Source organism: Aquitalea sp. LB_tupeE (assembly GCF_013391415.1).
Taxonomy (GTDB): domain Bacteria; phylum Pseudomonadota; class Gammaproteobacteria; order Burkholderiales; family Chromobacteriaceae; genus Aquitalea.
Map to the genome: position 1 here is coordinate 111,803 of NZ_JACAXB010000010.1, position 55,481 is coordinate 167,283.

Sequence of the window (55,481 nt, forward strand, 5' to 3'; positions counted from 1 at the left end):
AACAAAAGCAGTCCTCTGCCTGGCAGGATTATTGGGAATGAATACAGCCGGAGCACCACTTCCCAGCTCAGCCCATGGGCAGTGGCCGCTCAGACAGCTTCGGTCAACAGGCGCTGCGGGTGGGTGTACACATTCACCCGGCCTGGGCGGGCAAAACCCAGCAAGGTAAGCCCGTATTGCTCGGCCATTTGTACGGCCAGCGCGGTGGGGGCTGCCACCGCCACCAGGATTTCAATCCCGGCAGCGGCAGCCTTTTGCACCATTTCATAACTGGCACGGCTGGTCACCAGCGCCACACCCGCGCCCCAGTTGCCTAGCGCACGGCAGCCAATCAGCTTGTCCAGCGCCACGTGCCTCCCCACGTCCTCGCACACTTGCAATAACTGTCCATCCAGCGTCAGCCAGGCTGCCGCATGCGCGCAGCCGGTCGCCTGCGACAACACCTGTTGTACCGGCAGGCTTTCCAGCGCCTGATTCAATGCCGGCAAGGCCAGGCGCACGCTGTGCGGCAGGGCCGGCAGCGGGCGGAATACTTCGGCCAGTTGCTCCACCCCACACAGGCCACAGCCGGTGCGCCCGGCCAGCTGACGGCGCCTTTCCTTGAGTGCGGCAAAGCAGGCGCTGGCCAGCTCGACATGAATTTCAATCCCGCTGGCCGCTTCACGCACTTCGATGTCGAAGATGTCAGCCACCGTGCGGGCAATACCTTCGGCCAGGGTGAAACCACGGGCAAACTGCTCCAGCTGCTGCGGGCTGACCATCATCACCACATGCGCCAGCCCGTTGTAGACCAGCGCCGCCGGCACTTCGCAGGCCAATACGTCCTCACTTGCCTGCAATGCCTTGTCATCCCGCCATTGCCAACGCTGGACATGCTGATGCAGCGGAAACGACGAATCGGGTTCTGTGCTCATCTGATTGAGATTTTCAATAGTTGAATTGACATCGGCTATTTGAGCTTAAGCATTTTGCTGACGATAATGCGTTAAGGCTACAACCGTCTGATGGGTCAGGCCAGTCCTTATTGTCGTGAGTACCATGGGGCGGGACTGGCCGGATGACATCCCGGAGCCCATCATTTCTTTCTTGTTCAACAAGGAGTCCCTTCATGCAGGTCAATCGGCGACAGTTTTTCAAACTGTGTGCCGGGGGTATGACAGGTTCCACCATTGCAACACTGGGGCTGCTGCCGGCAACGGCAATGGCAGATGTGCGCAGCTACAAGCTGCTGCGCGCCAGTGAAACGCGCAATACCTGTCCTTACTGCTCGGTAGGCTGTGGCATTCTCATGTACGGCCTGGGCGATGGCGCCAAGAACGCCAAGTCCGAAATTTTCCATATCGAAGGCGACCCGGATCACCCGGTGAACCGTGGGGCACTCTGCCCCAAAGGCGCAGGCCTGGTGGACTTCATTCATAGCCCCAACCGCCTGAAGCACCCGGAAGTGCGCGAAGCGGGCAGCAATGAATGGAAGCGCATCAGCTGGGATGAAGCGTTTGCACGCATTGCCAAGCACATCAAGCAGGACCGCGATACCAACTTCACTGCAAAGAACGCCGATGGCGTGACGGTGAATCGCTGGCTGTCCACCGGTTTTCTGGCGGCCTCCGCCTCCAGCAACGAGGCTGGCTGGCTGACCCACAAATTCACGCGCAGCCTGGGCATGCTGGCTGTCGACAATCAGGCGCGTGTATGACACGGACCAACGGTGGCAAGTCTTGCCCCAACATTTGGTCGCGGTGCCATGACAAACCATTGGGTCGACATCAAGAACGCCAATCTGATCGTGGTAATGGGTGGCAATGCCGCCGAAGCACACCCGGTTGGCTTCCGCTGGGCCATTGAGGCCAAGACCCGCAACAAGGCCAAGCTGCTGGTCATCGACCCGCGCTTTACCCGTACTGCCTCGGTGGCAGACTTCTACGCGCCCATCCGCACCGGCACGGACATTACCCTGTTGTCTGGCGTGATCCGCTATTTGCTGGAAACCGGTAAGTACAACAAGGAATACACGCTCGCCTACACCAATGCCGCACTGCTGGTACACCCAGACTTCAAGTTCGAGGATGGCCTGTTCAGCGGCTACGACGCAGAGAAACGCAAGTACGACAAATCCACCTGGGCCTACCAGCTGGATGAGAAGGGCATGGCCAAACGCGACGACACGTTGAGTGACCCGCGTTGTGTGATCAACCTGCTCAAACAGCATGTGTCGCGCTATACCGCCGACGTGGTGGCCAACATCTGCGGCACACCCAAGGAAGCCTTCCAGGCCATTTGTGAGCATCTGGCGGAAACCAGCGCACCGGACAAAACCACCTCCTTCCTGTATGCACTGGGCTGGACCCAGCATTCCATCGGCGCGCAGAACATCCGCACCATGGCGATGATCCAGCTGTTGCTGGGCAATATGGGCATGGCCGGAGGCGGCATCAATGCGCTGCGCGGTCACTCCAACATCCAGGGTCTGACCGACTTGGGCCTGCTGTCCACCAGCCTGCCGGGCTACATGACCATGCCGTCAGAAAAAGAGCCGACGCTGGACAGCTATCTGGCCAAGTACACCAGCAAGCCGCTGGCAGACGGCCAGATGAACTACTGGCAGAACTACCCCAAGTTCTTCATCTCTTTCATGAAGTCCATGTGGGGCGACAAGGCCACGGCAGACAACAACTGGGGTTATGACTGGCTGCCCAAGTGGGACAAGGGCTACGACGTGCTGCAGTACTTCGAGCTGATGCACCAGGGCAAGGTGAATGGCTACTTCTGCCAGGGCTTCAACCCGGTGGCGTCCTTCCCCAACAAGAACAAGATCGTGGCCTCGCTGTCGCGACTCAAGTTCCTGGTGATCATGGACCCGCTGGTGACGGAAACCTCCACCTTCTGGCAGAACCATGGCGAGCAGAACGATGTCGATCCGGCCAAGATTCACACCGAAGTGTTCCGCCTGCCTACCACCTGTTTTGCCGAGGAAGACGGCTCCATCGTCAACTCCGGGCGCTGGCTGCAATGGCACTGGAAGGGTGCGGAAGGCCCTGGCGAAGCGCTGACCGACCCGCAAATCCTGGCTGGCATCTTCCTCAAGCTCAAAGCCATGTATGCCAAGGACGGTGGTGCCTTCCCGGATGCCATCAACAGCCTGTCCTGGGCTTATGGCGACCCGCACGAGCCCAAGCCGGAAGAGTTGGCCAAGGAGCTGAATGGCAAGGCGCTGGCCGATTTGCCTGACCCGAAAAACCCCGGTCAGTTTCTGGCGAAAAAGGGCGAGCTGCTACCCGGCTTTGCCCTGCTGCAGGCCGATGGCAGTACGGCGTCCGGTTGCTGGATTTTCGCCGGCAGCTGGACCCAGGCGGGCAACCAGATGGCACGGCGCGACAACAGCGACCCGTCCGGCCTTGGCAACACGCTGGGCTGGGCCTGGGCATGGCCGGCCAACCGCCGCATCCTGTACAACCGCGCCTCCTGCAAGCCCGATGGCACGCCATGGGACAAGAAGCGCATGCTGATCAAGTGGAACGGCGAGAAGTGGGTGGGTGTGGATGTGCCGGACTTCAAGGCCGACGAACCGCCAGGCAGCGCCATGGCTCCGTTCATCATGCAGCCGGAAGGACTGGGACGCTTGTTTGCGCTGGACAAGATGGCCGAAGGGCCGTTCCCGGAGCATTACGAGCCGTTCGAGACACCGCTGGGCACCAACCCGCTACATCCCAAGGTCATCTCCAACCCGGCCGCGCGGCTGTTCAAAGACGACAAGGCCGAGCTGGGTCAGCACGAGCAGTTCCCGTATGCCGCCACCACCTACCGCCTGACCGAGCACTTCCACTACTGGACAAAGCATGCACGGCTGAACGCCATCATGCAGCCGGAACAGTTTGTGGAAATCGGCGAAGAGCTGGCCAGGGAAAAAGGCATCGCCCACGGCGACTTGGTGAAAGTGTCGTCCAAGCGCGGCTATATCAAGGCCAAGGCGGTGGTGACCAAGCGCATCAAGGCACTGCGGGTGAATGGCCAGTTGGTACACCATGTCGGCGTGCCGATTCACTGGGGCTTTGAGGGGCTGGCCAAGAAAGGCTTTATTGCCAATACGCTGACGCCGTTTGTCGGGGATGCCAATACCCAGACGCCGGAGTTCAAGTCTTTCCTTGTCAACGTTGAGAAAGCTTAAGGAGCGACCATGTCACTGCAATCGCAAGATATCCTGCGCCGCTCTGCCAGCCCCACCCAGCCGCCCATTGCGCGCGAGCACAAGGCGGAAGTGGCCAAGCTAATCGACGTGTCCACCTGCATAGGCTGCAAGGCCTGTCAGGTGGCCTGTTCGGAGTGGAATGACCTGCGCGATGAGGTGGGCAGCAATGTCGGGGTGTACGACAACCCGGCCGACCTGTCCGCCGAAAGCTGGACGGTGATGCGTTACAGCGAAACCGAGCAGAACGGCAAGCTGGAATGGCTGATCCGCAAGGACGGCTGCATGCACTGCGCCGACCCCGGCTGCCTGAAAGCCTGCCCGTCGCCCGGTGCCATCATCCAGTACGCCAACGGCATCGTGGACTTCCAGTCCGAACACTGCATAGGCTGCGGCTACTGCATTGCCGGCTGTCCCTTCAATGTGCCGCGCATCAACCAGAAGGACAACAAGGCCTACAAGTGCACCTTGTGTTCCGACCGGGTGAGCGTGGGACAGGAACCGGCCTGTGTGAAAACCTGCCCCACCGGTGCCATCCGCTTTGGCAGCAAGGAGGACATGAAGGAATACGCACAGGAACGGGTGGACGAGCTGAAAACCCGTGGCTATGCCAATGCCGGTCTGTACGATCCGCAAGGCGTAGGCGGCACCCATGTGATGTATGTGCTGCACCATGCCGACCAGCCCGAGCTGTACCACGGGCTGAAGAAGGATCCGCAAATCAGCCCGGTAGTCAGCCTGTGGAAGGGCATTCTCAAGCCGCTGTCCACCATTGGTCTGGCCGCTTCGGTGCTGTTCGGCTTCTTCCACTACATCGGCGTCGGCCCCAACAAGGCCGAGGATGACGACGAGGAGGACAAGGCATGAGCAAGGAAAAGCTGATCAAGCGTTACAGCGCGGCGGAACGCATCAACCACTGGATCGTGGCAGTGTGTTTCCTGTTGCTGGCCATCTCCGGCCTGGCCTTTTTCTACCCGGCCTTCTTCTGGCTCACCGGCGTATTCGGCACGCCGCAGCTGGCGCGCATCATCCACCCCTTTGTCGGGGTGCTGATGTTCGTCGGCTTTGCCCGCCAATTCTTCCGTTACTGGCAGCACAATTTCATCAACCAGGAAGACATCAAGTGGATGAAATCGGTGAAGTCGGTGCTGGCAGGGCATGAGGTGGGTGATACCGGCAAGTACAACGGTGGTCAGAAAGGCATGTTCTGGCTGATGACGGGCTGTCTGCTGGTACTGATTTGCACCGGTGTGGTCATCTGGCGGCCCTACTTTGCCTATTCCTTCCCCATAGATGTAGTGCGCATTGCCCTGCTGCTGCATGCCTGGGCGGCACTGGCACTGATTGCCGGCATCGTGGTGCATGTCTACGCGGCCATCTGGGTGCGTGGCACCATCCGTGCCATGGTGGAAGGCGTGGTCACCCATGCCTGGGCCAAGAAGCACCATCCGCGCTGGTATCGTGAAATGACAGGAGACAAGCACAAGCCATGAGCATACGCATTGTTCCGGCCGAGCAATTGGCCGAACGTCAGGCAGCCAGCCTGGACATCACCCCGCTGCTGTTACCGCAGCCAGGCACGCTGTATCGACAGCGTGCCACACGACTGCAGCAGCTGGCAGCGGGGCATGTGATGGCAGACTACCTGCATTTGGCCAGCCGCATTGCCGAGGCCCAACACCAGCTGGTGCACAGCCAGCCGGTGTTGCTGCCTGTGCGGGAGGATTACTTCCGGCACTGTGCCGAGCACGGCCTGCCCCCCCTGGGGGCCATGGCCTGGCAACGTGACAGTCAGTGGCAGCCGCTGCTGTTAGCCCTGTGCACAGAGCTGGCAGAAGCTGCCAGCCCGGTGCTGGCCGGTGTGCTGAACGGACTTCTCGACAGCGCTCCGGCACAGCTGGAAGCGGCAGCACAGAAGCTGTTGTCGGGGGATCTGACAGCGGTAGATAGTGCGCAAGCACCCTTCATCTGGGCGGCCTTGTCGGTGTACTTCAGCCAGTTGGCCAGCCAGCTGAAAATTGCTGCCGTGGCTGAAGCGGGCGATGCGCGCCACCTGTGCCCGGTATGCGCCAGCGCGCCAGTGGCCAGCATCGTGCATCAGGGCAATGCAGCCGGACTGCGCTATCTGCACTGCAGCCTGTGCGAAAGCGAGTGGCATCTGGTGCGGGCCAAATGCAGCAACTGCGAAGCCACCCGCGACATCGGCTACTGGTCGCTGCAGGAGGCGCATGATGCCGTACGCGGCGAATCCTGCGGTGATTGCGGCAGTTATCTGAAAATCCTGTCGCTGGACAAGGACCAACAGGCCGAAGCAGTAGCCGACGACCTGGCCAGCCTGGCGCTGGATGCCGCACTGGAGGAACAGGGCTTTGCCCGCAGCGGGCTCAACCCCCTGCTGTTCCCCGGCACCCCAGCCTGACAGCTGCAACCGGCCCGTGTGGCCGGTTTTTTTTGGCCTGCGGCCGACCGTACATCCGCTGCGGCAAGGCAGCCGCCTGCAACTGCGGACCGCTTTGCGGTTTGCATTCAATCCGGCGAGCTACTAGAAAGAAAAAATAACAAATTCATGCACGGCCGCCAGGCATGCAGGCATGAATGAACAAGCCGCACATACAGTCATTGACGCACAGCGGCTGTTGAACCGGGTAAGAGGGAGGCCATGAGCAAAACCATCCTGATCGTCGACGATTCGCTCAGCCTGCGCCTGGTGGTGAAGATGACGCTGGAGGGCGCTGGCCATACCGTATTGCAAGCCGCCGACGGCAAACAAGCGCTGGATATGCTGGATGGCCGTCAGATCGACCTGGTGCTGTCCGATCTCAACATGCCGGTACTCGATGGCCTGGGCTTGCTGGAGCACATTCGTCAGCACTCCTTGTATGCACACACCCCGGTCATCATGCTGACCACGCAGGACGCCAGTCACATGCAACTGCGTGGCCAGCAACAAGGCATCAGTGCCTGGATACTCAAACCCTTCGAACCACCCTATCTGCTGGCCGCCATTGCCCGGCTCACTACGCGGTAACAGGCTCTCATGGAAAAGCGCATCACGCTGGGTGCAGAGCAGACCCTCTATCAGGCAGCCAGCCTGCATCAACAGCTACTGGAAGCCAGCCGCGACGCTGACGACCTGGTACTGGACTTGTCCCAGGTCAGCGAAATGGACTGTGCTGCGGCTCAGGTGCTGTTATGGCTGCAAGCCCGCCAGCAACGGCAGCAACACGGATTGCGACTGAGCCAGCCCAGCCAGACAGTGCTCAGCTTTGTCCGGCTGATGGGCCTTGACGCATTGCAAGCCTGCCTGGAGAGCGATGATGGATCTTGAACAGGCCCGGCTATCCTTTCTGCAAGAGTCCGCCGAACTATTGGAAGAAATGGAAGGCATCCTGCTGGATGCCGAAGCCGACAACATCACCGCCGAGCAGCTGGGTGCATTGTTCCGGGCCATGCATACCATCAAGGGTTCGGCCGGGCTGTTCGGGCTGGAGGACATTGTTTACTTCACCCATCAGGTAGAAGACCTGCTGGACCAACTGCGGGATGGCAGCTTGCAGCTGGACGCCGAACTGGACGGCCTGTTGCTACGCAGTCATGACCACGTCAAGGCCCAGCTGGCGGCACTGGAAGGCGGCATCCCGCCATCCGCGGAAGAACAGGCCGGCATACTGGCCGATATCGCTGCGGTGATGCAGCACGGCAGTGACACCTTGCAGTATGCAAGCGGCGAACATCTGGAGCCGCCCCCAACCGGGCAGCCCCGCAGTGAATGGCTGCTGTCGCTGCGCTTTGGGCCGGATGTACTGCGCAACGGCATGGACCCGGCGTCCTTCATTCGCTATCTGGGCACCCTGGGGGAAATCCAGGCCATTGCCAGCTGCTGCCCGGGACTGGCAGCAGAAGGCGATGAGGACCGGTTTGACCCGGAGCGCAACTACCTGCGGGTGGAAGTGCAATTTTGTGGTGCTGTCGATGCGGCGCAGCTGGAAAGCGTGTTTGCCTTCGCCAGCGAAGACAGCCAGTTCATCATCAGCCCGCGCCAGCAACTGGACAGCCACTTGCAACAGGCGCTATCCGCCGGCGATGCCGCCGAACAACAGGCCGCCAGTGAAATCTGGCAACAATGGGGCCTGTGGCAGCCCCCGACAGCCAGTCCGCCCTTAACCGGGGCGGATGATGCAGCGCAGGCAACCGTCGCAGCAACGGCCGCACCAAAGACCGGCAAAAACAGTGAAAGCCGCTTCATCAAGGTGGAAGCGGCCAAGCTGGACCAACTGATCAACCTGGTGGGCGAGCTGGTGATTGCCGGTGCAGCCAGCCACCTGCTGGCCAGACAGCATGGCAATGCGTCATTGCTGGAATCCACCTCGGTGCTGGCCGGACTGATCGAACAAATACGCAGCCAGACCCTGGGCATGCGCATGGTGCCCATCGGAGAATGTTTCAGCCGCTTTGGCCGGGTAGTGCACGATGTAAGCCAGGCGCTGGGCAAGGACATCCGCCTGTTTGTCAGCGGTGCGGATACCGAACTGGACAAATCCATGGTGGACAAGCTGACCGACCCGCTGACCCATCTGGTACGCAATGCCATCGACCATGGCATCGAGGACACCGCGCAGCGCCGTGCAGCAGGCAAGCCGGAAGCCGGTCGCCTGTGGCTGGATGCGTATCACGAATCCGGCAGCGTGGTGATTGAAGTGGCCGATGATGGCCGGGGCCTGAACCAGCACACCATCCTGGAAAAAGCACGACAACGCGGCCTGCTTACCAGCGACCGGGAACTGGCGGAACAGGACATCTACCGCCTGATTTTCGAGCCCGGCTTTTCCACCGCCGCCGCCATCAGCAACCTGTCCGGCCGCGGGGTGGGGCTGGATGTGGTGAAGCAGAATATTGCCCAGCTGCGCGGCACGGTGGAAGTGGAAAGCGAAGTTGGCCTGGGCAGCACCTTCCGCCTGCGTTTGCCACTGACCCTGGCCATCATTGACGGCTTTCTGGTCACGGTAGGCGCGGCCACCTTCGTGGTTCCGCTGGACTGCATTGCCGAATGCATTGCCCTGCCGCAAGACTGCCAAACCGCCGCGGCTGCCGGTTATATCAACTTGCGTGGCGAAATGCTGCCCCTGCTGTGCCTGCGTCGTTTTCTGGGACTGGAAGGCCAGCCGGGGCGGCGCCAGAACGTGGTCATCATCCAGACCGGCGAATACAAGGTCGGCTTGCTGGTGGACGCCCTGCATGGCGAATACCAGACCGTCATCAAACCGCTCAGCCCGCTGTTCCAGCATCTGAAAGCCATCAGCGGTTCCACCATCCTGGGCAGCGGGGAAGTGGCCCTCATTCTGGACGTGCTGGCCTTAAGCGAGCACGCGCGCAGTCTGGAATACGCACACCATCAGCACGCGGCCTCTGGCCATCCGTCATCCAACATTCTGTCTGCGGGGAAAACAACATGAAATCAACACAATCCATGCGGGTCACCACGCGGTTGAGTCTGGGGTTTGGCAGCATTCTGCTGTTGCTGGTGTTGTGTGTGCTCGTTGCCCTGAACGGATTTGCCCGCAACAGCGCCATGCTGTCCAACATGCGAATCAACGACCGGGATGCCGCTCGGGTTTCCACGCTGATCGAGCAGGCACAAGAGTTACGGGTGATCTACCGCAACATCATCATTTACCCTGATCTGCACGCCATCAACATGGCAGTCCAGCAATACAATCAGGCAAAACAGCGCTATCTGGACACCGAACAGCTCACCCAGCGCGACATGCTGGCCGAAACCGGGCTGACCCAGCGAGAGCGTGACTTATTGAGCCAACTGGCCAAAGTCCGGCCAATCGCCTTCAACCTGATGGACAAATCCGAAGCGCAGGCAGCCATCAATGAAAAGGAAGCGGCCACCCGCATCATGCAAGCGGAAGTGACACCCGCCATGAGCCAGCTGATGGAAGTGCTGCGGCAGCTGTACGACACCGAACTGCGGCTGAACGAACAGGCCCGGCAGGAAAGTGAAGTGGAAATGCAGCAGGCCCACCGCATCATGCTGCTGCTGTCGGTGGCTGCCATTGTGCTGGGTAGTGTACTGTCCTGGCTGACCGTACGCGCCCTGCGCCGTACCCTGGGTGGCGAACCACAGGAAGTGGCCCACATCATGCAACAGCTGGCTGCCGGCAAGCTGGATGTGCAGCTGCCGCTACGCAAGGGAGACCAGCACAGCATGATGCATGCCATTGCCCGCACGGTTCACACCCTCACCACGATCATTCTGGAAGTGAAAAATGGCGCCGCTAACCTGGCCTCGGCCGCCCAGCAGCTGAATGCCACCTCGGAATCGCTGGCGCAATCGGCCAGCGAATCGGCTGCGGGCATTGAGGAAACCACCGCAGCCATTGAAGAAATGTCCGCCGCCATCAGCCATAGCAATGACAATGCGCGGGTGACCGAAGGACTGGCCGAACAGGCTGCCCGCGAAGCCCGGCAAGGTGGCGATGCCGTACGCCAGACCACGGCGGCCATGCGGCAGATTGCCAAGCGGATCAACATCATCGACGACATTGCCTACCAGACCAACTTGCTGGCACTCAATGCCGCCATCGAGGCCGCCCGTGCCGGAGAGCACGGCCGCGGCTTTGCCGTGGTGGCCGGAGAAGTGCGCAAACTGGCAGAGCGCAGCCAGGTGGCGGCCCAGGAAATCAGCCAGGTTGCCGCCAACAGTGTGGAACTGGCCGACGATGCAGGAAAGCTGCTGGATGGCATGGTGCGCTCCAGCGGCCGCACCGCCGATCTGGTACAGGAAATTGCAGCGGCCACCAACGAACAGGCTACGGCGGTGAACCAGATCAGCAGCGCCGTACAACAACAAAACAGCACTACCCAGCAAAATGCCTCCGCCAGCGAAGAGCTGGCCTCCACCGCCGAGCAAATGAGCAGTCAGGCCGAGCATCTGCTGGAGCTGATGCGTTTTTTCCAGTGCGAGGAGCGCGCAGCGCATCCAGTCCGTCCGTCCATTGCACCGGACATGGATGATGGCTCCGGTTTTAATACTTACTAGGCCGGACGATATGGGAGCCCCACGCCATTGGCGACAGCCGACTGCCACGACAAACGGCATGCAAAGCGATGCGCCGGCAGAGGCCATGCTGCAATGTCTGCGCTTTCGCTGTGCCGCCACCACACTTGGTATCTTGCTGCATCAGGTATGCGAACTGCTGGAATACCAGCCGCTGACACCCTTCCCTACCATGCCGGCGCCGCTATGCGGCTTGCTCAACCTGCGCGGCAACGCCGTGCCGGTCATCGACCTGGCGCAGCGACTGGGCTTGCCCGCCACCGTGCCGCAACGCCGCAGCTGCATCATCATTCTGCAACTGGCCCTGCCATTGCAGATCCGCGAGCTGGGCATGCTGGTGGATGAAGTACTGATGGTGGAAGACATCCAGCGTCAAGATATTGAAGCGGCACCGCCCCTGGAACCCTTGATGTCCACCGGCATGCTGGCCGGCATGATTCGCGAAACCACAGGCTTTACCTTGTTGCTGGATGCCAACCACCTGCTGAGCCATCACACCCTGGGCAGGCTGGCCCAGGATTTGACCGCCAGCAGCACCGACCCCGCCTGCGGAGCTGACGATGACTGAAACACCTGCATCGCCCGACAGCCAATACCTGTGCTTCCAGCTGGGCACGCAATACTTCGCCTGCAATATCCTGCAGGTGCGCGAAATCCTGCAATACCAGCGCCCGACCACTATCCCGCAAATGCCGGGCTTCATTCATGGGGTGATGAATCTGCGTGGCAGCGTGCTACCGGTCATCGACCTGGCCCAGCGGCTGGGCCATGGGGCAGGTCGCGTTCTGCGCCGCAGCTGCATTGTCATTGTGGAAACCGCGGCCAGCCGTGGACAGGTCCTGGGACTGCTGGTCGATGCGGTACATGAAGTCATCACCCTGCCCGTGACCAACATCATGCCGCCACCGCCATTTGGCAACCCGATCCGGCCCGACTTCATTTCCGGCATGGTCATGCAGGGCGAGCGCCACATTCTGCTGTTGAACATGGAACAAGTGCTGTCACTGGAAGAGATGATCGCCCTGGCAAAACCGGGTCTTTGTCAGATAAAGGCGGCAATCACCGGTGCGGTGAACTAGATTGGGTTAAGCAGTTTGTTGCAACCCGCCATGTCGGGCGGGGTGAGATAGCCACTGGTCAGAACATCATGCCGAACAATGCTGACAAGGAAATTTTCCTCCACCCCGGAGAATGGGCATTTGCAGCAGGCCATGTCCGCATCAGCACCCTGCTGGGTTCATGCGTCGCCATTGTGCTGTGGCATCCACAGCTGCAACTGGGCGGGATGTGCCATTACCTGCTGGCCCGGCGCAATGGCCAAAGTGACACCTTGTCCGGCCGCTACGGCGATGAAGCCATGCTGCTGTTGTTGCGCGCCGTACTGGACTGCGGCAGGCCGCTGCGGGAATTCCACTGTCACCTGCTGGGTGGGGCATCGGTACTAGCGTATCCCGATGGCGATCATCAGCACGATGTGTCCGGGCACAACATCGAACAGGCCCGCCAGATGGCACGGCAACTTGATTTGCAAGTGCAAACGGAAAACCTGGGAGGCAGTTGTCCTCGCATGGTGGTTCTGGATGTGCAAACAGGCGAGGTGCGGGTTCGCCTGTCCCAGGAAAGCGAGCTGCCAGCGCTGACAACAACAAGGAAAAAAGCATGAGCATCAATGTCATGATCGTGGACGACTCCGCCGTGGTACGTCAGGTGCTAAGCGAAATCTTTACCGCCAGCAGCGGCATCAATGTGATGGATGTCGCCACCGACCCCATCATGGCCATGGAAAAAATGAAGCAGCGCTGGCCGGATGTCATCGTGCTGGACGTGGAAATGCCACGCATGGACGGCATCACCTTTCTCAAGCAGATCATGGCCAGCCGCCCCACCCCGGTGGTGATCTGCTCCTCGCTTACCCAGAAAGGGGCCGACATCAGCGTGCAGGCCATGGCAGCGGGGGCGGTCGAAGTCATTGCCAAACCCCACGCCGGCGTGAAGCAGTTTTTGCAAGACAGCAACAATCTGCTGGTACAAGCCGTCAAGGCTGCCGCCAATGCCCGCATGAGCCGCATGCGTACCCTGCCGCCCACACCGCTGGAAACCCGCCCCAAACTGTCTGCCGATGCCGTGCTGGCCGCTCCCACCGGGCAGCAAATGTTCCAGACCACCGAGCGCATTGTCGCCATCGGCACCTCCACCGGCGGCACCCAGGCACTGGAAGCCATTCTCACCAAACTGCCGCGCACCTGCCCTGGCCTTGCCATCGTGCAGCACATGCCGGAAAAATTCACCGCATCGTTTGCCGAACGGCTGGACCGTCTATCAGAAATCGAAGTGAAAGAAGCCGCCACCGGCGATCGCATCCTCCCGGGGCGGGCGCTGATTGCCCCAGGCGGCAAGCACATGATGATCAAGCGCAGCGGGGCCTACTACCAGGTGGAAGTGGTAGACGGGCCGCTGGTCAGCCGTCACAAGCCATCGGTCGATGTACTGTTCCGCTCGGCCGCCAAATTTGCCGGGCGCAACGCACTGGGCATCATCATGACCGGCATGGGCGATGATGGCGCGCGTGGACTCAAGGAGATGCATGATGCAGGAGCCACAACCATTGCCCAAGACGAAGACAGCTGTGTGGTGTTCGGCATGCCCAAGGAGGCCATCAAGCTGGGCGCTGCCGACGAAGTGATGCCGCTGGACAACATTGCCAAGGCCATATGTCGCTGAAGGAGACGCCAAGCATGCAGCCTGCCGACATGCAAGATGTCCTGATCGTGGAAGACAGCAACTTGCACCGACAACTGGCCAGCGAAATCTGCCAGCAACTGGGTTTTAGCAGCGTGCGCCATGCGGGCAACGGTGAAGAAGGCATGGCCATGATGCGCCAGTGCGTGCCGGACTTGCTGCTGCTGGACCTGGAAATGCCGCGCATGGATGGCGTACAGGTCATGCAGCAGTTGGCGGCAGAAAAGCTGACACCGCACATCATTCTGACGTCCGGCAAGGATTACATGCTGATTTCTACCCTGGAACTGATGGGTGCCGGTTTGGGCCTGCCCGTGCTGGGTGGGCTGAAAAAGCCCTTGAACAAAAACCAGCTGCAAGACCTGCTGCAACGCCTGTGCCCGCAAGCCGGGAAAAACCGTGAAGCCTGCCCGCTATACGAAGCAGCCCGCGTGCGCGAGGCACTGGATCTGGGGCAGATCATTCCCTACTACCAGCCCAAGATTGACTTGAAAACCGGGCACATCAAGGGCGCAGAAATGCTGGCCCGCTGGCAGCATCCGGAATGCGGGCTGATTCCGCCTGCGAGCTTCATTCCGGTCATCGAACAGCACGACTGGGACACCGACCTGACCCTGTCCATGCTGGATCAGGGATTGCAGCAGTGGCAGGAATGGGCGCGGCAAGGCTTGCGCCTGCCCTTGTCGATCAATCTGTCCGGCCGGTCCTTGCATGGCAGCAGTCTGAGCGAGGCGGTGGAAAAACGCTTGCAACGCAGCAAGGTGCCAACGCGTTACATCACCTTTGAAATTACCGAAACCGCCATCTCCGACAGCCTGACCGACGCCATCGGCATTGCAGCCCGCCTGCGGCTGGCCGGTATCGGCCTGTCGATTGATGATTTTGGCACCGGCTTTGCCACCTTCCAGCAACTGACCCGTTTTCCGTTTACCGAACTGAAAATCGACCAGTCACTGGTAACCGCCATTGCCGACAAACCGCATTTGCAGGCCATCACCGACAGCATCATCGAACTGGGCAGCCGCATGCAGTTATGCACCGTGGCCGAAGGCATCGAAACCCAGCAGGACCTGGAGATCATGCAGCAGCATGGCTGCCAGTTGGGACAAGGCTATTTCATTGCCCGCCCGATGGCCGCTGCCCAGCTGCTGCCCTGGGCCAAGCAACATCAGCCCGGCCTGAACCTGACGCAACGCACACCGGGCTGAACGCCGCCGCGCCGCTCAGTCTAGGGCAGCGTCCACAACGGCGGCTCATCCATCAGCGCAATCTGTTCGCGCAGGGACAGGATTTGCTCCTCCCAGAAACGGGGCGCAGCGAACCAGGGGAAAGCCTGCGGGAAAGCCGGGTCATGCCAGCGCCGCGCCAGCCAGGCGGCATAATGCAGCAAACGCAGCGTGCGCAGGGCTTCTACCAGATACAGCTCACGCAAATCGAAGTCGCAGAAATCCTCGTAGCCAGCCAGCACGTCGGCTAACTGGCCTGATTGCTCTTCACGCGAACCGGACAGCAGCATCCAGATATCCTGCACCGCAGGGCCCATGCGGCTATCGTCAAAATCGACAAAGTGCGGGCCGTCGTCCGTCCACAGCATATTGCCCGGATGACAATCGCCATGCAGGCGTAACTGGCGCACTCCTCCTGCCCGGTCAAAACAGCGACGCACACCATCCAGCACCTGCGATGCCACGCCGCGATAGACCTCGCGCAAATCCGCAGGCACCACAGCGGCATCCAGCAGATATTGCACCGGCTCCTCGCCAAAGCTGAAGATGTCCAGTACAGGGCGCTCTTGGTAAGCCTCTACCTGCCCCAGCGCATGGATGCGCCCCAGAAAGCGGCCTATCCATTCCAGCGTATTGCTGTCGCTCAGCTCTGGCACACGTCCGCCGCGACGGGCAAACAGGGCAAAGCGGATGCCCTGGAAATCATGCAGGCTGGCTCCGTCAAACAGCAGGGGTGGGACCACGGGGATTTCCCGCTCGGCCAGCGCCAGACTGAAAGCATGTTCTTCCAGAATCTGCGCATTGCTCCAGCGTGCCGGTCGATAAAACTTGGCCACCAGCGGCGGGCCGTCTTCCATGCCCAGCTGGTACACACGGTTTTCATAGCTATTGAGTGCCAGCAGGCTGCCAGAAGCACGCAGGCCCAGGCTTTCTACCGCGTCCAGCAGCACATCCGGCGTCAGGCCGGCAAACGGGGGCGTGGTTTCTTGTGTCATGGGCGCATTATACGTGCAGTTCAGTCATCGCTATCCATCTCTGCTCGGAGTCGGCTAGTATCCAGAATGCAAGACCACCCAATCGCAGGAGACTGCCATGCACACCAACAACCCGCGTCACGATAAAAACCTGTTGTCACTGCCTGCAGTTATCGCCGAATCCACCTGGAGCGGCTGGCAATGCATTGCCAACACCCTGCATCGGCAACGTTGCGAAAGCGCGGATGATCGCCCCGCCGGCTTGCGCCACATGCTCGGATGGCTGGCCGGTAATCTTGTTCTGGTGGGGCTGCTCTATCTGCTCTATCGATTTTCCCGTTTCTGAATCGCCATCATGTCGCTGAAAACCCTGTATTCGCGCCTGCCATCGGTAGACCGGCTGCTCAACCACCCGCTGCTGGAAAAACTGATTGACCGCCATGGCAATGCCGCGCTGGCCGCCGCCGTGCGCCAGACGCTGGACGAAGCCCGCCAGCATATCCGCAATAATCACAGCCTGCCGCAATGGGCTGAGGATGAAGGACTGCTGGTTCACGCTGCCAGTCAGCGGGTTTCTGCACGCCAGCAAGTACAGATGCGGCCGGTGTTCAACCTCAGCGGCACGGTGCTGCATACCAACCTGGGACGCGCACCGATGGCTGAAGAAGCGGTGGCTGCCGTCAGCCGAGCCATGCGCGAAGCGGTAACCCTGGAATACGATCTGGACGGTGCAGGCCGAGGCCACCGCGACAGCACCATCAGCGCGCTGCTGCAAGAGCTGACCGGTGCCGAAGCGGCTTGTGTCGTCAACAACAATGCCGCCGCCGTGCTGATCATGCTGTCCACGGTGGCAGCCGGGCGCGAAGTGATTGTGTCACGCGGCGAACTGGTGGAAATCGGCGGGGCCTTCCGCATGCCGGACGTGATGCGCCAGGCAGGCTGCCGCCTGGTGGAAGTGGGTGCCACCAACCGCACTCATCTGCGCGACTACAGCCAGGCCATCACCCCGGACACCGGCCTGCTGATGAAGGTGCACACCAGCAATTACCATATCGAGGGCTTCACCCAAAGCGTGAACGAAGCCGAACTGGTCACATTGGCGCACCAACATGGCTTGCCGGTGGCGACCGATCTGGGCTCTGGTGCTCTGATTGACCTTTCCGCCTATGGCTTGCCAGCCGAGCCCATGCCACAGCAAATGATTGCCCAGGGTGTCGACCTGGTTAGTTTCTCCGGCGACAAACTGCTGGGGGGGCCGCAAGCCGGGCTGATCATCGGCAAACAAAGCTGGATAGACAAAATCCAGAAGCATCCGCTCAAACGCGCCCTGCGTTGCGACAAAATGACACTGGCGGCGCTGGAGGCCACCTTGCGCCTCTACCTGCAGCCGGACAAGCTGGTACAGCAGCTGCCCACCCTGCGCCGCCTCACCCGGCCACAAGCTGAAATCCGTCAACTTGCGGAGCGTCTGTTACCCACACTGAGTAGCTACGCCGGCAGCGGTTTTGACCTTGGCAGCAGCGCCTGCCTGTCGCAAATCGGCAGCGGCTCGCTGCCGGTAGACCGTCTTCCCAGCTGGGCCATCACCTTCAGCCCATGTGACGGACGCGGGAGCACACTGGAAGCGCTGGCCCAGCAATTGCGCAGCCTGCCCTCTCCGGTCATTGGCCGCCTGTACGATGGCAAGCTGTGGCTGGACCTGCGCTGTCTGGAAGATGAAAGCGCTTTTCTTGCCAACCTGCAGCCAGCAGACGGTGCCAGTCAGTCCCCTTAACCGTGCCAGCGGCTCCAGCCGACAATCAGCACCAGAGCGGCCACACCCCAGCTACAGGTAGCCGCTGCCAGTGCCCACGGCAGGCGCAAACGGTCCAGCAGACAATACAGGCTGAACAGGTAGACGAAATACGGCAGCAAGGACCACATGCCAAACAGTACCGTGGTCTTGAGGGCCAGTGCGCCACGTTCGCTGCCGACAATATAGTGGGCGATCAGGGCAAAGGTGGGGAACAGCGGCACCAGGCCAGCAATATAGTAATTGCGCGAGCGGGACAACAGGCTGATCAACACCACAGCCAGTGCACCCAGCAAAGACTTGAGCAACAGTGCCAAGATCATTCCTGAAATAAATGCGGACGGCGGCTATTCTGACATGAACCAGCACAACTGCTGAATGCACATTATTCTTATTATTGTTTTTATTTACCAAACAACAACATCCAATTAAGAAAAACTTAAGACAGCTATGGCATACTGCACATCCCACCCGCTTTGAAACAGACAGCCATGACCTTGCACACCAGTCATTCTCCTCAGGAAACCACGGACGAAGCCACCCGCAACAAGGCTGCGCATCGCAGCACCATGGTCAGCGTATGGGTCAATATCGTGCTGGCCACTGCCCAGGTATTGATTGGCGTGTTCGCCAAATCACAGGCGCTGGTGGCAGATGGTGTGCACTCCTTGTCCGACCTGCTGTCAGATTTTGTTGTCCTCTTGGCCGGCCATCACAGCCGCAAGGCACCGGATGCCGATCACCAGTATGGCCACCAGCGTTATGAAAACGCTGCCTCGCTGGTACTGGGCGTATTGCTGCTGGCCGTCGGCATCGGCATGTTGTGGTCCGCTGCCGTGAAGTTTCATGACCCGTCCTCCATCCCCACCGTGCACAGCGTTGCCCTGTGGGTGGCCATCGTAGCGCTGGTCAGTAAAGAGCTATTGTTCCGCTTCATGCTGGCGGTGGCACAACGCGTCCGCTCCAGCATGCTGGTGGCCAATGCCTGGCATGCACGCTCCGATGCAGCCTCCTCGCTGGTGGTGGCCATTGGCATCATCGGTAACCTGATGGGCTACCCGATACTGGACCCGGTCGCCGCCCTGATTGTCGGTTTCATCGTGGGCAAAATGGGCTGGAGTTTCGCCTGGAGCTCGCTGCACGACCTGATGGACCGCGCGGCCGATGCGGAAGAAAGCGCAGCCATCCGCCAAACCCTGCTGGCCACCAAGGGGGTGCTGGCCCTGCATGATTTGCGCACCCGCAAAATGGGTGACCTGATTCTGGTGGATGTGCACCTGGAAGTGGATGGCAACATGAATGTGTTTGAAGCACACGATATTGCCGAGCGGGCACGCGATGAGGTCATGCGTGCGCATCCGGTACTCAATGTGATGACCCATATCGACCCGGTTGGTCTGGAACATCCGGCAGACCGCTCAGTCGCATGATTTTTGCCACAGCCGGCCATGTCGACCATGGCAAGACATCCCTGCTGACCGCGCTGACCGGCCACGATGCCGACCGGCTGCCGGAAGAGAAAAAACGCGGCATGACCATAGACCTGGGCTATGTCTACCTGCCGCTGGACGATGGTCGCATTGCCGGTTTCATTGACGTTCCCGGTCATGAAAAATTTCTGGGCAACATGCTGTGCGGACTATCCGGTATTCCGCATGCCCTGCTGGTGATTGCAGCCGACGACGGCATCATGCCGCAAACGCGCGAACATCTGGCGATTCTGCAACTCAGTGGCATTCCCCGGCTCACCGTGGTCATCAGCAAATGTGACCTGGTAGATGAAGCCAGCCTGCAGGCGCAAGGCCGTGCAGTGCGCCACTGGCTGCAGGACAGTCCCTGGCCGTATGCGCCGCTGTTTCATGTCTCCAGCCAACAAGGCCTGGGCATTGCACAATTGCGCCAGTATCTGCTGGACAGCCTGCAGCCGCCCCGCCCACCGCAGGGGCAACGCTTCCGCCTGGCCATCGACCGCGCCTTCACCCTGAGCGGTGCCGGGCTGGTGGTCACAGGCACCGCACTGAACGGCCAGGTGTCCGTGGGTGACAGACTATGGCTGAGCGGACTTGATACCCAGGTACGCGTACGTAGCCTGCATGTACAGAATGCCACCGCGCAATCTGGCCAGGCAGGACAACGCATTGCACTGAACCTGGCCGGAGACGTACAAAAGCAGGACATCCAGCGCGGAGACTGGCTGTTTGACACTCGCCCCCCCGCGCCCAGCCAGCGCATCACCGTTCAGCTACATGCCATTGATGCCATCAAGCACTGGCAAGCTGTACATATCCACCACGCGGCACGCCACATCACCGGCCGTGTTTGCCTGCTTGATCACAGCCAGTTAGCCGCCACGGACAACGGTTTGGCCGAACTGGTACTGGATCAGCCCTTGTGGCTGGCCGATGGCGACCGGCTGATCCTGCGTGATGCCAGTGCTCGCCACACCATCGCCGGGGCCCAGGTGCTGGAACTGCAAGTACCTGAGCGGGGGAAGCGCCAGGCAACACGACTGGACTATCTGCGGCAATTGCTTGACCCGACACAGACACTGGCAGCGCAGCTGCAAAGGCAAAGCGAACAACAGGCCGTGGCACTGGATGCTTTCGCCTGGGCCAAGCAGCTGGACACCCAAGCCATGCAGTCCCTGTTGCAAACCAGCCCGGGCCAACAGGTAGAAGGCTGGCTCTATCACCCGACACATTGGCAGTCGCTGCAAAACAGCGTGCTGGAGCGGCTGGCCATGTTGCATCAGCAACAACCGGATCAACTGGGTGCCAGCCGGGGACGGCTGCGCCGACTGGCCCTGCCCAAACAGCCAGAAGCCGCTGTCCAACGGCTACTGAGCCAACTACTGCAACAAGGCCAGCTATGTCAGACACGTGGCTGGCTGCACCTGCCGGGACATGTGCTCAGTTTCAGCGCACAAGAACAAGAACAATGGCAGCGCCTGGCCCCCTGCTTTACCAGCAAGGAACCGCAATGGGTGCGCGACCTGGCCCACCAGCACGCCATGGAAGAAACAGACATGCGTCGCCTGCTGCACAAGGCTGCCCGGCTGGGACACGTGGTCGCCGTGGTGCAAGACCGCTATTTCGCCACACAGCACGTACACCAGATGGCCGACATCATCCGCGCACTCTGTGAGCAGCACGGCCATGCCGATGCCGCCAGCTTCCGCGACCAGTTGGGCTGTGGCCGCAAGCTGGCCATCCAGATTCTGGAATTTTATGACCGCAGCGGCTTTACCCGCCGCCTGGCAGACCGCCACCTGTTACGGGAAAGCATGCTGTTTGGCAGTGCCAGCCTGCAGGCAGAAGCCCCCGCTGCAGGCCATCAGTGAAACCGCTATAATCAGCCGTCACGGAAGAGAGGCACTCCCGGTGGGGTGGCTGGTCTTCAAAACCAGAGAGGGCCGCCAGCGGTCCTAGGTGGGTTCGACTCCCATTCTCTTCCGCCATCAACGCAGCCACAAGCATTGCTCCGCATGCTGCTGCCCTCTTTCTGCTAGATAAAACCATCGTCCTTACACCGGGAGAGCGGCTGGCGAAATCAGTCCCCTCCCATACACGAAGCAGTAACAGTCCCCACAATGAAAAAACCCGCAGCAGCGGGTTCGGCAGGGTAAAGCGGACTGACCAAGGTCAAACAACCGGTCAATCCGGCTGACTGGCCTCCCCCATCAGGCGATGACGGTAGTAGTCCAGATAAGCTGTGTACAGATGATGGAGCACGCTGACACTGCGACGACCCGACTTTGCCATGCAGGCTTGGCGTGCAGCATTCAGCTCACGGACCTCATAGGGCATCAACACGATTTCATCACGGGACTGATAGACCGAAAACACCGACTTCAGGTTATCAATCACATGTTGAATCAGTTTTGCCTCTGGCGAATGTACATTCACATACAAGACATGAAAGGCCTTGAACAGGGCAATGGTCTGGATGATTTTTTCTTCGTCTGCTTTTCCGGAACACAGCGCTGCACAGCAAATCGTCATATTTTGTTTGATATTGATCATGATGCCACACTGACTTTCGCTGACTATTGCCTGTAACACCGCATGCCCCTTGCAGGCAAAAAGCTTGCGTGCAATGAAGGGCATGGATTTCCTGCATGACAACCATGCACGGGTAGCAGGCGGTGGGGGCGCTGCATGGGGCCGGACAAGGCAACAGACGGAAGGTCTGATTGCTCGCTGTCATACAGGTTCTGCCAAGCATATCACTCCGGTGCCGCTTGCCAAGTGTGTGCGGCAGCCGGTTTTCCGCTTTGCCCTGCATTTTATAGTTATAAGTCATATCAGCATAATTAAAGCAAATCATTTAAATTATTCGCCGTCAATTACCTGTTTTCGGCATCCTGCCTGTGCATGGCAAAAGTCACCCGTTTCGACAAATCTTTTGACAGGATGTCCTTAGCCGCGCGCCAACAAGAACAAGATCCTGCTTTCTCTCCACCTGGCCAGCTTCTATAACAAAACGTACAAAAAAGCGTCAGCCCGGGGATAAGAATCATGTTTAATCCGCAATTCAAGCAACGTATTGCAGCTGGGTGAAACGTCGAGGCAAATCGGTTCCATCGTGCAAACTATCAAGGACATTGCCGATCAGACCAATCTGCTGGCGCTGAATGCCGCCATTGAAGCCGCCCGCGCCGGAGAAATGGGCCGCGGTTTTGCCGTGGTGGCGGATGAGGTGCGCAAAATGGCGGAACGCACAGCCAGTTCCACCGTTTCCACCGTGGAAATCAATCGCATGGTGCAGGATATCCAGAGCCATACCGGGCAGGCCGTCGCCAGCATGGAGCAGCTGCTGCAACAGGCCAATGGCAATGTCGGCCTGTCCCAGCGCGTTGGGGAAACCATCAGCCAGATCAATCAGCAAGCCAAAGGCGTAGTCAGCAGTGTCAGCCGCTTTGCCGAAATGAAATCGGCAGCCTTCTGAGGCCATTCGGCAGCGCTGACAAGGGTAAATCCGAATTGGCAGGCGCAGGGAGATCATTATCTAATGCGCGCTGAACCCTGCTCCTGCCTGTCGGAGGCCCCGCCCCATGAAAATCGGCCTGTTCATTCCCTGTTTCATCAACGAACTGTTTCCCCATGTCGCCATGGCAACCCTGGAGCTGCTGGAAAGCCTGGGCTGCGAAGTGGAATTTCCGATGGAACAGTCCTGTTGTGGCCAACCACTGGCCAATAATGGGGACAGCAAAGGCGCTTGCGATGCAGCGCGCCGCTTTACCAATGTCTTCCAGCGTTACGACTATGTGGTTGCCCCTTCCGGCAGCTGCGTGTCCCACGTCACCCATCATTACGACTGGTACATCGCCGAAGATACCGCCTATCAGCAACTCAAGCCCAAGGTCTACGAAATCATCGAATTCCTGCAGGATGTGCTGAAGCTGGAAAAACTGCCCAAACCGGTGTATTTCCCGCACAAAGTGTCCATTCACCAGAGCTGCCATGGCCTGCGCGAGCTGCATCACGCCAGCCCGTCCGAACTGATGATGCCCTACCACTCGCGGCTGGAAGAGATTCTCAAGCTGGTGGATGGCGTGGAAGTACTGCTGCCGGAACGCCGCGATGAATGCTGCGGTTTTGGCGGGACCTTCTGCGTGGACGAACCCGAACTATCCACCGCCATGGGTGAAGACCGCATTGCCCAGCACGAAGCCACCGGCGCGGAATACATTGTCGGCGCCGACCCTTCCTGCCTGATGCACATGGGCGGCATCATCCGCCATCAGGGCAAGTCCATCCGCCCGCTGCACATTGTGGAAATCCTGACTGGCCGGGGAGCTGGGACATGAAAGACGATAGCGTAAAACACCCGCAAGCCACGGCTGAATTCCTGAAGGATCGTGCCCAGGCCAAGTGGCACGACAGCGCCATCTGGTGGGTGCGTCAAAAACGCGATGCCCAGGCCAAGCAACTGCCGGAATGGGAAGAGCTGCGCCGCCTGGCACGCGAGATCAAGGCGCATACTCTGTCGCAGCTGGACGACTACCTGGCCCAGTTTGAAGCCAATGCACAAAAGAACGGCGTCACCGTGCACTGGGCGGCCGATGCCGACGAACACAACCGCATCGTGCACGGCATTCTGGCAGCAAAACAGGTGAAGAAGCTGGTCAAGTCCAAGTCCATGCTGACCGAAGAGTGCGGGCTGAACCCTTATCTGGAACAGCACGGCATCGAGGTGGTGGATACCGACCTGGGCGAACGCATCGTGCAATTGCGCCACGAAGCGCCCAGTCACATCGTGATGCCGGCCATCCACCTGAAAAAAGAGCAGATTTCCGAACTCTTTCACAAGGAGCTGGGCACCGAGGCCGGCAATAACGACCCCACCTATCTCACCCACGCAGCGCGAGCCAATTTGCGTGAGCATTTTCTGACCGCGGATGCCGGCCTGACCGGGGTGAACTTTGCCATTGCCGAAACCGGTGGCGTGGTGGTGTGCACCAACGAGGGTAATGCCGACCTGGGCACCAGCCTGCCGCCTATTCACATAGCCAGCATGGGGCTGGAAAAAATCATTCCCAAGCTGGAGCACCTGGGCGTATTCACCCGCCTGCTAGCCCGCTCGGCCATTGGTTCCCCGGTGACGACCTATACTTCGCACTTCCATCAGGCCCGGCCCGGTGGCGAAATGCACATTGTCATCGTCGATAATGGCCGCAGCGACATCCTGGGCAATGAAGACTTCTACCAGAGCCTGCGCTGCATCCGCTGCGGTGCCTGCATGAATACCTGCCCGGTGTACCGGCGCAGCAGCGGCTTCAGCTACAGCTACATCATTCCCGGCCCCATCGGCTCCACCCTGGGCCCCAGCCGCGACATGAAGAAGCACGGCAGCATGGCCTTTGCCTGCAGTACTTGCGGCTCCTGCTCCAATGTTTGCCCGGTCAAGATCAATCTGCACGAGCAACTGGTACTGCACCGCAAGAAGGCGTTTGAGCAGAACCTGCTGCCAGCCGGCAAAAAAATGGGCTTGCTGGCCATGCGCTTCCTCACTCAGCATCCGGCGCTGTTCGACCTGGGTGGCAAGGTGATGCGCAAGGTGGTGCCCATCATTCCGGAAAGCCTTACCCGCCACAGTGCCTGGAGTCGTGCGGGACGCGATGTTCCGCCGATGCCGGCACAAAGCTTCAAGGAGCTGTACCAGCAGCGCAGCCAGAACAAGAAGGACAAGGAGGGCCAACAATGAGCGCCCGTGACAACATACTGGCGCGCATTCGCCAGAACCGACCGGCAGCAAGCGCGCTACCGGATATGCACGCCGTACCGTTCATCCGTTACGACAACCAGTTCGAGGCATTTGCCACGCTGATCCGCAATCTGGGTGGCGATGCAGTCCAGTTGCAAGATGGCCAGAGCGTGAGCGACGTTGTGGCAGCACGCTGGCCGGATGCCGGTCGCACCATCGACCTGACCGTAGCGCAGCACGAAGAGGTGGACGATCCGCACGCCTGGCACGATGTGGACCTGGCCATCGTCCCCGGCCAGCTGGCCGTGGCGGAAAACGCCACGGTATGGGTCAGCCATCCGGACAACCGTTTCCGCTCGATCTACTTCCTCACCCAGAAACTGGTGCTGGTAGTACCGCGCGATGCCATGGTGGACACCATGCGCGATGCCTATGCCCGCATCCGATTGGCCGAACACGGCTTTGGTGCCTTCATTTCCGGCTCGTCACGCACTGCGGACATCGAGCAAAGCCTGGTGATGGGTGCCCATGGTGCCATGGCGGCACTGGTGATATTTGTCTGATTTCTACGTATGGAGCATTTGCTTCCTTGGGCCCTGCGGGGCTTTTTTTATGGCTCGCAGCCATGAAAAAACCGCCAGTCCGAAGAGTGGCGGTTTCTGCGTGTGGTCAATGTCAGGCAATCAGCGACTGACTTCCACCTTGTAGCGCGGCGGCAGCAGCAGGGCCGGTACTTCGCGCTGCGCCTTGCGGCTGCGGCGGCTGCTACCGGCAGGCTTGATGGTTTTAAGGCCTTCGCCGGACTTGCCGGCCATCAGGGCGGATGCCGGTACCGACATGGGGTCGCGCTGGGTTTCACGCAGCGGCGCACGCGTGGTGGAACGGCCATGCTCACGACCACCATCACGATCGCGTTCACGGCGCGGCGCAGATTCCTCACGTGGTGCGGCTGCACCAGGCTCGAAACCGGCCACGGTCTGCGGCGTCAGTGTTTGACGGGTCAGTTTTTCAATGGCTTCATGCTGACGCGTTTCCGCCGGGCTCATCAGCGAGATGGCCACACCACTGGCACCCGCACGACCGGTACGACCAATACGGTGTACATAGTCTTCCGGCGAGTTGGGCAGCTCGTAATTCACCACAAAAGGCAGCTCGCTGATATCCAGGCCACGCGCCGCCACATCGGTGGCCACCAGTACCCGCAGGCTGCCTTCCTTGAAGGCCGACAGAATTTCCAGTCGCGAAGCCTGTGCCTTGTCGCCATGAATGGCTTCGGCCACCAGACCATCACGCTTGAGGTCACGCGCCAGTTGGTCGGCACTGAGCTTGGTTTTGCAGAACACGATGACCTGGCTCATGTCGCGCTGCTTGATCAGATGGCTCAAGAGATAACGCTTGCGACCGGCATCAACGGAATACACCAGTTGCTCGACTTGCTCGTTGGTCGCGTTCTGGCGCGCCACTTCCACTGTTTGCGGGTCTTTCATGAAGTCCGCCGCCAGCCGTTTGATTTCCGGCGCAAAGGTGGCCGAGAACAGCAGGGTTTGCCGCTCTTTGGGCAACATGCTCATGATCTTGCGGATATCCTGAATGAAGCCCATGTCCAGCATGCGGTCGGCTTCATCCAGTACCAGCACTTCCACTTTGTTCAGCTGGATGCTTTTTTGCTGGATGTGGTCGAGCAGACGGCCCGGCGTGGCAATCACCACTTCCACACCACGGCGCAGCTCGGCGGTTTGCGGGTCCATATTCATGCCGCCAAATACGGTGGTGGCACGCAGCGGCAGATACTTGGTATAGGTTTTTACATTTACGCCAATCTGGTCGGCCAGCTCGCGCGTGGGGGACAGTACCAGCGCACGCACCGGGTGCATGGCCGGGGAAACACTGGTATTGGCAAACTTTTTCAGCCGCTCCAGGATGGGCAGCATGAAGGCAGCAGTCTTGCCGGTACCGGTTTGCGCGGCAGCCAGCAAATCACGGCCGGACAATACCAGCGGAATGGCCTTGGCCTGGATTGGTGTGGGCTCGGAATAGCCCTGTTCTTCAATGGCACGAAGAATCTCGGGCGACAGCCCGAGTTCGGAAAACAACATGTGTGTGCTCCTGCAATTCGGTTGGGCGATGGCATCGCAGCATGCGACGCATCTCCTTGTTCATGAACATGGCCAGGCTCAAACGGCAACGCCGCCCATCAGGGGCGGCGGCAGGCGGGCATCAGGCCATGTGGTTGGCAACGCTGAGCAACAGGATGACAAACAGCCATAGCAGGGCTGAACGCCAGACCAGCCCGACTGCGCTTTTCAGAAAGCCCGGATCGGCTTCATCACCCAGGCCCAGTTCCGGCCGGAACTTGATGGTGTAATCCTGTCTGAGCGGATCGCCCAGCTTGACACCCAACGCACCGGCAGCGGAGGCCAGCAGAATGCCATTAGCGTAGTTACCCCAGGTCCTGGCCTGGGAACGCCAACAGTAGACTGCATCTTCAAAATCGCCCATTACGGCAAAGCTGGCAGCGGTCAGGCGCACTGGCAACCAGTCCAGCCAGGCTGCGGCACTACCGGCAAAACGCCCGAAACGGTCTTCATCACCCTGACGGCTACCCCATTTCTGCCCCAGCATACTGCACAGACGGTACAACAAGGCACCAGACGGGCCTGGCAGCAGCACAAACCAGAACATGGTGCCAAACACATGCCGGTAACTGTCCACCACACCCTGCTCGATTGCCAGGCGAGAGATTTCACCCACAGACAACTCGGCTGAGGGATGCCCGGTCCAGCGTGTCAGCGCCATGCGGGCGTCCAGATCGCGCCCCTCGGTCAGGGCCAGCGAAATCTCGGAAAAGGCGCTGGAGAAATGCCGGAAACCCATGGTGAGGTAAAGCACCAGCACATTCCACAGAATGGCCAGCAGCGGATTGGCCGCATACAGGGCGTAGTACACCCCCAGGCTCAACAATACCGGAGGCAGGATGGCCAGCATCCACGCAAAAACACCGTGCCGGTTGGCTCCGGCATTCAGATTGCGTTCCAGATGGTTGGCATAACGGGTGAAAACGTGCCAAACGCGGTTGCGGTTGCCCAGTGGGCGCAGCTGCTCAAGTGCCAGCGCAATGATCAGGGAAATCAGGGTCATCAGAATTTGAATGGTGGTTTGCTCAGGCCCAGTGGCGAAGATACCACAAAGGGACAGGTACGCCCACCACATCGCATGTGGCCAGCAGTACCGACAGCTCAGGCAGAGCCGAGAAAACGGCGGCCGCCGGCAGGTTGCGGCTGCTGTCCGCCACGGTCATAACTGAGCGTGGATGCCGCCGCTTGACGCAGCACAGCGAGAGAGGCTTCCACCTGGCCCAGTTGCTGCTCGATGAAAGTACCATTGAGCTGGTTGATACCCTGGGCGCGATGGATAAGATCTTCCAGCGCCAGCCAGGCTTGGCGTTCTTCGGGCTTGTCTGCCAACCAGATATACACGGTATCGCTGTCGGACAGGCCCAGCGACTTCATCAACCGGGCACGGGACTGCGAGTGCATGGCCAGTTCATCCAGCACTTTGCTCTTGCTGTCTGCCAGGTCTTCCAGCAGATGCACCTGACCAGCAATCATCACCTGCTGTTCTTGTTGCAGCAGGTGGATCAAGCGTGCCACCTGCTCGGCTTCAGCACGGCACAGTTGGGCAAAACCTTGTTCTTGCGTCATTGCTGCCACACCCATCTGCCGTACTTACTGGTTCAGCAGTTCTTGGGTGGAGGCGATCAGGCTGTCGGCAATCTTGTCCGGATTCACCGAGAAGGTGCCCGCCGCGATGGCATTCTTGATGGCATCGACCTTGGCCGCATCAAAAGCAGGCGTGGTATCTGCCTGGGCAGACAACGCGCTGATGCTGCTGGCCAATGGATTGATACTCACGCTATCGGTCGGGGCGGACCCTGATCCGGCAGCCGGAGCGCTGGTATCGCGCCGGGCCAGCTTGCTCTGGCCGCTATAGGCAGCAACGGCATTTCCCGAGTTGTCGATTTTCATGGCGTGGCCTTCCAAACTAGCTAGGGGTTTCTCTATTATCGGCTGAAAAAGCAAACTCTTGAAATATTTATCAGTAATTCAGACTGACGCTGCCGTCCGGCTGCGCCATGCCGCGCACCACCCGCCCGCTGGACAAGCGTACCGACACGGCATCACCAACCGCAGCATTGTTATTGGCAATGCCTTCTGACAACACGGTAAAGCCATCACCACCCGCCACAACCTTGACCGGCTGACCGGCACGAATGGCATAAGGAGCATGCACCATGAAGGTTCGCAGCCAACTGCCGGCAGGAGCACCGCTACGCATGGTCTGGCCGATGGCGAGAGCCGGACTGGTCAGCACATTGCGCGCCATGGCAGGGTTGGCCACCTCCACCAGTTTGACATCGCCTTCCTGCAACACTTCACCGGCACTCACCGAGCGGGTCAGTACCACACCCAGCTGTTTTTCGTTGATGCTGACTGGCAGGCGTATGCTCCACCCGCTATCCGGACAGACAATCACGAGGGCCGTATTGCCCGTAGTCTGTGCTGCATTGGACCAGTCCACCCGTGGGGCCGGGCAGGCAGGCAGTACCAGCCGCCGGTCCAATTTGCCCAGCTTGTAGCTGGCCTGACGCGCGGCCATTTCCTGCTGCATGAAGCGATCTGCCAGTTTTTCCAGCGCAGCCATGTCCTGACTGGCAGCAGCCTGCACAAGGCCGGGCAAAAGCCAGGCCAACATCAGTGGGGAGAATTTCATCCTGCCATTGTATCCGCTACGATCTTGCCTGCGTATCGCTACCGGCCCATGCGGTCACTGCCAGGCTAGTCGGCCTGACAATCACCGCCTTCTGAGTGCGAAATCCGCCGACAGTTGCGCCGACAGATAAAAAAACAGGCCCTTGGGGCCTGTTTTGCATTCACACTGGGACTTACTGCGCCAGAGTCTGTTCGACAAATGCTTTGACCTTGGCAGCATCGGCATCGAACACCACCACTTTTTGCGGCAAGTCTTCCAGGCCGTCAAAACCGGCGGGGCGCGGCGGATCACGGTCCAGCGCTTCGCGGATGGTGTCGGCAAACTTGGCGGGCAGCGCGGTTTCCAGGCAGACAATGGTTTCGCCCGGCAGACGCAGTTCACGCGCCACCTTGATGCCATCGGCGGTATGGGTATCCACCACCACGCCATCGGTCGCATCCACCGCACGGATGGTGGCCAGACGGTCGGCATGGCTGCTCTTGCCGGAAACAAAACCGAACTGGTCGGCGGCCTCACCCAGCTTGGCCGACAGATCAAACCCCTTGCCGGCGTCCACATCCGCCCACAATGCCTTCACGGCAGCACCATCACGGCCTACCAGATCGAACACGAAGCGCTCGAAGTTGGACGCCTTGGAGATGTCCATGGATGGACTGGAGGTGACATAGGTATTGGCCGTGCCGCGCGGACGGTAAGCACCGGTGCGGAAGAACTCGTCCAGCACGTCGTTTTCATTGGTGGCAACGATCAGGCGCTGCACCGGCAAGCCCATCTGGCGGGCGATATGACCGGCGCAGACATTACCGAAGTTACCCGACGGCACGCAGAAGCTGACTTGTTCGTCGTTGCTGCTGGTGGCGTTGAAGTAACCCTTGAAGTAATACACCACCTGCGCCACCACGCGGGCCCAGTTGATGGAGTTGACGGTACCGATCTGGTACTTGGCCTTGAAAGCGTGGTCGTTCTGCACGGCTTTCACGATGTCCTGACAGTCGTCGAACATGCCCTTGATGGCGATGTTGTGGATGTTGGCATCTTGCAGGCTGAACATTTGTGCACGCTGGAAGGGGCTCATCAGGCCATCCGGGCTGAGCATGAACACGCTGATGCCCTGCTTGCCACGCATGGCATATTCAGCGGCACTGCCGGTGTCGCCAGAAGTGGCACCGAGGATGTTGAGCGACTGACCTTTTTTGCCCAGCACGTATTCGAACAGATTACCCAGCAACTGCATGGCCATGTCCTTGAAGGCCAGCGTCGGGCCATTGGACAGTTCCAGAATCACCAGGCCATCGGACAGGCGCTTGACCGGGGTGATAGCCTCGCTGCCAAACACCGCTGCGGTGTAAGTGCGGCTGACGATGTCCTTGAGGTCGGCCTCGGGAATATCGGTGGCGAACAGGCGGATGATTTCAAACGCCAGTTCGGCATAGGACAGGCCGCGCCAGGCATCCAGCTGGCTGCGGCTGATTTGCGGATAGCTTTCCGGCAGCGCCAAGCCGCCATCGGGGGCCAGGCCCATGAGCAGGATGTCGCTGAAACTTTGCGGCTGCATGCCGCCACGTGTGCTGATGTACTTCATGTGATGTGATTCAACCTGTACGAATGCAGAAGACGATGCAAGAAGGATGGCCGCGGACTGAAATACATCAATCGGCGGCGCTGGCCTCCAGATGATGACTGCAAGCAGCAGAGGCTTCGGCCAGGCGTTTTTTGCCGCGTGGGTCGTCCTTGCGGATTTGCCCGGTCAGCACGCCCATGACTTCTTCCGAGCTGAAGGTATTGGCCAGATGCTCGCTTGCACACTGGCAATATTTCTGGATCTGGGTATCCGAACGCTCACTGGCACCATCCGATGCCGGTGTGCGCTTGATACAGCTGCGCATCAGGAAACCCTGCAGCAGATTATGCTGACCCGGTGTCAGTGGTGTTGCGTGCAGGGCCGATGCAGTCAATGCACAAGCCATGCCCACTCCATTCATCCAGTACCTTGCCATTTGCAGCCATCCTGTCACCACCCCGCCCCCAGGCGCGGGGATGGCAACTGCTTTAGTCGTTGAGTTCTTCCATGCGCAGGCGCACCACCTTGCCCGATACGCTTTCCAGCGCTTCGATGGCGGTGATGGCTGCATTGATGGCGCGTTCCTGCACACGGTGGGTGAGGATCACCACTTCGGCATTGCCCTCGCTGGCCGATCCTTTCTGGATCAGCGCCTCGATGGAAATGCCGTTTTCTGCCAGCAGACCGGTGATATTGGCCAGCACACCAGCGCGGTCAGCAGCACCGATACGCAGGTAGTAGGAGCTGTAAACCTCATCAATCGGCAGGATGGGCAGGTTTTTCAGCTGGTCCGGCTGGAAGGCCAGATGCGGCACGCGGTGTTCCGGGTCTGCAGTCAGCAGGCGGGTCACGTCGACAATGTCAGCCACCACGGCAGAAGCCGTCGGCAGCGCGCCGGCACCGGCACCGTAGTGCAGGGTCTGGCCGATGGCATCGCCCTTGGCCAGCACGGCATTCATCACGCCGTTGACGTTGGCAATCAGCTGGCTGGCCGGAATCAGTGTCGGATGCACGCGCAGTTCGACACCGGCATCGGTGCGGCGGGTAAAGCCCAGCAGCTTGACACGGTAGCCCAGTTCTTCGGCGTACTTGATGTCGCGGCCATCCAGCTTGCTGATGCCTTCCAGATAACAGCTGTCGAACTGCATCGGGATACCAAAGGCCAGCGCAGCCATGATGGTGAGCTTGTGACCAGCGTCGTGGCCTTCGATGTCGAAGGTAGGGTCGGCTTCGGCATAGCCCAGACGCTGGGCTTCGCCCAGTACGTCGGCGAAGCTGGCACCCTTGTCGCGCATTTCGGTGAGGATGAAGTTGGAGGTGCCGTTGATGATGCCGGCAATCCATTCGATACGGTTGGCCGACAGGCCTTCACGCAGCGCCTTGATAATGGGAATGCCACCGGCCACGGCAGCCTCAAAGGCCACCATCACGCCCTTTTCCTGGGCGCGGGCAAAGATTTCATTGCCATGCACGGCCAGCAGCTTCTTGTTGGCCGTTACCACGTGCTTGCCGTTTTCGATGGCCTTGAGCACCAGCTCCTTGGCGATGGTGTCGCCACCGATCAGTTCGACCACGATGTCGACTTCCGGATTGTTGACCACCAGCATGGCGTCATCCACCACCGGTACGCCTTCGCCCAGTACTTCCTGGGCACGTGCGACATCACGGTTGGCAGCCATGCATACGCGGATGGGGCGACCGGCGCGGCGGCTGATTTCCTCGGCGTTACGCTTGAGTACGGTGGCGGTACCGCCACCGACTGTCCCCACTCCCATCAGGCCAATATTGATCGGCTTCATAACATTCTCCATGTCTGTCTCTAGTGTTTTGTCCCGGGCCGACGGCCTCTTGGCAAAACGGCTGCTGCGGGCTTGCCAGGAGGTCTTCAGGCGGATAACTCAGCCGACGGAGTGTGACATCCGTCGGCTGAAAGCAGCATCAGGCGGTGCCGTGACGCTGGCGGTAACGCGCCAGGAAACGGGCAATACGGCCAATGGCTTCGATCAGGTCATCCGAGTTAGGAAGGAATACCACGCGGAAGTGATCCGGCGCAATCCAGTTAAACCCGCTGCCCTGCACCAGCAACACTTTTTCTTCCTGCAGCAGTTCCAGGATGAACTGCTGGTCGTCGCTGATGGGGTAAATCTTGGGGTCCAGCCGCGGGAACAGGTACAAAGCCCCTTGCGGCTTGACGCAAGTCACCCCCGGAATATCGGTGAGCAGCTTGTGCGCCAGGTCACGCTGCCGCGCCAGACGTCCGCTGGGCGCCACCAGGTCGTCTATGCTCTGATAACCGCCCAAGGCAGTCTGAATGGCGAACTGTGCCGGTACGTTGGCACACAGGCGCATCGAGGCCAGCATGTTCAGGCCTTCAATATAGTCGCGCGCATGTTTTTTCTCGCCACACAGAATCATCCAGCCAGCGCGATAGCCACAGGCGCGGTAGTTCTTGGACAGGCCGTTGAAAGTGACGACCAGCAGGTCCGGTGCCAGCGAGGCAATGGAGGTGTGCTTGACCTCGTCGTACAACACCTTGTCGTAGATTTCATCAGCATAGATGATCAACTGGTGCTGGCGCGCCAGGTCGACAATCTGTTGCAACAGCGCCGGCGGATACACAGCGCCGGTAGGGTTGTTGGGGTTGATCACCACGATGGCGCGGGTATTGGGGGTGATCTTGGCGCGGATGTCGTCGATGCTGGGGAACCAGCCCTGCTCTTCGTCACAGACATAGTGCAGCGCCTTGCCACCAGCCAGGCTGACTGCGGCGGTCCACAGCGGGTAGTCCGGAGCGGGCACCAGCACTTCGTCGCCATTGTCCAGCAAGGCCTGCATGGCCATCACGATCAGCTCGGACACGCCGTTGCCGATGATGATGTCATCCATGCTGACATTGGGCAGCTGTTTTTCCTGCGCGTAATGCATGATGGCCTTGCGCGCGGCGAACAGGCCTTTGGAGTCGGAATAGCCGGAGGCGGATGGCAGATTGGCGATGACGTCTTCGATGATTTCATCCGGCGCAAAAAAACCGAACGGCGCCGGGTTGCCGATATTCAGCTTGATGATGCGATGGCCTTCATCTTCCATCTTCTTGGCATGCTCAAGCACCGGGCCACGGATGTCGTAGCAGACATTGGCGAGCTTCTGCGATTTGTGTACTGGCTGCATGGTGGCCTGTTTTTCCGTCACGATCCGCGCCCCGGCTACGGCAGTATGCTGACGGCGGCGCGGCTTGTTGTCTTTCATTGGAGTCCCTTGTCTGTCCCGGCCACGGGCAAAGCGTACCTTGGCGGCTGGTCAGGGTATAATCCTATCCCAATCCGTGTTGCACTGCATGACGACGTGCGCGCCATACCGGCATGGCTGCAACAGCGCTGCGTGCTGATTTTTATTCCTTGCGGGAAATCCACTCCATGAAAATGCATCAGGCCCTGGGACTGGGCAAAAACCTGTTTACCGGCTACGGCGAAGGCCATGTCCTGATCAATGCCGAACGCCATGATGGCAACCTGATTGTCACCCCGGACAGCGTGCAGCCCTGGGGCGTGGCCGATTTTGCCAGCCTGACGGAACAGCATTTCAGCATGCTGCTGGAGATGCAGCCGGAGGTGGTGCTGTTTGGCTCTGGTGCCAGCCTGCGCTTTTTCCACCCCAAACTGATGGCTGCCCTGACCAATGCCGGGATCGGCGTGGATGTGATGGATACCCAGGCGGCCTGTCGTACCTTCAATATCCTGATGGCGGAAGACCGCCGGGTGATTGCCGCCATCCTGGCCATCTGAACCTGCGTCCAACATAGCAAAGCCCCGCATTGCTGTCCTGCGGAGCTTTTGCTTGTATCTGGCAAGCAGCTGGCTTCAGACAGCCGCAGCTTTCTCGCCACCAAACTCTTCAAACGCTTGCAAGCTTTCGGCTGCGGTCATCAAGGATGGGCCACCGCCCATATATACAGCCACTTGCAGCATTTCCATGAACTCCGCCCGCGTACAGCCCAGCTCCACCAGTGCCTTGCTGTGGAAGGCCAGACAGCCCTGACAGCGGCTGGCAATGCCGATGGCCAGCGCAATCAGCTCCTTGGTCTTGTTGGATAGCGCACCCTCGGTATGGGCGGCGCGGCTCATCTGGCCGAAGCCTTTCATGGTGTCAGGCATTTCGCGACGGAATTCAGCCAGCTTGCTGCCCAGGTCTTGTGCCAGTGCGGTGTAATCGTGGCTCATTTTGCTCTCCCAATAAGTTATAAATTGATATTATATATTTTTATATATCATTGCAAGGCATGTTGGCACCGCGCCAGCACAAAATGCAGGCATGGTAATCTGGCTGCCTTGCACTCGCCCGAGGATGACCCGTGTCCCACACTCCCACCGCACTGGCCGACTACGATCATGTACGCCAATGGGCAATGCAGTCGCTGTTCCAGCACATGGACGACAGCTACCAGGGCACGGTCATCGTGGACGATCAGGCGCGCATCATCTGGATCAATGCCCGTTATGCCGAGCGCTTTGGCTTTGCCGACCCGGCCGCTGCGCTGGGCCAGCCGGTGGAAAACGTCATCCCCAACAGCCAGATGCGCGAAGTGCTGAGAACCGGCGTGCCGATGCTGCTGGACATCATGCCCACCGGCAAGGACCAGCTGGTGGTGATGCGGCTGCCGCTGAAGGATGGCCAGGGCAAGATTATCGGTGCAGTGGGCTTTGCCCTGTTCGACCAGATTCAATCTCTGGCCCCCCTGGTGGCCAAGTTTGCCCGCCTGGGCGAGGAGCTGGCCGCCACGCGTGAATCGCTGGCACAGGCCAGGCGTGCCAAATACAGCTTTGACGACTTTGTCGGTCACAGCAGCCAGATCAACGAAGTGCGGCGTCAGGCCATGCTGGCCGCCCCGCGGGAAGGCGCGGTATTGCTGCTGGGTGAAACCGGCACCGGCAAAGAGGTGCTGGCGCATGCCATTCATGCCGCCTCGCCCCGCGCCGGCAAGCCTTTGGTCAGCCTGAACATGGCGGCCATCCCAGACACACTGCTGGAAGCCGAGTTATTTGGTGCCAGCCCCAATGCCTATACCGGCGCAGATAAGAAAGGCCGCATTGGCAAGCTGCAACTGGCCGATGGCGGCACCTTGTTCCTGGACGAAATCGGCGACATGCCGGCCAGCTTGCAGGCCAAGCTGTTGCGGGTATTGCAAGATAAAGAATTCGAGCAATTGGGTAGCAACCGGGTATTGCGCGCCGACATCCGCATCATCGCGGCAACCTCGGCCCAGCTGGAAGAAAAAGTGGCCGCCGGCAGCTTCCGTGCTGACCTTTACTACCGGCTGAATGTCCTCACCATTCAGCTGCCGCCCTTGCGCGCCCATTTGCAAGACCTGCCGCAGCTGGCCGAATCACTGCTAGCCCAGCTGGCGCGGCACGGCCATGTGGCGCGCCAGCAGATCAGCCATGCCGCCCTGCAAAGGCTGGCCGCCTATCACTGGCCCGGCAATGTGCGCGAGCTGCGCAATATCCTGGAACGTGCCAGCATGCTGGGGCGCGGCAGCCTGCTGGACGAAGAAGACATCAATGCCCTGCTGGGCAAGCCGAGCACAGCTGCTGCGCCGGTCGGTGCCAGCTACCAGCAACAAATGGCACACTATGAAGCCCAGTTGCTACGCCAGGCCTTGCAGGCCTGTCAGGGCCATGTCCCCAGCGCCGCGCGGCAATTGGGCATGGGCCGTGCCACCTTGTACAAAAAGCTGGCGGCACTGGGCATCAACCCAAGTGATTTCTGAAACGCACCCAGACCATTCCCACTAGCCGTCTCCAAACAGAGACGGCGTCTACAAAGCGAGACTCCTCCGTTTTTCCTGCTGCCACAAGGCTTTCCCGCCATGCGGTACCGTTGAGCTCGTCTCCAAATCGAGACAACAAACCAGTCTCCCGCCCCGAAATCACGGCAAGTCATTGATTTAAAACAAACAGTAAATCTGGCACGCTTCCTGCAATGTCAATGCACCGACATGGGGCATACCCATGATCGACCGGTCTTGCACAGGCCATACAACAATGATTGAGGAGATACACCATGAGTTTTATCGTGGTCTTGCTGGCCCTGTTCTTCCTGATGCTGGCCGCTTATCGCGGCTACAGCGTCATCCTGATGGCACCACTGGCCGCACTGGGTGCGGTGCTGCTGACCGACCCCTCTGCCGTGGCACCCGCTTTCAGCGGCCTGTTCATGGACAAGATGGTGGGCTTCATCAAGCTGTACTTCCCGGTGTTTCTGCTGGGTTCGGTATTCGGCAAGCTGGTGGAAATGTCCGGCTTTTCCAAATCCATCGTGGCAGCCGTCATCCGTTTTATTGGTGAAAAGCGCGCCATCGCCGTGATTGTGGCGGTGTGTGCGTTGCTGACTTATGGCGGGGTATCGCTGTTCGTGGTGGTGTTTGCCGTCTACCCCTTTGCCGCCGAACTGTTCCGCCAGAGCAATATTCCCAAGCGACTGATCCCCGGCACCGTAGCGCTGGGCGCGTTTTCATTCACCATGGATGCGCTGCCGGGCACGCCGCAAATCCAGAACATCATCCCCACCACCTTCTTCAAGACTACTGCCTGGGCCGCCCCGGCACTGGGTATCTGCGGTGCGGTATTCATCACCCTGGTGGGGCTGGCGTATCTGGAATGGCGTCGCCGCAGCCTGATGGCCAGGGGAGAAGGCTATGGCACCGACTTGCGCAACGAGCCGGAACACGTCGATACCAGCAGCCTGCCCTCACCCTGGCTGGCCATAGCACCGTTGCTGTTGATTGGCATCAGCAACTTTGCCTTCACCCGCTGGATTCCCGCCTGGTACGGCAGCAGTCACGCACTGCATCTGGCAGGCATGGCCAAGCCGGTCACCACCCAGATTTCCACCGTTACGGCCATCTGGTCGGTGGAAGCCGCCCTGCTACTGGGCATTGCTTTTGTCGCACTTACTGCCTGGCCCGCCATCAAGGAGCGCTTTGCCGAAGGCAGCAAGGGGGCGATTGCCGGTGCCATGCTGGCGGCGATGAACACCGCGTCGGAATACGGCTTTGGCGCGGTGATTGCCGCCCTGCCCGGCTTCATGGTGATTGGCCATGCCTTGCAAAGCATTCCTAACCCGCTGGTGAATGCCGCAGTCACCGTCAGCACACTGGCGGGCGTCACCGGCTCGGCTTCCGGCGGCATGAGCATTGCCCTGGCCGCCATGGGCGAGCAGTTCATCGCTGCCTCTCAGGCTGCCGGCATTCCACTGGAAGTGCTGCACCGGGTCGTCGCCATGGCCAGTGGCGGCATGGACACTTTGCCGCATAACGGCGCGGTCATCACCCTGCTGGCCGTCACCGGCCTGACTCACCGTGAGGCTTACCGCGACATCTTTGCCGTCACCCTGATCAAGACGCTGGCTGTGTTCTTCGTGATCAGCGTGTTCTACCTCACAGGTCTGGTGTAAACCCATCCATCAAACCGGCCCTGCCTTGCAGCGGGGCCAGACAGGACAATCAACATGACAACACTGGCAGGCAAAACTGCGCTGGTTACCGGCTCCACCAGCGGTATCGGTCTGGGCATTGCCCAGGCATTGGCCGAAGCCGGGGCCGATATCGTACTGAATGGTTTTGGCAACATCGACGCTGCGCTGGAGAGCATCCGGGCCTGTGGCGTGCAGGCATGGCATCACCCGGCAGACCTATCCGACCCGGCCCAGATTGACGCACTGTGCGCCTTTGCCGCACACGAAACAGGCGGCGTGGAGATTCTGGTCAACAATGCAGGCATCCAGCACGTAGCCCCTATCGAAGCCTTCCCGCCGGACCAATGGGACAAGGTGCTGGCCATCAACCTGAGCGCGGTATTCCACACCAGCCGCCTGCTGCTGCCACTGATGCGCCAGCGCGGCTGGGGCCGCATCATCAATATCGCCTCCACCCATGGGCTGGTGGCTTCCAGCGGCAAGGCCGCCTATGTGGCAGCCAAGCATGGCGTGCTGGGCCTCACCAAGACCGTGGCACTGGAAACCGCCCACAGCCCCGTCACCTGCAATGCCATTTGTCCCGGCTGGGTGCTCACCCCGCTGGTGGCACAGCAGATTGCCGACCGCGCCAGCGCACAGGGCATCAGCCCGCAGCAAGCCCAGCATGACTTGCTGGCCGAAAAGCAACCCTCCGGCCAGTTTGTCACCCCGGCGCAACTGGGTGCGCTGGCAGTGTTTTTATGCAGCCCGGCTGCCGATGAAGTACGCGGTGCCGCCTGGGCGATGGATGGCGGCTGGACCGCCCAATAAGCGACGCAAGCAAGGACAATGCAATGAACAAGCTTTACCCCGACGCCGCCAGTGCATTGGCTGACATTGTGGCCGACGGCCAGACCATTGCCGTGGGCGGCTTCGGCCTGTGCGGCATTCCCGAAGCGCTGATTGCGGCACTGCGCGACAGTGGCGTGCGCAATCTCACCGCCATTTCCAATAATGCCGGGGTGGATGGCTTTGGCCTGGGCCAACTGCTGCAAACCCGGCAAATCCGCAAGATGGTGTCGTCCTATGTCGGGGAAAACAAGGAATTCGAACGCCAATACCTGAGCGGCGAGCTGGAGCTGGAATTCACCCCGCAAGGCACACTGGCGGAAAAGCTGCGTGCTGCCGGCAGCGGCATTCCCGCCTTCTTTACCCGCACCGGCTACGGCACGCTGGTCGCCGAAGGCAAGGAAGTGCGCGAATTCAATGGCCACCCGCACATTCTGGAACAGGCGCTGTTTGCCGACATTGCCCTGGTCAAGGCCTGGAAGGCCGACCGGGCCGGGAACCTGGTTTACCGCCGCACCGCGCGTAATTTCAACCCGAATGTGGCGATGGCCGGACGCATCACCGTGGCCGAGGTGGAAGAAATTGTCGAAAACGGTGTACTGGACCCGGACACCATCCATACCCCGGGCATCTTTGTGCAACGACTGGTACTCAACCCGCATCCGGAAAAACGCATAGAGCAGCGCACCGTGCGCAACGCCACCCTGACGGAGGCATGAACATGGCCTGGACACGCGAACAAATGGCTGCACGAGCAGCACAGGAACTGCAAGATGGCTTTTATGTGAATCTGGGCATAGGCCTGCCCACGCTGGTGGCCAACCACGTGCCTGCCGGCATGGAAGTGTGGCTGCAATCGGAAAACGGCTTGCTGGGCATTGGCCCGTTTCCGACCGAAGACGAAGTCGACCCGGACCTGATCAACGCCGGCAAACAAACCGTCACCACCCTGCCCGGTTCGGCCATTTTCAGTTCGGCCGACTCCTTCGGCATGATACGCGGCGGCAAGATCAATCTGGCCATCCTCGGCGCGATGCAGGTCAGCCAGCATGGCGACCTGGCCAACTGGATGATTCCAGGCAAAATGGTCAAGGGCATGGGCGGGGCGATGGACCTGGTGGCCGGTGTCGGCAAGGTGGTGGTGCTGATGGAACACACTGCCAAGAAAAAGGACGGCAGCGAAGAAGCCAAGCTGCTGGAACGCTGCACCCTGCCGCTGACCGGTGTGGGGGTGGTCAGCCTGATCATCACCGACCTGGGCGTCATCCGGGTGGAGGCAGACGGCCTGCATCTGCAAGAGCTGGCACCGGATGTCAGCGTAGCCGACATCCGCGCCCGTACCGCTGCCCCGCTGCATGTGCCGGCAGCCCTGCACGCAAGCGAAAGCGCCATCACCAGCTGAGTTAGCTTCACATCAGCCATGAAAAAAGCACGCGTCTGATGGCCAGAGGCGTGCTTTTTTATTATCCGTCCGCAAGTGCTAGAGCAAGGATTTGACCAGCAAGGCGGTCAGCAGGATAGCAATCAGGCTGAGCAGGAAGTTCTGCCGTTTCTGTTCGCGCATCAGGTGCATATAGCCCTCCACCAGCAAATCGCTCTTGGCTGCTGACAAGGCTTCGTTCAGCTTGCGCGGCAGTGTGGGCAGGGTGGTGGCCCATTGCGGTGCCTCCTGCTTGAGCGTGCGCAGCATGCCGCGCCAGCCGATCTGCTCGTTCATCCACTTGGTGAGGAAGGGCTTGGCAGTGTCCCACAAGTCCAGCTCCGGGTCCAGCTGGCGACCCAGGCCCTCGATATTGAGCAGGGTTTTCTGCAGCAATACCAGCTGCGGCTGGATTTCCACATTGAAGCGGCGGCTGGTTTCAAACAGGCGCAGCAGCACCAGACCAAAGGAAATCTGTGACAGCGGCTTTTCGAAAATGGGTTCGCACACCGTGCGCACCGCTGCTTCCAGCTCTTCGGCCCGTGTTTCTTTCGGTACCCAGCCCGATTCGATGTGCGCGGTGGCCACCCGGTGGTAATCACGGTTGAAGAAAGCCAGGAAGTTGACGGCCAGATAATGCTTGTCCTCGTCGGTGAGGCTGCCGACGATGCCGAAATCCAGTGCGATATAACGGCCGTCTTCCGCCACGAAGATATTGCCCGGGTGCATGTCGGCATGGAAAAAACCGTGACGGAATACCTGGGTGAAGAAGATTTCCACCCCGAAGCGCGACAGCTTGCGCAGGTCCACGCCCTGCTCGCGCAGGCGGTCAATCTGCCCTACCGGTGTGCCGTGCATCCATTCCAGCGTCAGCACCTGGCGGTTGCTGTAGTCGTAAAACACTTCCGGCACGATCAGCATGTCCGAACCGGTAAAGTTGCGGCGCAGCTGCGAGGCATTGGCCGCTTCGTGCATCATGTCCAGTTCGTCGTGCAGGTATTTGTCGAACTCGGCCACCACCTCGCGCGGCTTCAAGCGCTTGCCGTCGATGAAGAAGCGTTCCACCCAGCCTGCCAGCGTGGCCATCAAGGCCAGGTCCCCTTCGATCACCGGCTGGATGCCCGGGCGCAATACCTTGACCGCCACTTCGCGGCCACGGCTGCCATCCGGCTGTTTCAGCCAGGCCTTGTGTACTTGTGCCACCGAGGCACTGGCCACCGGGGTGATATCAAAATCCACATACAGGTTTTCCACCGGCTGTCCGAAGCTCTGTTCGATCACCTGCCGTGCCAGTGCGCCGTCAAACGGGGCGACACGGTCCTGCAGGTGAGCCAGTGCATCGGCATAGTCCGGCGGCAGCAAGTCGCGCCGGGTGGACAGCACCTGGCCGAACTTGACGAAAATCGGCCCCAGGCTTTCCAGCGCCAGCCTGACACGCTCAGGCAGCGGTGCACTGACATCGCGCGGCACCGGGCACAGTTTCAGCAGTGAATGAACAAAGCCCAGCCGGGAATGGCCCTGGAAGAAATCATCCAGGCCATACCGGTACAGCGTGGAAACAATCTTGAAAAAACGCGAAATCCGCATAATGAGAACGGGCTTGCCCTTATTCCTTGGTTTGCGCCAGCGCCGCTTCCAGCCGCGCCAGTCGTTTTTCGCTGCGCGCCACATCGTCACGCAGGCTATCCACTGCGGCCACAAAGCCGCCTACTGCCTGGCGGCTGGCCAGCAAGGGGGCTTCTTCCCGCAAGTGTTCCACCCAGTTTTCCAGCAAGCGCCAGGCAATCTCACCCTTGAAACCCAGTGAGGCGCGCGCCACGCGTTGCAGGCGATTGGCAGCGACATCGCCCACCACGCGGGACAAATCTTCACCGGCATCCCAGCGCAGACGCGACAACAGCCTGCCCACAGCGGCGGCCAGTTCGGCATCGCCCTCCAACGTCACCTCGTTCAACGCCGGGTCGCGCCCGCTGGCAGCAGCCAGCGCCGCGGCATGACTCAGGCGGATGGTGGCCTCCGGCTCGCCCTCGCAGGCGGCCAGCAACCCTTCCTCGGTAATCACGCCACGCACCGTCAGCGGTGCCAGCACCACGCCCAGGCGTCGCCCGGCATGGGCTGCCAGTTCGGCTCGCACGGCGGGCTGCTGGTTGAGCAGATGATTGAATACGGCAATCTGAATGCGCATCGTGTCTTCTCCGGAATGAGTGCTGGCTCAGTGTTTCAAGCGGGCAAACAAGAGATTGATACCCAGCAGGATGAACAGGCCACCGCATAGCTGGTCCAGCCGCTGTGCCACGCCCTTGCGCCGCAGCCAGTCACCCAACCGCGCCGACAGCAAGGCCAGCAAGGTGCACCAGGCCAGGCCGGTGGCGACAAAGGTCAGCCCCAGAATGACAAAAGACAGGGCGGTGGCACCCGGTTTGACGAACTGCGGCAGAAAGGCGAGGAAAAACAGCGCCACCTTGGGATTGAACAGATTGGTGAAGAAGGCCTCACGCAGAATCTTGCCCGGCCGAGCCGCTTCCAGCGCGGCGGTATCGCCAGCCACGCTGTTACCGGGCTTGCGCAGCATCTTGACGCCCAAGTAAAGCAAATAGCCTGCGCCCAGCAGCTTTACCGCCAGAAAGGCCATGGCCGAGGTGGCCAGCAGCGCCGACAGGCCAAAGGCCGCCAGCAGGGTGTGGCCCAGACTGCCAAGACCTATGCCCAACGCCGACAACAGCCCCACCTTGCTGCCCTGCGCCGTGCTGCGGCCTAGAATGTAAAAGGTATCCGGGCCAGGCGTCAGGTTGAGTAACAAGCCTGCCGCCATGAAGGCCCACAGATTGGTGATGCCATCCATGGCGTGCTTCCTTACAGTTTGTAGCCCTTGTGCAGCGCCACCACGCCGCCGGTCATATTGTGGTAATCCACCTTGCCGAAACCGGCTTCCAGCATCATGGCCTTCAGGGTTTCCTGATCCGGATGCATGCGGATGGATTCGGCCAGGTACTGGTAGCTGTCAGCATCGCCGGCAACCATCTTGCCCATCACCGGCAGCGCCTTGAAGGAATAGAAGTCATAGAAGGGCGACAGCGGTTTCCATACCTTGGAAAACTCCAGCACCATCAGCTTGCCACCCGGCTTGAGCACGCGGCACATTTCTTTCAGCGCGGCGTCCTTGTGCGTCATGTTGCGCAGGCCGAAGGCCACCGACACGGCGTCGAAATAATTGTCCGGGAAGGGCAGTTTTTCCGCGTCCGCCAGCGATACCGGCAGAATCAGGCCTTCATCCAGCAGGCGGTCACGCCCCACGGTCAGCATGGAGCTGTTGATGTCGGTCAGCCATACTTCGCCCTTCTTGCCCACGCGCTTGCTCCAGCCGCGCGCCAGGTCGCCAGTGCCACCGGCAATGTCCAGCACCTTGTCACCGGGTTTCACGCCGGAGGTGGTGAGGGTAAAATGCTTCCACACGCGATGCAGGCCACCGGACATCAGGTCGTTCATCACGTCGTACTTCTTGGCGACAGAGTGGAAAACCTCGGCTACCTTGCCGGCTTTTTCACTTTCGGCCACCGTCTTGAAGCCAAAATGCGTTTCTTGATCCATATTCACTCCCTGCTCGCGCCAGCGGCGGCGAGGCGATTCAAATAATCCTGCCAGTACGCGGTCTGCTGCGTGCCCAGCTCGTAAAGGTAAGACCAGCTATAGAGGCCGCTATCGTGGCCGTCATCAAAGGTGATCTTCAGTGCGTAATGGCCAACCGGCTCCAGCGCGGTGATGCCGACATGGCGCTTGCCTGTTTGCAATACTTCCTGCCCCACACCATGCCCGCGCACTTCGGCCGATGGCGAATACACGCGCAAATATTCGGCCGGCAACTGGAAACGGGCACCGTCTTCATAACTGATTTCCAGCGTGCGGGACACTGCGTGCAAGGTGACTTCCTGCACTTGCGGGCTATCTGGGGTCAATCCTGCCATGTCTGCCTCATCGGTAGAGTTAGGGCTTCAGCCCTGTTCATCCTTGCGCTCCAGCAGCATGGCGTCGCCATAGCTGAAGAAACGGTATTCCTGCTGTACCGCATGGGCGTAGGCCGCACGCATTTCCGCATAGCCGGCAAAGGCCGACACCAGCATCAGCAGTGTCGATTTGGGCAGGTGGAAATTGGTCAGCAGGCGGTCCACCACGCGGAAGCGATACCCCGGCGTGATGAAAATGTCGGTTTCACCCCGGCCAGCCACCAGCTCACCGCTGCGCGCAGCGGATTCCAGCGCGCGCATGCTGGTGGTGCCCACGGCCAGCACCTTGCTGCCACGGGCATGGGCGGCCTGGATCAGATCGTATGTCCGTTGCGGCACATCGTAGATTTCGCTGTGCATCTTGTGGTCAGCAATGTTTTCCACCCGTACCGGCTGGAAAGTGCCCGCGCCCACATGCAGGGTGACATAAGCCAGTTCCACACCCTTGGCCTGCAAGGCCGCCAGCATTTCTTCGGTAAAGTGCAGGCCGGCAGTGGGTGCGGCTACTGCGCCTTTTTCGCGCGCATACACGGTCTGGTAGCGCTCATCGTCCTCGCCCTCTGCCGTTCTCTCTATATAGGGAGGCAGCGGCAGCTTGCCGGAGGCGTCCAGAATATCGAACAGATTGTCCTCGGCCAGAAAGCGCAGCTTGAACAGCTCGCCCTCGCGCCCCAGCATTTCCGCTTCCCAGCGCTCGGCAAAAATCAGCCGTGTGCCCGGCTTGGGCGATTTGGAAGAACGGATATGGGCCAGCGCGGTGTGTTCGTCCAGTACGCGTTCGATCAGCGCTTCAATCTTGCCGCCACTGGCTTTTTCGCCAAACAGCCGCGCCTTGATCACGCGGGTGTCGTTGAACACCATCACGTCGCCCGGCCTAAGCAGACTGGCAAAATCGGCAAACTGGCCGTCGCTGAGGGTAGAGCCGGCAACGTGCAGCAAACGGCTGGCACCACGCACCGCAGGCGGGTGCTGGGCAATCAGGTGGTCAGGCAGGTGGTAATCAAAATCAGACAGCAGCATGGTGTGAAGCTCGAATCAAAACCGGCAAATTATACCTGCGACCGCCAGCCCCGGCACGGACTTGTTCGGCCTTGGGCCGAATTTGAGCTTGATCAAGGGTATGTGGCAAGAAACTGTAAAAAATTTGCCACCGTTTAAAATGCGGTTCACTGTAGTGCTTTCGCTCGAAATGGCGGGCTTTTCGGGGAAACCGGCGGTTAGCTTCACACATCAAACAACCGTTTGAAATACTGGAAAAGCTAGACATCGTGTCGTCATTTGCGGCAAACTCGCGCCCATGTTGAACTCAGGAGCAAAGCTTTGACCGGAAAAATCCTTGTGCTGCACGGCCCCAATCTCAATCTGCTTGGAACACGGGAACCACAGCACTATGGCCGGGATACGCTAGCCTCCATCAATCAGCGGCTGACCGAACAGGCTGAAGCCGCCGGTTTCGAGCTTGAGGCGCTGCAAAGCAACGCCGAACACCTATTGATCGAACGCGTTCATGCCTGCATGACAGACGGAACGTCGTTCATCATCATCAATCCAGCGGCCTTTACCCACACCAGCGTTGCCCTGCGTGACGCCATTTCCGGGGTGAAGGTGCCGTTCATAGAAGTTCACCTGTCCAACGTCCATGCCCGCGAACCGTTCCGCCATCATTCGTATTTTTCGGATCTGGCAGTCGGCGTGATTTGCGGCCTTGGCGCTCAGGGCTATGAACTGGCACTTGCGCACGCCATCCGGCGTTTGTCCGCGCAAGCCTGAACATAAAAAAGTACATCCCATCCGAAGGATTACCATGGATCTGCGTAAACTGAAGAAACTGATCGATCTCGTCGAAGAATCCGGCATTGCCGAACTCGAAGTGACCGAAGGGGAAGAAAAAGTCCGCATCACCCGCGTATCGGCCAATGCACAGCAAATTGCCTACGCTCAGCCGATGATGCAAATGCCGATGCAACAGCAAGTTGCCGCGCCGGCTGCCGCCGCCCCTGCCGCCGCAGCCGAAGCTCCGGCTGCCGCCAACAATGCCAATGCACTGAAGTCGCCGATGGTAGGCACCTTCTACCGCTCCGCCAGCCCGGGCTCCAAGCCTTTCGTGGAAGTTGGCCAGAGCGTGAATGCCGGTGACACCCTGTGCATCATCGAAGCCATGAAGCTGATGAACGAAATCGAAGCCGACCGTTCCGGCGTGGTGAAGGCCGTACTGGCCGAAGATGGCCAGCCAGTGGAATACGGCGAGCCGCTGTTCATCATCGAGTAATTCTCTCTGCCTCGCTAATAGACGCCAGAGATGACAGGGGCACGACACCGCGTCAGTGCCCCTGTTGTTTGACGCGCCACCCAACGGACGTCCATACCATGTTTGAAAAAATCCTGATTGCAAACCGCGGCGAAATCGCCCTGCGTATCCAGCGCGCCTGCCGCGAAATGGGCATCAAGACCGTGGTCGTGCATTCCGAAGCCGACCGCGAAGCCAAATACGTCAAGCTGGCCGATGAATCGGTCTGCATCGGCCCTGCTCCGTCGACCAAAAGCTATCTGAACGTGCCGGCACTGATTGCCGCTGCCGAAGTGACCGACGCCCAGGCCATCCATCCCGGTTACGGCTTTTTGTCGGAAAACGCCGACTTTGCCGAACGCGTGGAACAGTCCGGCTTTGTCTTCATCGGCCCGCGCCCGGAAACCATCCGCCTGATGGGCGACAAGGTTTCCGCCAAGGACGCCATGATCGCTGCTGGCGTACCTTGCGTGCCGGGTTCCGACGGTGCCTTGCCGGATGATCCGGCCGAAATCGTCAAGATTGCCAAGAAAATCGGCTTCCCGGTCATCATCAAGGCCGCCGGTGGTGGTGGTGGCCGCGGCATGCGCGTGGTGCATACCGAAGGCGCACTGATCAATTCGGTACAGATGACCCGTACCGAAGCCGGTGCTGCATTCGGCAACCCGACTGTATACATGGAGAAATACCTGCAGCAGCCGCGCCATATCGAAATCCAGATTCTGGCCGACGAATACGGCAATGCCATCTACCTGGGCGAGCGCGACTGCTCCATGCAACGTCGTCACCAGAAAATCATCGAAGAAGCACCGGCTCCGGGCATTACCGACGAGCAACGTCAGCGCATTGGCACCGCCTGCGCCGAGGCGTGCAGCCGCATTGGCTACCGTGGCGCCGGTACTTTTGAATTCCTGTTCGAAAACGGTGAGTTCTACTTCATCGAAATGAACACCCGCGTTCAGGTGGAACACCCGGTGACGGAAATGATCACCGGCGTGGACATCGTGCAGGAGCAGATCCGCATTGCTGCTGGCGAAAAACTGCGCTACAAGCAAGAAGACATCATCCTGCGCGGTCATGCCATGGAATGCCGTATCAATGCCGAAGATCCTTTCACCTTCGTCCCCTCCCCGGGCAAGATCGAAAGCTATCACCCGGCTGGCGGCCCTGGCATCCGTATCGACTCGCACATCTATCAGGGCTATACCGTGCCGTCGCATTACGACTCCATGGTAGGCAAGCTGATTTCCTACGGTGACACCCGCGACCAGGCCATGGCCCGCATGCGCGTTGCCCTGTCGGAAATCTCCATCTCCGGTATCAAGACCAATATCCCACTACATCAGGAATTGTTCATGGATGCCGCTTTCCAGCGTGGTAGCACCAGCATCCACTATCTGGAAGAGCGCCTGTCGCAAATGAAAAAGGGAGACGCATAATGGCCTGGCTGCAAGCCACCATCGATACCGATTCGGCGGTGGCCGAACGCCTGGCCGATGCGCTGATGGACGCGGGCGCGCTGTCGACCGCCATTGAAGACGCCCTGGCCGGTACCGACCAGGAACAGCCCATCTTTGGCGAACCGGGCATGCCGGTGGACAAGCTGTGGAATCACAGCCGCATCATCACCCTGTTTGCCGAAGATGCCGACGTGGCCCTGCTGATTGCCGCCGCCTGCAATGCCTGCAAGCTGGGTATGCCGGTGTACAAGACCGAGCGCGTGGAAGAGCAGGACTGGGTGCGTCTGACCCAGTCCCAGTTCGAACCCATCCGCATCTCGGACCGCCTGTGGATTACCCCGACCTGGCACGATGCGCCGGCACCGGATGCGGTAAACCTGCAACTGGACCCGGGCCTCGCCTTCGGCACTGGCAGTCATCCCACCACGCGGCTGTGCCTGCAGTGGCTGGATGCACATATTGCCGGTGGTGAAAGCGTGCTGGACTACGGTTGCGGCTCCGGCATTCTGGCCATTGCCGCGCTCAAGCTGGGTGCCGGCAGTGCCGTGGGTGTGGACATCGATGCCCAGGCCGTGCGTTCCAGCCGCGACAATGCGGACCAGAACAACGTAAGCGCCACCTTCTGCCTGCCGGATGCCAATCCGGCCGACCAATACGACGTAGTGCTGGCCAACATTCTAGCTAATCCGCTGCGCATGCTGGGTCAGCTGCTGGCCAGCCATGTGAAAACCGGTGGTAAAATCGTGCTGTCCGGCATTCTGGCCGAACAAGCCGACGAACTGTCTGCGATTTATGCGCAGTGGTTTACCATGGACACTCCGGTGTTCGATGAAGGCTGGACCCGACTGACAGGAACCCGACGCCCAAGCGTATGAGCTACACCACACAGTGCCCAAGTTGCCAGACCCGTTTCAAGGTTAACGATACGCAGCTAGCCGCCGCCAAAGGCCTGGTTCGCTGCGGGCGCTGTGCGCATGTTTTCAACGCCACCGAGCATTTTGTCAGTACCGAACCGGCAACCCCGCCGGTTCTCACCCAGCCAGAAGCGCCCGCCCCGGCGCCTTCACCCAGCCCGGTGGCGCCCAGCCCGCTGGCACCATCGCCAGTCACGCCGCCAGTGCACGACCCGATGGACGATTTCGAGCTGGAATTGCCCGACTTCGACCCGCAGACCGCCACCGAAACTCCGGTCCGTGATGACTTCAATCTGGACATCGCGCCAGAAGACAAGATGACTGCGGTCGACACCGAGCAGCAACGCAGTGAGGCGGAAGAATTCCAGCGCGCCCTGGCCGAAGCCCTCAACACCCGGCGCGCTCCCACCGCCAGCGCTGCCTATGCTGCAACGCCGCTTGATGCCGAAGAGGACAAAGGCCTGCCCGATGTCTTCGGCAAATCTCGTCGCGGCAGCGACGAAAACCCGCCGCCCGCCGCTCCCCCAGACAGCACTGCAGCCGAAGTGCCAGCCAGCACCACCAGCATGGAGTTGCCACACGAGGATGCCAGGCCAGACAGCGAACATGCTGACGCAGCCGCAGCCGGCAAGGCTCGCAATCCACTGCTGACTGTGTTGATGGTATTGCTGGCGACCATCGCCACCCTGCTGCTGGCCGGCCAACTGGTGTATTTCAACCGCACGCGCATTGCGGCAGAAGTACCGGAAGCTCGTCCGGCGCTGGAAGCATTCTGCTCGCTGGCCGGTTGCAAGGTACCGTGGCCTAGCGATATTGCCCAGATTCGTACCGAATGGTCGGAACTGGCTTTTGTACCGGAACACCCCAATCTGGTCCAGCTATCTGCCACGCTGAAGAACCACGCGGCCTTTGCCCAGAATTACCCGATGCTTGAGGTTTCGCTGAAAGATGCCGACGACCAGGTGCTGATCCGCAAGGTGTTTGCACCCAAAGAGTATCTGAAGGCGGACGACCTCAAACTGCAGCGTTTCAATGCCAACAGTGAGGTGAAGATCACCATGCGGCTGGACATCGGCAAAGTACGGGCCATGGGCTACAGCCTGTACTGGTTCTACCCCTGATTCAGCACATGGCAAAAAAGCGGCCCCGGCCGCTTTTTTTACGTTATTGGTCAACAAAATCTGCAATCGGCCTTGTTTTTAGCGCCATGCTGTCCACCATGATGATACGGACAAGGAGACAAGCATGAGCGATTTCATTCTGCAATACGGCGACGAAGACATTCCGGTTGCCGGAGACTTTCCCCAGGTGGGGCACTTTCTGCCCAGCTTCATGCTGGTGGATGAGCACAAGCGTGACCTGGCGCTGGAAAACTTTGCTGGCCGGCCCAAGGCCATCATCACCCTGTTATCGGTAGATGAAGGTGAGCATGCTGGACTGGCGCTACTGCAAGATACCCGACGCTTTCTGGAAAGTTGGCCGGAACTGGCCATCATTGTCATCACGGTGGATTCCCCGTCCTCCCTGCTGCGCTGCCGTCAGGCGCACGGCCTGCCCGGTGTGAGCCTGCTATCCACCTTGCGTGGGCGCGACTTCCACAAGCAGTACGGCGTGCTGGCGATGGGCTATCCCTTGAGCGGCTACACTGCGCCAGCCATCCTGATTGCAGATGGCGATAACCTGATCCACTACGCCGAACGTCTGCACCATACGACAGACCGTTTCAACCAGCATGCCATTGCTGCCTTGCTGACAGCGGACCCGGAGCAGGACAACACGACAGCCGGCTGAGGCTGACTCACGGTGTACTTCAGGCCTGCAGCGACAGCCTGCTGGCAGCTAAGTTTCCACCAATTAAACACCAATGGTAAACAAATGATTAAATTAATTGATATTTATTGAATAAAAAATGGTCAATATACTGTGCTCAAGCTGTAAGACACAGCAGAAAACGCACTTAGCAAGGAGCACAGTATGAAAACCGCCGCCATCGCCCTGATTACCCTGATTGCCAGCAGCACTGCATTTGCCCACGACACCAACAACAACCCGCCGACCCCGGACAGCGTGGCTGCCTGGCAAGCCGAACAGCAAGCCATCAAGGCACAATTTGCCAAGCTGCCGGCCGCCGAGCAGCAGCGCATCCAGAAAATCAATGCCTACTGGGACGCGCAAAGTCTGCGTGAAAACCAGCATAATCACTAAGCCAGATCAGGCCATGCTGCTGGCAAATGCCAGCATGAAAAAAAGCCTCCGTTGCGGAGGCTTTTTTTCATGCTGGTCAGTTGGCATCATTGCAAGGTACCGCCACCTTCAGACTTGGGCGCCCGACTGAGCAATCCCTCAACCACCCGGTGAGGGTCATTACCCTGATACAGCAGGCCGCATACCGCAGCGGTAATCGGCATTTCCACTTCCAGCCGCTCGGCCATGGTCAGCACTTCACGTGCGGTGCTGACGCCTTCGGCTACATGGCCCAATTCGGCCAGAATGCTGTCCAGCGACTTGCCCTCGGCCAGCTTCAAGCCCACCTGCCGGTTACGCGACAGCGCACCCGTGCAAGTCAGGATCAGATCCCCCATACCGGCCAGGCCCATCATGGTTTGCTGACTGGCACCCAATGCGCTGGCCAGACGGGTGATTTCCGCCAGGCCACGGGTAATCAGCGCGGCACGCGCATTCATGCCAAAACCCAGTCCATCCGCCACACCGGTGGCAATGGCCATGACATTCTTCACCGCACCACCGACTTCCACTCCCACCAGATCATCATTGGCATACAGCCGCAGCAGCGGGCTGTGCAGTTCGCGGGCGATACGACGGGCAAACTCGGCATCATCCGACGCAATGGTGACGGCAGCGGGCAGGCCTTCGGCCACTTCACGGGCAAAGCTGGGGCCGGACAACACACCACAAGGGTGATCGGTCGGCAATTCTTCGGCCACCACTTGGTGCGGCAGCAAGCTGGAGCCTGCCTCAAAGCCCTTGCAAGCCCACAGGATGGGCGGCAGGTCGGATGACAGCGCGGTCAGCGCCCGCAAGGTTGGCCGCAAGCCAGCGATGGGCGTGACAATCAGGATCAGCTCGGCCTGCTGGATGGCACGCGGCAATTCAGCAGTCAGGGTAATCGAGTCGGGAAAGCGGCAATCCGGCAGATAACGCCGGTTTACACGTTCGGCGGCCAGCTCGGCCATCAAGCCGGCATCGCGCCCCCACAGACTGACATCATGATGACGGGCAAACGCCATGGCCAGGGCACTGCCCCAGGCCCCGCTTCCCAGAATGGCCAGTTTCATGATTTACAAACCCCACAGATCGCTGATGCGGGCATAGCCACCACTGCCATCACGGTGCTTGATACGCACCCAGCCGTCCTTGGGGGCTTCCTGCCATTGCAGCACGCCATCGCGTGCGACAGAAAACAAGGGTTTGGCATTGGCCGCCGGCGCATCCCGCACCACGGCCTGATCGGCAGTCACCAGCAGCCAGCGTTGCGAGGACAATGCCGCCAGCGGAATCCAGGCGATACCGCCGGTGGCATCACGCACGCGTGACCATTCCTTCTGGCTGGACAGAACCTCCACCGGGTAATAGCGGCTGACCACAAACAGCTTCTTGGCACTCAGCGCAGGCGCCTCGTACAGCGCCACGCCGGTTTCCTTGACCGAACGGAACTCCAGTGCCTGGGCCGGCAGGGCGATGAACCCGGCCAGCATGGCAGTGACAGTGACGAGGCGGCGCAGCATCAGGCGTTGCCGGCTTCGGCTTGCTGGGCACGCTGTTGCATGTACAGCGCTTCAAAGTTGATCGGCGAGAGCAGTACCGGCGGGAAACCGGCACGGTTTACCAGGTTGGACACGGTTTCGCGGGCATACGGGAACAAGATGTTCGGGCAGGCAACGCCAAGAATCGGCTCGATGTCTTCGGCCGGTACGTTTTCGATGCGGAAGATACCGGCTTCGGTGACTTCGCACAGGAACATGGTTTTTTCCGGCAGTTTGGCCGTTACGGTAACGGTAAGGGCAACTTCGAAGAAGCCATCGTCAATCTGCTTGCCTTCGCTGGCCAGTTGCATGTCGATTTCCGGCTGGGCGGCTTCCAGATAGACCTGCGGTGCATTCGGCACTTCCAGGGACAGGTCCTTGACATAGATCTTTTCGATGGAGAAAACCGGTTGCAGCTCTTGTTGTTCGCTCATGTCTTGTCTCGCTCAAGGCCGCACGCTGGCGGCCGGTTGGTCAGAAAATCAAGCTCGCATCATCGCATGAAAGCACGGCAGGCCACCAGAGGGGGACTGTGCTATCCCTGTCTGTGCTGCATGCTGGCTGATGCGGGCTTGATGGCGGTCAATCCGCCAGCAGAATGTCCAGCTTGCCGGCCTGGTTCAGGGCCACCAGATCGTCGCAGCCACCCACATGGGTATCGCCGATGTAAATTTGCGGCACGGTGCGACGGCCGGTGCTGCTCATCATGCGGTCGCGGGCTTCCGGGTCCAGGTCGATGCGGATTTCTTCGATGCCGGTCACGCCCTTGCTGGCCAGCAATTGCTTGGCACGAATGCAGAACGGGCAAACCGCCGTGGTGTACATGGTGACGTGTTTCATGAAAAACCTGTTGATGCGTGGTGGGTTCAGGGTTGCATTATAGCGTCAGCCGGGGCAGGCGCGCTGCCATCGGCCACACTGTGGTCGAAGCGGTGAATCAGGTCGGCCACCACGGCATCCAGTGCGCCGGCCATGGCTGGCGCGCGTGGACTGTTGATGATGGCCACAATGGCCAGGCGACGGCCATCGGCAGCCTGCCAGTAGCCAGCCAAGGCCTTCACATCTTTCAGCGTGCCGGTTTTCATGCGCAGGCGCGGGCCGATGCTGGCAAAGCGGCGCTTGAGCGTGCCGTCTTCGCTGGCCAGCGGCAAGGAAGCCATCAATTCGTTGCCATATGGCCCACGGGCGGCATTAAGCAATACCTGGCCTAGCAAGCGGGCTGATACCCGTTCGCGCCGGGACAGGCCGCAGCCGTTTTCCAGCACCAGCGCAGCCGCCGCAATATGTTGCTCCGCCAGCAGGCTGCGCACGGCGGTCTGGGCATCGGCCGGGGTATCGCCACTCTTTGCCGCCTCGCGCCCCAGCGTCAGGTATACCGTGCGCGCCATGGTGTTGTTGCTGTACTTGTTGATGTCGTTCAAGGCCGTGGTGAGTGGCTCGGACTGGTATTGCGCCAGCGTGCGCGCATTGGCCGGTGCGCGGCCCTGCGCCATGCCCTGCGGGCCGCTGCCTCCAAGTTCTTGCCACAGGGCGGCAAAACTCTGCGCGGCAAAGTCGTTGTGTTCCAGCACGTTTACATAAGCCTGGCTGCCATCACAGGCGGTGGGCAGCTTGCCGCTGACGTCAATCTGGCTGCCCTGCTCTCTGATGTGCACCCACTGGCGTACATCGGGGCAGGTGGCGGCTGTATCGCCACCATTGCTTAGTCTGGCCTGCAGGCTGACACCGGCCAGCGGCGGGTCAAGCACCACACGCGTGCCGTTGCTGTCATTGAAAAAGCGCAACCAGGCCACTTTCAGGCCGGTCAGATGGGTATCCGG

59 protein-coding genes and 1 tRNA gene (1 of these 60 cut by a window edge) are annotated in these 55,481 nt (G+C 60.0%); 35 read left to right on the forward strand and 25 right to left on the reverse strand.

Annotated elements, in window-relative coordinates:
- Positions 1-89: 89 nt before the first annotated feature.
- Positions 90-914 carry a formate dehydrogenase accessory sulfurtransferase FdhD gene (gene fdhD, locus HWX34_RS03720; RefSeq protein ID WP_178971046.1) on the reverse strand — a complete coding sequence of 275 codons (825 nt, stop codon included), beginning with the start codon at positions 912-914 and terminating at the stop codon, positions 90-92.
- 194 nt (positions 915-1,108) lie between these two features.
- Between fdhD and fdnG the strand changes: the two genes are divergently transcribed.
- From fdnG to HWX34_RS03785, 13 genes are all read left to right on the forward strand, one after another.
- Positions 1,109-4,165, forward strand: coding sequence for a formate dehydrogenase-N subunit alpha (gene fdnG / locus HWX34_RS03725; protein ID WP_178971047.1), 3,057 nt, complete (start codon positions 1,109-1,111; stop codon positions 4,163-4,165).
- A gap of 9 nt (positions 4,166-4,174) precedes the next feature.
- Complete coding sequence (gene fdxH, locus HWX34_RS03730) at positions 4,175-5,050, forward strand: formate dehydrogenase subunit beta (RefSeq protein ID WP_178971048.1); 876 nt, start codon at positions 4,175-4,177, stop codon at positions 5,048-5,050.
- On the forward strand, positions 5,047-5,676 hold the full coding sequence (locus tag HWX34_RS03735; protein WP_178971049.1) for a formate dehydrogenase subunit gamma: 630 nt from the start codon (positions 5,047-5,049) through the stop codon (positions 5,674-5,676). The genes fdxH and HWX34_RS03735 overlap by 4 nt, the downstream gene beginning before the upstream one ends.
- Positions 5,673-6,602 carry a formate dehydrogenase accessory protein FdhE gene (gene fdhE / locus HWX34_RS03740; RefSeq protein WP_178971050.1) on the forward strand — a complete coding sequence of 310 codons (930 nt, stop codon included), beginning with the start codon at positions 5,673-5,675 and terminating at the stop codon, positions 6,600-6,602. The genes HWX34_RS03735 and fdhE overlap by 4 nt, the downstream gene beginning before the upstream one ends.
- 240 nt (positions 6,603-6,842) lie before the next feature.
- The gene (locus HWX34_RS03745; protein WP_178971051.1) at positions 6,843-7,211 is read left to right on the forward strand and encodes a response regulator; all 369 of its coding nucleotides are present in this window, start codon (positions 6,843-6,845) and stop codon (positions 7,209-7,211) included.
- A gap of 9 nt (positions 7,212-7,220) precedes the next feature.
- The gene (locus HWX34_RS03750; RefSeq protein WP_178971052.1) at positions 7,221-7,511 is read left to right on the forward strand and encodes a lipid asymmetry maintenance protein MlaB; all 291 of its coding nucleotides are present in this window, start codon (positions 7,221-7,223) and stop codon (positions 7,509-7,511) included.
- Positions 7,498-9,636, forward strand: a complete 2,139-nt coding sequence (locus HWX34_RS03755) for a chemotaxis protein CheA (RefSeq protein ID WP_178971053.1) — start codon at positions 7,498-7,500, stop codon at positions 9,634-9,636. The genes HWX34_RS03750 and HWX34_RS03755 overlap by 14 nt, the downstream gene beginning before the upstream one ends.
- Positions 9,633-11,231 (forward strand): methyl-accepting chemotaxis protein, encoded by a 1,599-nt coding sequence (locus HWX34_RS03760; RefSeq protein ID WP_178971054.1) that lies wholly within the window; start codon positions 9,633-9,635, stop codon positions 11,229-11,231. The genes HWX34_RS03755 and HWX34_RS03760 overlap by 4 nt, the downstream gene beginning before the upstream one ends.
- Positions 11,232-11,289: 58 nt before the next feature.
- A complete protein-coding gene (locus HWX34_RS03765; RefSeq protein WP_178971055.1) occupies positions 11,290-11,817 on the forward strand; it encodes a chemotaxis protein CheW in 528 nt (175 codons plus the stop codon).
- Positions 11,810-12,328, forward strand: coding sequence for a chemotaxis protein CheW (locus HWX34_RS03770; RefSeq protein WP_178971056.1), 519 nt, complete (start codon positions 11,810-11,812; stop codon positions 12,326-12,328). Before HWX34_RS03765 ends, HWX34_RS03770 begins: the two co-directional genes overlap by 8 nt.
- Before the next feature lie 68 nt (positions 12,329-12,396).
- A complete protein-coding gene (locus tag HWX34_RS03775) occupies positions 12,397-12,912 on the forward strand; it encodes a chemotaxis protein CheD (RefSeq protein WP_178971057.1) in 516 nt (171 codons plus the stop codon).
- Positions 12,909-13,970 carry a chemotaxis response regulator protein-glutamate methylesterase gene (locus tag HWX34_RS03780; protein WP_178971058.1) on the forward strand — a complete coding sequence of 354 codons (1,062 nt, stop codon included), beginning with the start codon at positions 12,909-12,911 and terminating at the stop codon, positions 13,968-13,970. Before HWX34_RS03775 ends, HWX34_RS03780 begins: the two co-directional genes overlap by 4 nt.
- Before the next feature lie 14 nt (positions 13,971-13,984).
- Complete coding sequence (locus HWX34_RS03785; RefSeq protein WP_178971059.1) at positions 13,985-15,196, forward strand: EAL domain-containing protein; 1,212 nt, start codon at positions 13,985-13,987, stop codon at positions 15,194-15,196.
- Between the two features lie 20 nt (positions 15,197-15,216).
- On the opposite strand, the gene HWX34_RS03790 is transcribed toward HWX34_RS03785, so the two are convergent.
- On the reverse strand, positions 15,217-16,209 hold the full coding sequence (locus HWX34_RS03790) for a serine/threonine protein kinase (RefSeq protein ID WP_178971060.1): 993 nt from the start codon (positions 16,207-16,209) through the stop codon (positions 15,217-15,219).
- A 97-nt stretch (positions 16,210-16,306) separates the two neighbouring features.
- On the opposite strand from HWX34_RS03790, the gene HWX34_RS03795 reads away from it, so the two are divergent.
- Positions 16,307-16,534 (forward strand): hypothetical protein, encoded by a 228-nt coding sequence (locus HWX34_RS03795; RefSeq protein ID WP_178971061.1) that lies wholly within the window; start codon positions 16,307-16,309, stop codon positions 16,532-16,534.
- A 9-nt stretch (positions 16,535-16,543) separates the two neighbouring features.
- Complete coding sequence (gene selA / locus HWX34_RS03800; RefSeq protein WP_178971062.1) at positions 16,544-17,962, forward strand: L-seryl-tRNA(Sec) selenium transferase; 1,419 nt, start codon at positions 16,544-16,546, stop codon at positions 17,960-17,962.
- On the opposite strand, the gene HWX34_RS03805 is transcribed toward selA, so the two are convergent.
- Positions 17,959-18,297, reverse strand: coding sequence for a GlpM family protein (locus HWX34_RS03805; RefSeq protein WP_178971063.1), 339 nt, complete (start codon positions 18,295-18,297; stop codon positions 17,959-17,961). The two genes, selA and HWX34_RS03805, sit on opposite strands and share 4 nt — an antisense overlap.
- Before the next feature lie 174 nt (positions 18,298-18,471).
- Between HWX34_RS03805 and HWX34_RS03810 the strand changes: the two genes are divergently transcribed.
- From HWX34_RS03810 to HWX34_RS03820, 3 genes are all read left to right on the forward strand, one after another.
- Positions 18,472-19,410 carry a cation diffusion facilitator family transporter gene (locus tag HWX34_RS03810; RefSeq protein WP_178971064.1) on the forward strand — a complete coding sequence of 313 codons (939 nt, stop codon included), beginning with the start codon at positions 18,472-18,474 and terminating at the stop codon, positions 19,408-19,410.
- Positions 19,407-21,320, forward strand: coding sequence for a selenocysteine-specific translation elongation factor (gene selB / locus HWX34_RS03815; RefSeq protein WP_178971065.1), 1,914 nt, complete (start codon positions 19,407-19,409; stop codon positions 21,318-21,320). Before HWX34_RS03810 ends, selB begins: the two co-directional genes overlap by 4 nt.
- Before the next feature lie 22 nt (positions 21,321-21,342).
- A tRNA-Sec gene (locus HWX34_RS03820) sits at positions 21,343-21,437 on the forward strand.
- A gap of 196 nt (positions 21,438-21,633) precedes the next feature.
- Here the strand turns inward: HWX34_RS03820 and HWX34_RS03825 are convergent.
- Complete coding sequence (locus tag HWX34_RS03825; protein WP_178971066.1) at positions 21,634-22,002, reverse strand: hypothetical protein; 369 nt, start codon at positions 22,000-22,002, stop codon at positions 21,634-21,636.
- Positions 22,003-22,564: 562 nt separating this feature from the next.
- On the opposite strand from HWX34_RS03825, the gene HWX34_RS03830 reads away from it, so the two are divergent.
- From HWX34_RS03830 to HWX34_RS03845, 4 genes are all read left to right on the forward strand, one after another.
- Positions 22,565-22,927 (forward strand): methyl-accepting chemotaxis protein, encoded by a 363-nt coding sequence (locus HWX34_RS03830; RefSeq protein ID WP_370459664.1) that lies wholly within the window; start codon positions 22,565-22,567, stop codon positions 22,925-22,927.
- Positions 22,928-23,033: 106 nt separating this feature from the next.
- Positions 23,034-23,789, forward strand: coding sequence for a (Fe-S)-binding protein (locus HWX34_RS03835; protein WP_178971067.1), 756 nt, complete (start codon positions 23,034-23,036; stop codon positions 23,787-23,789).
- Positions 23,786-25,186 carry a lactate utilization protein B gene (locus tag HWX34_RS03840; RefSeq protein ID WP_178971068.1) on the forward strand — a complete coding sequence of 467 codons (1,401 nt, stop codon included), beginning with the start codon at positions 23,786-23,788 and terminating at the stop codon, positions 25,184-25,186. Before HWX34_RS03835 ends, HWX34_RS03840 begins: the two co-directional genes overlap by 4 nt.
- On the forward strand, positions 25,183-25,749 hold the full coding sequence (locus HWX34_RS03845) for an LUD domain-containing protein (protein ID WP_178971069.1): 567 nt from the start codon (positions 25,183-25,185) through the stop codon (positions 25,747-25,749). Before HWX34_RS03840 ends, HWX34_RS03845 begins: the two co-directional genes overlap by 4 nt.
- A gap of 120 nt (positions 25,750-25,869) precedes the next feature.
- On the opposite strand, the gene HWX34_RS03850 is transcribed toward HWX34_RS03845, so the two are convergent.
- From HWX34_RS03850 to HWX34_RS03890, 9 genes are all read right to left on the reverse strand, one after another.
- A complete protein-coding gene (locus HWX34_RS03850) occupies positions 25,870-27,282 on the reverse strand; it encodes a DEAD/DEAH box helicase (protein WP_178971070.1) in 1,413 nt (470 codons plus the stop codon).
- Positions 27,283-27,403: 121 nt separating this feature from the next.
- Complete coding sequence (locus HWX34_RS03855) at positions 27,404-28,324, reverse strand: CobD/CbiB family protein (RefSeq protein WP_045845491.1); 921 nt, start codon at positions 28,322-28,324, stop codon at positions 27,404-27,406.
- Between the two features lie 98 nt (positions 28,325-28,422).
- The gene (locus HWX34_RS03860; protein ID WP_178971071.1) at positions 28,423-28,887 is read right to left on the reverse strand and encodes a flagella synthesis protein FlgN; all 465 of its coding nucleotides are present in this window, start codon (positions 28,885-28,887) and stop codon (positions 28,423-28,425) included.
- A gap of 24 nt (positions 28,888-28,911) precedes the next feature.
- Positions 28,912-29,211, reverse strand: a complete 300-nt coding sequence (gene flgM / locus HWX34_RS03865) for a flagellar biosynthesis anti-sigma factor FlgM (RefSeq protein ID WP_178971072.1) — start codon at positions 29,209-29,211, stop codon at positions 28,912-28,914.
- Between the two features lie 70 nt (positions 29,212-29,281).
- A complete protein-coding gene (flgA, locus tag HWX34_RS03870; protein ID WP_255496561.1) occupies positions 29,282-29,956 on the reverse strand; it encodes a flagellar basal body P-ring formation chaperone FlgA in 675 nt (224 codons plus the stop codon).
- Positions 29,957-30,128: 172 nt separating this feature from the next.
- Entirely contained in the window at positions 30,129-31,538 is a 1,410-nt protein-coding gene (thrC, locus tag HWX34_RS03875) for a threonine synthase (protein WP_178971073.1), read from the reverse strand.
- 67 nt (positions 31,539-31,605) lie between these two features.
- The gene (locus HWX34_RS03880) at positions 31,606-31,923 is read right to left on the reverse strand and encodes a hypothetical protein (RefSeq protein WP_178971074.1); all 318 of its coding nucleotides are present in this window, start codon (positions 31,921-31,923) and stop codon (positions 31,606-31,608) included.
- A gap of 82 nt (positions 31,924-32,005) precedes the next feature.
- Positions 32,006-33,316, reverse strand: a complete 1,311-nt coding sequence (locus HWX34_RS03885) for a homoserine dehydrogenase (RefSeq protein ID WP_178971075.1) — start codon at positions 33,314-33,316, stop codon at positions 32,006-32,008.
- A gap of 139 nt (positions 33,317-33,455) precedes the next feature.
- The gene (locus HWX34_RS03890) at positions 33,456-34,685 is read right to left on the reverse strand and encodes a pyridoxal phosphate-dependent aminotransferase (protein ID WP_178971121.1); all 1,230 of its coding nucleotides are present in this window, start codon (positions 34,683-34,685) and stop codon (positions 33,456-33,458) included.
- Positions 34,686-34,930: 245 nt separating this feature from the next.
- On the opposite strand from HWX34_RS03890, the gene HWX34_RS03895 reads away from it, so the two are divergent.
- On the forward strand, positions 34,931-35,299 hold the full coding sequence (locus HWX34_RS03895; RefSeq protein WP_045845718.1) for an Mth938-like domain-containing protein: 369 nt from the start codon (positions 34,931-34,933) through the stop codon (positions 35,297-35,299).
- A 75-nt stretch (positions 35,300-35,374) separates the two neighbouring features.
- On the opposite strand, the gene HWX34_RS03900 is transcribed toward HWX34_RS03895, so the two are convergent.
- Complete coding sequence (locus HWX34_RS03900) at positions 35,375-35,734, reverse strand: carboxymuconolactone decarboxylase family protein (RefSeq protein ID WP_178971076.1); 360 nt, start codon at positions 35,732-35,734, stop codon at positions 35,375-35,377.
- A gap of 131 nt (positions 35,735-35,865) precedes the next feature.
- On the opposite strand from HWX34_RS03900, the gene HWX34_RS03905 reads away from it, so the two are divergent.
- From HWX34_RS03905 to HWX34_RS03925, 5 genes are all read left to right on the forward strand, one after another.
- Positions 35,866-37,281, forward strand: a complete 1,416-nt coding sequence (locus HWX34_RS03905; RefSeq protein ID WP_370459665.1) for a sigma-54 interaction domain-containing protein — start codon at positions 35,866-35,868, stop codon at positions 37,279-37,281.
- Positions 37,282-37,574: 293 nt separating this feature from the next.
- On the forward strand, positions 37,575-38,966 hold the full coding sequence (locus HWX34_RS03910) for a GntP family permease (protein WP_178971077.1): 1,392 nt from the start codon (positions 37,575-37,577) through the stop codon (positions 38,964-38,966).
- Between the two features lie 54 nt (positions 38,967-39,020).
- Complete coding sequence (locus HWX34_RS03915; protein ID WP_178971078.1) at positions 39,021-39,797, forward strand: 3-hydroxybutyrate dehydrogenase; 777 nt, start codon at positions 39,021-39,023, stop codon at positions 39,795-39,797.
- 23 nt (positions 39,798-39,820) lie between these two features.
- Complete coding sequence (locus tag HWX34_RS03920) at positions 39,821-40,534, forward strand: CoA transferase subunit A (protein ID WP_178971079.1); 714 nt, start codon at positions 39,821-39,823, stop codon at positions 40,532-40,534.
- A gap of 2 nt (positions 40,535-40,536) precedes the next feature.
- On the forward strand, positions 40,537-41,217 hold the full coding sequence (locus tag HWX34_RS03925) for a CoA transferase subunit B (RefSeq protein ID WP_178971080.1): 681 nt from the start codon (positions 40,537-40,539) through the stop codon (positions 41,215-41,217).
- A 78-nt stretch (positions 41,218-41,295) separates the two neighbouring features.
- Here the strand turns inward: HWX34_RS03925 and ubiB are convergent, their stop codons facing one another.
- From ubiB to queA, 6 genes are read right to left on the reverse strand one after another with little or no spacing between them, the layout of a single operon-like run.
- Positions 41,296-42,822, reverse strand: coding sequence for a ubiquinone biosynthesis regulatory protein kinase UbiB (ubiB, locus tag HWX34_RS03930; protein ID WP_178971081.1), 1,527 nt, complete (start codon positions 42,820-42,822; stop codon positions 41,296-41,298).
- 19 nt (positions 42,823-42,841) lie between these two features.
- Entirely contained in the window at positions 42,842-43,420 is a 579-nt protein-coding gene (locus HWX34_RS03935) for an SCP2 domain-containing protein (RefSeq protein WP_178971082.1), read from the reverse strand.
- A gap of 27 nt (positions 43,421-43,447) precedes the next feature.
- The gene (locus HWX34_RS03940; RefSeq protein ID WP_178971083.1) at positions 43,448-44,077 is read right to left on the reverse strand and encodes a LysE family translocator; all 630 of its coding nucleotides are present in this window, start codon (positions 44,075-44,077) and stop codon (positions 43,448-43,450) included.
- Positions 44,078-44,088: 11 nt separating this feature from the next.
- A complete protein-coding gene (ubiE, locus tag HWX34_RS03945; protein WP_045845476.1) occupies positions 44,089-44,823 on the reverse strand; it encodes a bifunctional demethylmenaquinone methyltransferase/2-methoxy-6-polyprenyl-1,4-benzoquinol methylase UbiE in 735 nt (244 codons plus the stop codon).
- A gap of 2 nt (positions 44,824-44,825) precedes the next feature.
- Positions 44,826-45,197 (reverse strand): gamma-butyrobetaine hydroxylase-like domain-containing protein, encoded by a 372-nt coding sequence (locus HWX34_RS03950; protein WP_178971084.1) that lies wholly within the window; start codon positions 45,195-45,197, stop codon positions 44,826-44,828.
- Positions 45,198-45,224: 27 nt separating this feature from the next.
- A complete protein-coding gene (gene queA, locus HWX34_RS03955; RefSeq protein WP_178971085.1) occupies positions 45,225-46,256 on the reverse strand; it encodes a tRNA preQ1(34) S-adenosylmethionine ribosyltransferase-isomerase QueA in 1,032 nt (343 codons plus the stop codon).
- A gap of 300 nt (positions 46,257-46,556) precedes the next feature.
- Between queA and aroQ the strand changes: the two genes are divergently transcribed.
- The 7 genes from aroQ to HWX34_RS03990 all read left to right on the forward strand — a co-directional run bounded on the left by aroQ (position 46,557) and on the right by HWX34_RS03990 (position 52,102).
- Positions 46,557-47,006, forward strand: a complete 450-nt coding sequence (aroQ, locus tag HWX34_RS03960) for a type II 3-dehydroquinate dehydratase (protein WP_045845473.1) — start codon at positions 46,557-46,559, stop codon at positions 47,004-47,006.
- Between the two features lie 34 nt (positions 47,007-47,040).
- The gene (gene accB, locus HWX34_RS03965) at positions 47,041-47,505 is read left to right on the forward strand and encodes an acetyl-CoA carboxylase biotin carboxyl carrier protein (RefSeq protein WP_045845472.1); all 465 of its coding nucleotides are present in this window, start codon (positions 47,041-47,043) and stop codon (positions 47,503-47,505) included.
- A 98-nt stretch (positions 47,506-47,603) separates the two neighbouring features.
- The gene (accC, locus tag HWX34_RS03970; protein ID WP_178971086.1) at positions 47,604-48,962 is read left to right on the forward strand and encodes an acetyl-CoA carboxylase biotin carboxylase subunit; all 1,359 of its coding nucleotides are present in this window, start codon (positions 47,604-47,606) and stop codon (positions 48,960-48,962) included.
- Positions 48,962-49,858 carry a 50S ribosomal protein L11 methyltransferase gene (gene prmA, locus HWX34_RS03975; RefSeq protein ID WP_178971087.1) on the forward strand — a complete coding sequence of 299 codons (897 nt, stop codon included), beginning with the start codon at positions 48,962-48,964 and terminating at the stop codon, positions 49,856-49,858. The genes accC and prmA overlap by 1 nt, the downstream gene beginning before the upstream one ends.
- Positions 49,855-51,018 carry a DUF3426 domain-containing protein gene (locus tag HWX34_RS03980; protein WP_178971088.1) on the forward strand — a complete coding sequence of 388 codons (1,164 nt, stop codon included), beginning with the start codon at positions 49,855-49,857 and terminating at the stop codon, positions 51,016-51,018. The genes prmA and HWX34_RS03980 overlap by 4 nt, the downstream gene beginning before the upstream one ends.
- 124 nt (positions 51,019-51,142) lie before the next feature.
- A complete protein-coding gene (locus HWX34_RS03985) occupies positions 51,143-51,688 on the forward strand; it encodes a thiol peroxidase (protein ID WP_178971089.1) in 546 nt (181 codons plus the stop codon).
- Between the two features lie 183 nt (positions 51,689-51,871).
- Complete coding sequence (locus HWX34_RS03990) at positions 51,872-52,102, forward strand: hypothetical protein (RefSeq protein ID WP_178971090.1); 231 nt, start codon at positions 51,872-51,874, stop codon at positions 52,100-52,102.
- Between the two features lie 86 nt (positions 52,103-52,188).
- Here HWX34_RS03990 and HWX34_RS03995 read toward each other — a convergent pair whose 3' ends face one another.
- From HWX34_RS03995 to dacB, 5 genes are all read right to left on the reverse strand, one after another.
- Positions 52,189-53,193: an NAD(P)H-dependent glycerol-3-phosphate dehydrogenase gene (locus tag HWX34_RS03995; protein WP_178971091.1), complete on the reverse strand. Its 1,005-nt coding sequence runs from the start codon at positions 53,191-53,193 to the stop codon at positions 52,189-52,191.
- Between the two features lie 3 nt (positions 53,194-53,196).
- Positions 53,197-53,643 (reverse strand): SH3 domain-containing protein, encoded by a 447-nt coding sequence (locus tag HWX34_RS04000; RefSeq protein WP_178971092.1) that lies wholly within the window; start codon positions 53,641-53,643, stop codon positions 53,197-53,199.
- The gene (gene secB / locus HWX34_RS04005) at positions 53,643-54,095 is read right to left on the reverse strand and encodes a protein-export chaperone SecB (RefSeq protein WP_045845464.1); all 453 of its coding nucleotides are present in this window, start codon (positions 54,093-54,095) and stop codon (positions 53,643-53,645) included. Before secB ends, HWX34_RS04000 begins: the two co-directional genes overlap by 1 nt.
- A 148-nt stretch (positions 54,096-54,243) precedes the next feature.
- Positions 54,244-54,501: a glutaredoxin 3 gene (grxC, locus tag HWX34_RS04010; protein WP_045845463.1), complete on the reverse strand. Its 258-nt coding sequence runs from the start codon at positions 54,499-54,501 to the stop codon at positions 54,244-54,246.
- 26 nt (positions 54,502-54,527) lie between these two features.
- Positions 54,528-55,481, reverse strand: the 3' portion of a protein-coding gene (gene dacB / locus HWX34_RS04015) for a D-alanyl-D-alanine carboxypeptidase/D-alanyl-D-alanine-endopeptidase (protein WP_178971093.1). It continues 474 nt past the right edge of the window; only the last 954 of its 1,428 coding nucleotides appear in the window; the start codon falls outside the window, past its right edge; its stop codon occupies positions 54,528-54,530.

What these genes read in the sequence shown, in the direction of transcription:
- HWX34_RS03910 (WP_178971077.1), top strand. Translation starts at nt 37,575, where the DNA reads ATGAGTTTTATCGTGGTCTTGCTGGCCCTGTTCTTCCTGATGCTGGCC.
- flgM (WP_178971072.1), bottom strand. Translation starts at nt 29,211, where the DNA reads ATGAAAATCGACAACTCGGGAAATGCCGTTGCTGCCTATAGCGGCCAG.
- accB (WP_045845472.1), top strand. Translation starts at nt 47,041, where the DNA reads ATGGATCTGCGTAAACTGAAGAAACTGATCGATCTCGTCGAAGAATCC.
- HWX34_RS03920 (WP_178971079.1), top strand. Translation starts at nt 39,821, where the DNA reads ATGAACAAGCTTTACCCCGACGCCGCCAGTGCATTGGCTGACATTGTG.
- HWX34_RS03935 (WP_178971082.1), bottom strand. Translation starts at nt 43,420, where the DNA reads ATGCGCATTCAGATTGCCGTATTCAATCATCTGCTCAACCAGCAGCCC.
- HWX34_RS03995 (WP_178971091.1), bottom strand. Translation starts at nt 53,193, where the DNA reads ATGAAACTGGCCATTCTGGGAAGCGGGGCCTGGGGCAGTGCCCTGGCC.
- HWX34_RS03835 (WP_178971067.1), top strand. Translation starts at nt 23,034, where the DNA reads ATGAAAATCGGCCTGTTCATTCCCTGTTTCATCAACGAACTGTTTCCC.
- HWX34_RS03785 (WP_178971059.1), top strand. Translation starts at nt 13,985, where the DNA reads ATGCAGCCTGCCGACATGCAAGATGTCCTGATCGTGGAAGACAGCAAC.
- fdhE (WP_178971050.1), top strand. Translation starts at nt 5,673, where the DNA reads ATGAGCATACGCATTGTTCCGGCCGAGCAATTGGCCGAACGTCAGGCA.
- HWX34_RS03925 (WP_178971080.1), top strand. Translation starts at nt 40,537, where the DNA reads ATGGCCTGGACACGCGAACAAATGGCTGCACGAGCAGCACAGGAACTG.
- HWX34_RS03855 (WP_045845491.1), bottom strand. Translation starts at nt 28,324, where the DNA reads ATGACCCTGATTTCCCTGATCATTGCGCTGGCACTTGAGCAGCTGCGC.
- HWX34_RS03845 (WP_178971069.1), top strand. Translation starts at nt 25,183, where the DNA reads ATGAGCGCCCGTGACAACATACTGGCGCGCATTCGCCAGAACCGACCG.
- HWX34_RS03770 (WP_178971056.1), top strand. Translation starts at nt 11,810, where the DNA reads ATGACTGAAACACCTGCATCGCCCGACAGCCAATACCTGTGCTTCCAG.
- queA (WP_178971085.1), bottom strand. Translation starts at nt 46,256, where the DNA reads ATGCTGCTGTCTGATTTTGATTACCACCTGCCTGACCACCTGATTGCC.
- HWX34_RS03885 (WP_178971075.1), bottom strand. Translation starts at nt 33,316, where the DNA reads ATGAAGCCGATCAATATTGGCCTGATGGGAGTGGGGACAGTCGGTGGC.
- secB (WP_045845464.1), bottom strand. Translation starts at nt 54,095, where the DNA reads ATGAGCGAACAACAAGAGCTGCAACCGGTTTTCTCCATCGAAAAGATC.
- HWX34_RS03755 (WP_178971053.1), top strand. Translation starts at nt 7,498, where the DNA reads ATGATGGATCTTGAACAGGCCCGGCTATCCTTTCTGCAAGAGTCCGCC.
- HWX34_RS03795 (WP_178971061.1), top strand. Translation starts at nt 16,307, where the DNA reads ATGCACACCAACAACCCGCGTCACGATAAAAACCTGTTGTCACTGCCT.
- HWX34_RS03735 (WP_178971049.1), top strand. Translation starts at nt 5,047, where the DNA reads ATGAGCAAGGAAAAGCTGATCAAGCGTTACAGCGCGGCGGAACGCATC.
- HWX34_RS03880 (WP_178971074.1), bottom strand. Translation starts at nt 31,923, where the DNA reads ATGGCTTGTGCATTGACTGCATCGGCCCTGCACGCAACACCACTGACA.
- HWX34_RS03860 (WP_178971071.1), bottom strand. Translation starts at nt 28,887, where the DNA reads ATGACGCAAGAACAAGGTTTTGCCCAACTGTGCCGTGCTGAAGCCGAG.
- HWX34_RS03890 (WP_178971121.1), bottom strand. Translation starts at nt 34,685, where the DNA reads ATGCAGCCAGTACACAAATCGCAGAAGCTCGCCAATGTCTGCTACGAC.
- ubiB (WP_178971081.1), bottom strand. Translation starts at nt 42,822, where the DNA reads ATGCGGATTTCGCGTTTTTTCAAGATTGTTTCCACGCTGTACCGGTAT.
- HWX34_RS04000 (WP_178971092.1), bottom strand. Translation starts at nt 53,643, where the DNA reads ATGCTGCGCCGCCTCGTCACTGTCACTGCCATGCTGGCCGGGTTCATC.
- fdhD (WP_178971046.1), bottom strand. Translation starts at nt 914, where the DNA reads ATGAGCACAGAACCCGATTCGTCGTTTCCGCTGCATCAGCATGTCCAG.
- accC (WP_178971086.1), top strand. Translation starts at nt 47,604, where the DNA reads ATGTTTGAAAAAATCCTGATTGCAAACCGCGGCGAAATCGCCCTGCGT.
- HWX34_RS03950 (WP_178971084.1), bottom strand. Translation starts at nt 45,197, where the DNA reads ATGGCAGGATTGACCCCAGATAGCCCGCAAGTGCAGGAAGTCACCTTG.
- HWX34_RS03940 (WP_178971083.1), bottom strand. Translation starts at nt 44,077, where the DNA reads ATGGATGGCATCACCAATCTGTGGGCCTTCATGGCGGCAGGCTTGTTA.
- HWX34_RS03780 (WP_178971058.1), top strand. Translation starts at nt 12,909, where the DNA reads ATGAGCATCAATGTCATGATCGTGGACGACTCCGCCGTGGTACGTCAG.
- HWX34_RS03990 (WP_178971090.1), top strand. Translation starts at nt 51,872, where the DNA reads ATGAAAACCGCCGCCATCGCCCTGATTACCCTGATTGCCAGCAGCACT.
- HWX34_RS03810 (WP_178971064.1), top strand. Translation starts at nt 18,472, where the DNA reads ATGACCTTGCACACCAGTCATTCTCCTCAGGAAACCACGGACGAAGCC.
- ubiE (WP_045845476.1), bottom strand. Translation starts at nt 44,823, where the DNA reads ATGGATCAAGAAACGCATTTTGGCTTCAAGACGGTGGCCGAAAGTGAA.
- selA (WP_178971062.1), top strand. Translation starts at nt 16,544, where the DNA reads ATGTCGCTGAAAACCCTGTATTCGCGCCTGCCATCGGTAGACCGGCTG.
- HWX34_RS03825 (WP_178971066.1), bottom strand. Translation starts at nt 22,002, where the DNA reads ATGATCAATATCAAACAAAATATGACGATTTGCTGTGCAGCGCTGTGT.
- HWX34_RS03840 (WP_178971068.1), top strand. Translation starts at nt 23,786, where the DNA reads ATGAAAGACGATAGCGTAAAACACCCGCAAGCCACGGCTGAATTCCTG.
- prmA (WP_178971087.1), top strand. Translation starts at nt 48,962, where the DNA reads ATGGCCTGGCTGCAAGCCACCATCGATACCGATTCGGCGGTGGCCGAA.
- HWX34_RS03985 (WP_178971089.1), top strand. Translation starts at nt 51,143, where the DNA reads ATGAGCGATTTCATTCTGCAATACGGCGACGAAGACATTCCGGTTGCC.
- HWX34_RS03760 (WP_178971054.1), top strand. Translation starts at nt 9,633, where the DNA reads ATGAAATCAACACAATCCATGCGGGTCACCACGCGGTTGAGTCTGGGG.
- HWX34_RS03750 (WP_178971052.1), top strand. Translation starts at nt 7,221, where the DNA reads ATGGAAAAGCGCATCACGCTGGGTGCAGAGCAGACCCTCTATCAGGCA.
- HWX34_RS03980 (WP_178971088.1), top strand. Translation starts at nt 49,855, where the DNA reads ATGAGCTACACCACACAGTGCCCAAGTTGCCAGACCCGTTTCAAGGTT.
- fdxH (WP_178971048.1), top strand. Translation starts at nt 4,175, where the DNA reads ATGTCACTGCAATCGCAAGATATCCTGCGCCGCTCTGCCAGCCCCACC.
- HWX34_RS03775 (WP_178971057.1), top strand. Translation starts at nt 12,397, where the DNA reads ATGCCGAACAATGCTGACAAGGAAATTTTCCTCCACCCCGGAGAATGG.
- flgA (WP_255496561.1), bottom strand. Translation starts at nt 29,956, where the DNA reads ATGAAATTCTCCCCACTGATGTTGGCCTGGCTTTTGCCCGGCCTTGTG.
- HWX34_RS03850 (WP_178971070.1), bottom strand. Translation starts at nt 27,282, where the DNA reads ATGTTGTTTTCCGAACTCGGGCTGTCGCCCGAGATTCTTCGTGCCATT.
- HWX34_RS03790 (WP_178971060.1), bottom strand. Translation starts at nt 16,209, where the DNA reads ATGACACAAGAAACCACGCCCCCGTTTGCCGGCCTGACGCCGGATGTG.
- HWX34_RS03900 (WP_178971076.1), bottom strand. Translation starts at nt 35,734, where the DNA reads ATGAGCCACGATTACACCGCACTGGCACAAGACCTGGGCAGCAAGCTG.
- thrC (WP_178971073.1), bottom strand. Translation starts at nt 31,538, where the DNA reads ATGAAGTACATCAGCACACGTGGCGGCATGCAGCCGCAAAGTTTCAGC.
- selB (WP_178971065.1), top strand. Translation starts at nt 19,407, where the DNA reads ATGATTTTTGCCACAGCCGGCCATGTCGACCATGGCAAGACATCCCTG.
- HWX34_RS03765 (WP_178971055.1), top strand. Translation starts at nt 11,290, where the DNA reads ATGCAAAGCGATGCGCCGGCAGAGGCCATGCTGCAATGTCTGCGCTTT.
- HWX34_RS03895 (WP_045845718.1), top strand. Translation starts at nt 34,931, where the DNA reads ATGAAAATGCATCAGGCCCTGGGACTGGGCAAAAACCTGTTTACCGGC.
- grxC (WP_045845463.1), bottom strand. Translation starts at nt 54,501, where the DNA reads ATGAAACACGTCACCATGTACACCACGGCGGTTTGCCCGTTCTGCATT.
- HWX34_RS03915 (WP_178971078.1), top strand. Translation starts at nt 39,021, where the DNA reads ATGACAACACTGGCAGGCAAAACTGCGCTGGTTACCGGCTCCACCAGC.
- HWX34_RS03745 (WP_178971051.1), top strand. Translation starts at nt 6,843, where the DNA reads ATGAGCAAAACCATCCTGATCGTCGACGATTCGCTCAGCCTGCGCCTG.